This window comes from Cupriavidus lacunae, assembly GCF_003353055.1.
Classification (GTDB): domain Bacteria; phylum Pseudomonadota; class Gammaproteobacteria; order Burkholderiales; family Burkholderiaceae; genus Cupriavidus; species Cupriavidus lacunae.
The window spans coordinates 1-54347 of sequence record NZ_QKWJ01000050.1 but is presented as its reverse complement, the minus strand read 5'-3'; the positions used below and the strand labels follow the sequence as shown (position 1 = coordinate 54347).

The 54347-nt window shown below is 60.6% G+C and carries 42 protein-coding genes and 9 pseudogenes; 35 read left to right on the top strand and 16 right to left on the bottom strand.

Features of this window, described 5'->3' with window-relative positions; all coding sequences use genetic code 11:
- Positions 1 to 853 precede the first annotated feature (853 nt).
- The gene (locus tag DN412_RS28615; protein WP_115214652.1) at positions 854 to 1384 is read right to left on the bottom strand and encodes a MarR family winged helix-turn-helix transcriptional regulator; all 531 of its coding nucleotides are present in this window, start codon (positions 1382 to 1384) and stop codon (positions 854 to 856) included.
- 193 nt (positions 1385 to 1577) lie between these two features.
- Between DN412_RS28615 and DN412_RS28610 the strand changes: the two genes are divergently transcribed.
- From DN412_RS28610 to DN412_RS28525, 18 genes and pseudogenes are all read left to right on the top strand, one after another.
- Positions 1578 to 2600 carry an aromatic ring-hydroxylating oxygenase subunit alpha gene (locus DN412_RS28610; protein WP_208647674.1) on the top strand — a complete coding sequence of 341 codons (1023 nt, stop codon included), beginning with the start codon at positions 1578 to 1580 and terminating at the stop codon, positions 2598 to 2600.
- 144 nt (positions 2601 to 2744) lie between these two features.
- Positions 2745 to 4106, top strand: a complete 1362-nt coding sequence (locus DN412_RS28605; RefSeq protein ID WP_115214650.1) for an MFS transporter — start codon at positions 2745 to 2747, stop codon at positions 4104 to 4106.
- Between the two features lie 93 nt (positions 4107 to 4199).
- Positions 4200 to 5396 (top strand): formaldehyde dehydrogenase, glutathione-independent, encoded by a 1197-nt coding sequence (gene fdhA, locus DN412_RS28600; RefSeq protein ID WP_115214649.1) that lies wholly within the window; start codon positions 4200 to 4202, stop codon positions 5394 to 5396.
- Between the two features lie 82 nt (positions 5397 to 5478).
- Positions 5479 to 6534, top strand: coding sequence for an aromatic ring-hydroxylating oxygenase subunit alpha (locus DN412_RS28595; protein ID WP_115214648.1), 1056 nt, complete (start codon positions 5479 to 5481; stop codon positions 6532 to 6534).
- Positions 6531 to 7478, top strand: a complete 948-nt coding sequence (locus DN412_RS28590) for a PDR/VanB family oxidoreductase (RefSeq protein ID WP_115214647.1) — start codon at positions 6531 to 6533, stop codon at positions 7476 to 7478. The genes DN412_RS28595 and DN412_RS28590 overlap by 4 nt, the downstream gene beginning before the upstream one ends.
- 116 nt (positions 7479 to 7594) lie before the next feature.
- Positions 7595 to 8683, top strand: coding sequence for a porin (locus tag DN412_RS28585; RefSeq protein ID WP_115214646.1), 1089 nt, complete (start codon positions 7595 to 7597; stop codon positions 8681 to 8683).
- Positions 8684 to 8872: 189 nt separating this feature from the next.
- Positions 8873 to 10558, top strand: a complete 1686-nt coding sequence (locus tag DN412_RS28580) for a tannase/feruloyl esterase family alpha/beta hydrolase (protein ID WP_115214645.1) — start codon at positions 8873 to 8875, stop codon at positions 10556 to 10558.
- An 858-nt stretch (positions 10559 to 11416) separates the two neighbouring features.
- Positions 11417 to 13654, top strand: a pseudogene (locus DN412_RS28575) (Tn3 family transposase); the annotation flags it as partial.
- 223 nt (positions 13655 to 13877) lie between these two features.
- On the top strand, positions 13878 to 15047 hold the full coding sequence (locus DN412_RS28570; protein ID WP_115214644.1) for a tyrosine-type recombinase/integrase: 1170 nt from the start codon (positions 13878 to 13880) through the stop codon (positions 15045 to 15047).
- Positions 15048 to 15205: 158 nt separating this feature from the next.
- A complete protein-coding gene (locus DN412_RS44135) occupies positions 15206 to 17110 on the top strand; it encodes a tyrosine-type recombinase/integrase (RefSeq protein WP_115214643.1) in 1905 nt (634 codons plus the stop codon).
- A gap of 53 nt (positions 17111 to 17163) precedes the next feature.
- Positions 17164 to 17874 (top strand): annotated as a pseudogene (locus tag DN412_RS28560) (Tn3 family transposase); the annotation flags it as partial.
- 276 nt (positions 17875 to 18150) lie between these two features.
- The gene (locus DN412_RS28555; protein WP_115214642.1) at positions 18151 to 19287 is read left to right on the top strand and encodes a DNA-binding protein; all 1137 of its coding nucleotides are present in this window, start codon (positions 18151 to 18153) and stop codon (positions 19285 to 19287) included.
- Positions 19271 to 19531 (top strand): H-NS histone family protein, encoded by a 261-nt coding sequence (locus DN412_RS28550; protein ID WP_115214641.1) that lies wholly within the window; start codon positions 19271 to 19273, stop codon positions 19529 to 19531. Before DN412_RS28555 ends, DN412_RS28550 begins: the two co-directional genes overlap by 17 nt.
- Before the next feature lie 22 nt (positions 19532 to 19553).
- Positions 19554 to 19710 (top strand): annotated as a pseudogene (locus tag DN412_RS44750) (Tol-Pal system beta propeller repeat protein TolB); the annotation flags it as partial.
- A pseudogene (locus DN412_RS28540) lies at positions 19682 to 19837 on the top strand (IS5/IS1182 family transposase); the annotation flags it as partial. The pseudogenes DN412_RS44750 and DN412_RS28540, both read left to right, overlap by 29 nt.
- Positions 19838 to 20194: 357 nt before the next feature.
- Positions 20195 to 20566 (top strand): tautomerase family protein, encoded by a 372-nt coding sequence (locus tag DN412_RS28535; protein ID WP_115214640.1) that lies wholly within the window; start codon positions 20195 to 20197, stop codon positions 20564 to 20566.
- 400 nt (positions 20567 to 20966) lie between these two features.
- Entirely contained in the window at positions 20967 to 21890 is a 924-nt protein-coding gene (gene kce / locus DN412_RS28530; RefSeq protein ID WP_115214656.1) for a 3,5-dioxohexanoate:acetyl-CoA acetone transferase, read from the top strand.
- Positions 21891 to 22296: 406 nt separating this feature from the next.
- Positions 22297 to 23166 (top strand): AraC family transcriptional regulator, encoded by an 870-nt coding sequence (locus DN412_RS28525; protein ID WP_115214639.1) that lies wholly within the window; start codon positions 22297 to 22299, stop codon positions 23164 to 23166.
- 240 nt (positions 23167 to 23406) lie between these two features.
- Here DN412_RS28525 and DN412_RS28520 read toward each other — a convergent pair whose 3' ends face one another.
- From DN412_RS28520 to istA, 3 genes are all read right to left on the bottom strand, one after another.
- The gene (locus tag DN412_RS28520) at positions 23407 to 24033 is read right to left on the bottom strand and encodes a Rossmann-fold NAD(P)-binding domain-containing protein (RefSeq protein WP_208647673.1); all 627 of its coding nucleotides are present in this window, start codon (positions 24031 to 24033) and stop codon (positions 23407 to 23409) included.
- Positions 24034 to 24148: 115 nt separating this feature from the next.
- Positions 24149 to 24886 carry an IS21-like element helper ATPase IstB gene (gene istB / locus DN412_RS28515; protein WP_115214655.1) on the bottom strand — a complete coding sequence of 246 codons (738 nt, stop codon included), beginning with the start codon at positions 24884 to 24886 and terminating at the stop codon, positions 24149 to 24151.
- Positions 24887 to 24913: 27 nt separating this feature from the next.
- Entirely contained in the window at positions 24914 to 26458 is a 1545-nt protein-coding gene (istA, locus tag DN412_RS28510) for an IS21 family transposase (protein ID WP_115214638.1), read from the bottom strand.
- Between the two features lie 556 nt (positions 26459 to 27014).
- Between istA and DN412_RS28500 the strand changes: the two genes are divergently transcribed.
- Complete coding sequence (locus tag DN412_RS28500) at positions 27015 to 27611, top strand: TetR/AcrR family transcriptional regulator (protein ID WP_115214637.1); 597 nt, start codon at positions 27015 to 27017, stop codon at positions 27609 to 27611.
- 178 nt (positions 27612 to 27789) lie between these two features.
- Here the strand turns inward: DN412_RS28500 and DN412_RS28495 are convergent, their stop codons facing one another.
- Positions 27790 to 29559, bottom strand: coding sequence for an acyl-CoA dehydrogenase C-terminal domain-containing protein (locus DN412_RS28495; protein WP_167471142.1), 1770 nt, complete (start codon positions 29557 to 29559; stop codon positions 27790 to 27792).
- Between the two features lie 66 nt (positions 29560 to 29625).
- Positions 29626 to 31296, bottom strand: a complete 1671-nt coding sequence (locus DN412_RS28490; protein ID WP_115214635.1) for an AMP-binding protein — start codon at positions 31294 to 31296, stop codon at positions 29626 to 29628.
- Between the two features lie 553 nt (positions 31297 to 31849).
- On the opposite strand from DN412_RS28490, the gene DN412_RS28485 reads away from it, so the two are divergent.
- The 11 genes and pseudogenes from DN412_RS28485 to DN412_RS44745 form a co-directional block, all read left to right on the top strand.
- Positions 31850 to 32428: a TetR/AcrR family transcriptional regulator gene (locus DN412_RS28485; RefSeq protein ID WP_115214634.1), complete on the top strand. Its 579-nt coding sequence runs from the start codon at positions 31850 to 31852 to the stop codon at positions 32426 to 32428.
- A 379-nt stretch (positions 32429 to 32807) separates the two neighbouring features.
- Positions 32808 to 33542, top strand: a complete 735-nt coding sequence (locus DN412_RS28480; protein WP_115214633.1) for an SDR family oxidoreductase — start codon at positions 32808 to 32810, stop codon at positions 33540 to 33542.
- A gap of 171 nt (positions 33543 to 33713) precedes the next feature.
- Complete coding sequence (locus DN412_RS28475; protein WP_115214632.1) at positions 33714 to 34898, top strand: acetyl-CoA C-acyltransferase; 1185 nt, start codon at positions 33714 to 33716, stop codon at positions 34896 to 34898.
- A 556-nt stretch (positions 34899 to 35454) separates the two neighbouring features.
- A complete protein-coding gene (locus DN412_RS28470; RefSeq protein WP_115214631.1) occupies positions 35455 to 36078 on the top strand; it encodes a 2-hydroxychromene-2-carboxylate isomerase in 624 nt (207 codons plus the stop codon).
- Positions 36079 to 36231: 153 nt separating this feature from the next.
- A complete protein-coding gene (locus tag DN412_RS28465) occupies positions 36232 to 37350 on the top strand; it encodes a Re/Si-specific NAD(P)(+) transhydrogenase subunit alpha (RefSeq protein WP_115214630.1) in 1119 nt (372 codons plus the stop codon).
- Positions 37351 to 37360: 10 nt separating this feature from the next.
- Positions 37361 to 37717 (top strand): NAD(P) transhydrogenase subunit alpha part 2, encoded by a 357-nt coding sequence (locus DN412_RS28460; protein ID WP_115214629.1) that lies wholly within the window; start codon positions 37361 to 37363, stop codon positions 37715 to 37717.
- A complete protein-coding gene (locus DN412_RS28455; RefSeq protein ID WP_115214628.1) occupies positions 37714 to 39183 on the top strand; it encodes an NAD(P)(+) transhydrogenase (Re/Si-specific) subunit beta in 1470 nt (489 codons plus the stop codon). The genes DN412_RS28460 and DN412_RS28455 overlap by 4 nt, the downstream gene beginning before the upstream one ends.
- A 156-nt stretch (positions 39184 to 39339) precedes the next feature.
- Positions 39340 to 39528, top strand: a pseudogene (locus DN412_RS28450) (3-hydroxyacyl-CoA dehydrogenase NAD-binding domain-containing protein); the annotation flags it as partial.
- Between the two features lie 107 nt (positions 39529 to 39635).
- Positions 39636 to 40214 carry a Clp protease/crotonase-like domain-containing protein gene (locus tag DN412_RS28445; protein WP_115214626.1) on the top strand — a complete coding sequence of 193 codons (579 nt, stop codon included), beginning with the start codon at positions 39636 to 39638 and terminating at the stop codon, positions 40212 to 40214.
- A gap of 8 nt (positions 40215 to 40222) precedes the next feature.
- Positions 40223 to 41770, top strand: coding sequence for an AMP-binding protein (locus tag DN412_RS28440; RefSeq protein WP_115214625.1), 1548 nt, complete (start codon positions 40223 to 40225; stop codon positions 41768 to 41770).
- A gap of 7 nt (positions 41771 to 41777) precedes the next feature.
- Positions 41778 to 42049 (top strand): annotated as a pseudogene (locus tag DN412_RS44745) (IS110 family transposase); the annotation flags it as partial.
- On the opposite strand, the gene DN412_RS44130 reads toward DN412_RS44745, so the two are convergent.
- The 10 genes and pseudogenes from DN412_RS44130 to DN412_RS44740 all read right to left on the bottom strand — a co-directional run bounded on the left by DN412_RS44130 (position 42021) and on the right by DN412_RS44740 (position 49236).
- On the bottom strand, positions 42021 to 42323 hold the full coding sequence (locus DN412_RS44130) for a hypothetical protein (protein ID WP_161564054.1): 303 nt from the start codon (positions 42321 to 42323) through the stop codon (positions 42021 to 42023). The pseudogene DN412_RS44745 and the gene DN412_RS44130 overlap by 29 nt on opposite strands.
- A gap of 162 nt (positions 42324 to 42485) precedes the next feature.
- Positions 42486 to 42692, bottom strand: a pseudogene (locus tag DN412_RS28425) (glutamate--cysteine ligase); the annotation flags it as partial.
- 66 nt (positions 42693 to 42758) lie between these two features.
- Positions 42759 to 43361: a 2-hydroxychromene-2-carboxylate isomerase gene (locus tag DN412_RS28420; protein WP_115214624.1), complete on the bottom strand. Its 603-nt coding sequence runs from the start codon at positions 43359 to 43361 to the stop codon at positions 42759 to 42761.
- 49 nt (positions 43362 to 43410) lie between these two features.
- A complete protein-coding gene (locus tag DN412_RS28415; RefSeq protein WP_115214623.1) occupies positions 43411 to 44418 on the bottom strand; it encodes an NAD(P)H-dependent flavin oxidoreductase in 1008 nt (335 codons plus the stop codon).
- Between the two features lie 36 nt (positions 44419 to 44454).
- Positions 44455 to 45189 (bottom strand): SDR family oxidoreductase, encoded by a 735-nt coding sequence (locus DN412_RS28410; RefSeq protein WP_115214622.1) that lies wholly within the window; start codon positions 45187 to 45189, stop codon positions 44455 to 44457.
- 116 nt (positions 45190 to 45305) lie between these two features.
- A complete protein-coding gene (locus tag DN412_RS43525) occupies positions 45306 to 45446 on the bottom strand; it encodes a hypothetical protein (protein ID WP_161564053.1) in 141 nt (46 codons plus the stop codon).
- A gap of 31 nt (positions 45447 to 45477) precedes the next feature.
- Complete coding sequence (locus DN412_RS28405) at positions 45478 to 46134, bottom strand: flavin reductase family protein (protein ID WP_115214621.1); 657 nt, start codon at positions 46132 to 46134, stop codon at positions 45478 to 45480.
- A 27-nt stretch (positions 46135 to 46161) separates the two neighbouring features.
- Entirely contained in the window at positions 46162 to 47148 is a 987-nt protein-coding gene (locus DN412_RS28400; RefSeq protein ID WP_115214620.1) for a tripartite tricarboxylate transporter substrate binding protein, read from the bottom strand.
- Between the two features lie 106 nt (positions 47149 to 47254).
- Entirely contained in the window at positions 47255 to 48514 is a 1260-nt protein-coding gene (locus tag DN412_RS28395; RefSeq protein ID WP_115214619.1) for a serine hydrolase domain-containing protein, read from the bottom strand.
- Between the two features lie 182 nt (positions 48515 to 48696).
- Positions 48697 to 49236: pseudogene (locus DN412_RS44740) on the bottom strand (Rossmann-fold NAD(P)-binding domain-containing protein).
- A gap of 650 nt (positions 49237 to 49886) precedes the next feature.
- Here DN412_RS44740 and DN412_RS28385 point away from each other — a divergent pair.
- The 5 genes and pseudogenes from DN412_RS28385 to DN412_RS28365 all read left to right on the top strand — a co-directional run.
- Positions 49887 to 50258 carry a tautomerase family protein gene (locus tag DN412_RS28385; protein WP_115214618.1) on the top strand — a complete coding sequence of 124 codons (372 nt, stop codon included), beginning with the start codon at positions 49887 to 49889 and terminating at the stop codon, positions 50256 to 50258.
- 181 nt (positions 50259 to 50439) lie between these two features.
- The gene (locus DN412_RS28380; RefSeq protein ID WP_115214654.1) at positions 50440 to 51780 is read left to right on the top strand and encodes an MFS transporter; all 1341 of its coding nucleotides are present in this window, start codon (positions 50440 to 50442) and stop codon (positions 51778 to 51780) included.
- 144 nt (positions 51781 to 51924) lie between these two features.
- Positions 51925 to 52677, top strand: a complete 753-nt coding sequence (locus tag DN412_RS28375; RefSeq protein WP_115214617.1) for an SDR family oxidoreductase — start codon at positions 51925 to 51927, stop codon at positions 52675 to 52677.
- A 622-nt stretch (positions 52678 to 53299) separates the two neighbouring features.
- Entirely contained in the window at positions 53300 to 53896 is a 597-nt protein-coding gene (locus DN412_RS45980; RefSeq protein ID WP_425267454.1) for an IS1096 element passenger TnpR family protein, read from the top strand.
- Positions 53781 to 54347 (top strand): annotated as a pseudogene (locus DN412_RS28365) (IS110 family transposase); the annotation flags it as partial. The gene DN412_RS45980 and the pseudogene DN412_RS28365, both read left to right, overlap by 116 nt.

Genomic DNA, 54347 nt, shown 5'->3' with positions numbered 1-54347 from the left:
AAATGCGACAGTAAACGCGAGACTTAGAGAGTTTACAAGTGCCGCTTCAACTCGTTGAAAGTAAACGCTTTTCCTGGGCGCTCTGGTCGCTTTGGAAGGTCAGAGATGTGTAAAACCGCATGCGCTAAGATGAGGAATATCGGAGAGAAAGCAGCGTGTTTCCCTCCTTTCGAACAGAGTCGGGCGACTGCGGTCGAGGCATGTCCCCTCAAACTAACGTCGCCTCTTTCCGCATTGCTCCTACGGCTTTCATCGAGGGAAGTCCCGTAACTGAGCATCCTCGGCCCCACAAGGCTTTGGCGAAATAGCCTGCCTATGTCCACCCCGCCATCGATCAGCGGGCCATGTCGACGATCCTCTCGGCCAGCGCGTCCCTCTCTGCCAATGCGAAGCCGGGGCATCTGTCGGCTGAACGTGCCCATTGCCAATCCGGCAATTCTCGCCGTACCCACCAAACGGGTGGAAGACGCCGGGATAGCCTTCGCAGCCGTCCAATCCGAGGGCCACCACGATACTCCGTGTCGCCGAAGGGCGAGTATCGGGTCCATCTCAGCAAGTCAACCCTGAGGGCTATCCATCAACTCAAGCGCGTCGTAACCGCACGCCAGGGCGTTGAGAACGACGACGTACGCCGACACCGACCGAGCGTCCAACGACATCAAAATCGTTGTCAGACTGAGCGTGACGTGCCGCAAGAATGCGACTGAATCCTGTGCCCCCGGGGATCTATAGCAATGCTCCGCGGTACCGGCAGCATCGGCGCAAGTTGAGCGCAGCTTGAATGAGGGGTGCAGCTTATCGATATATAAGCAATCATCCAGGTAGTTCACATGCCGTACTTCAAGTAGAACGATTAGCGGTCGGATTCCCCAAGCTCGCGGCGAAGCGGTGCCCGGCTCTTCTCGTTGTTCAATCGGACAAATTTCGAGAGGAGGGCAAGAAACGTGGCCTGCTCCTCTTTCGTCAGCGGGTCGAGCAACCGATGGCGCAGTTCATGCACGGACGGCACAAGCTCTTCCAAAAGCTCGGCCCCGGCACGAGTGAGTCGCAGTAGTCGATAGCGTTTGTTCTCCGGCGGCACGAAGCGCTCCACCAGCCCTCGCTCCTCCAAGCGGACTGCGAGCGATGCGGTGGTGGAATTGTCTAGGGCACACATCTTCGCAAGTGTGACCTGATCAATATCTGGATGATCCTGCAGGATGCGCAGAGCACCGTATTGGATCGGTGTTACTTCTTGTCCTATCACGGCATGGAACATCGAGACGGAGATCTGATGGGCACGGCGGATCAGGTGGCCGGGCTGGTCATAGAGATCTGTCGACAACTCCTCTTCGGGTCCGCTCGGCCTTTTGGTGCGGCTGGATGATGCAGTCTGGCGATTCATGGCCCTTCCCCTGAAATTTGAGTGCTAGGTATTAATACCTAGTACCGGTCCAGCAAAAAATTCTTTCGTGCACGGTTGATGATGAGTATACTGAATCTCAGATTGAGTACACTGAACGTCAACTGGAAAGCGCTCCTATTCGACAGATAGGGCCGGGCGCGCCATGGCTGACGCACCCTCACAAGGAGACACCATGTTTGCACTCAACCAGTGGTATGCCGGCGGTTTTTCATGGGAACTGACCGACAAGCCACTTGCGCGCACATTGCTCAACCAGCACCTGGTGCTGTTCCGCAGCGCCGACGGTGTCGCGGGCGCACTGGAAGATCGTTGCTGCCATCGGTCTTTGCCGCTGTCATGCGGCACCGTGGAAGAAAGTGGTATCCGGTGCGGGTACCACGGCTTGCTGTTCTCCCCGCAAGGAAAATGCCTGGAAATCCCGGGTCAAGCTCGCATCCCCGAAAAGGCTCGGGTTGCAAGCTTTCCCGTGATGGAAAGGGACAAGATCTTGTGGATATGGTTTGGCGCCCATCCCGACAGCGAACCCGATAGCGAGCCTCCCGCATATCGCTGGCATAACGACGAACGCTACGAGTATCGAGGTGGCGTAGTTCACTATCAAGCGCCATACCAGCTAATCCACGACAACCTGCTAGATCTAAGCCATCTCGGTTACGTCCATTTGCGAACGATTGGTGGCAATCCGTCCGTGCATATGAACGCAGAGATGAAGGTGGAAGGCACCGGCAACGCGGTACGGATCGTCCGGCACATGATGAACTCAGAGGCGCCGAAGACTTATGCGGATGCCTGGGGTTTCCGCGACCGGATCGACCGCTGGCAGGAGATTGAGTTCGATGTCAATCAGATTCGGATCTGGACAGGCGCAGTGGATGCTGGGACGGAGTCGCTGGGTGACCAGGATCGTGGCGGTTTCCACATGCGTGGTCTTCATTGCATTACGCCAGAGACCGATACGACCGCGCACTATTTCTGGACCGTTGCAACAAACCGGCCGCCATCCGGCAGCAGCAATCTGGATGTGGTTTATGAGCAGACAGCGTTGACCTTCGAGGAGGACAAAGTCGTAATCGAAGCGCAGCACCAAAACATGTGCCGCTTCGGAACCCAGCCACAGATCGACATACACGTCGACGCAGGAGCGAACCGAGCTCGCCGCATTATCGCAGCATTGACCGCCAAGCAGGCTAGCTAGTCCCGACCTCACGGACACCGTACAAATCGATACGGCAAGACGGCGCGAAGCGCCAGCTCGTCCAGCAATGAACCTAAATAACCAAAGACCGTGGTGTCGACGCCAGCAAGTCGAGGCTTCGACGCGCCCGCTCAGGAGGAGACCATGATACTCGATGTGCGAAAGGCCATTGACGAAAGCCCGATGTCCCGCTTTCAAATCATTGCCGTAACGGTATGTGTTGTCCTAAATATGCTCGACGGCTTCGATGTGCTGGCGATGGCATTCACGGCCGCACACGCTTCGGCCGAATGGCATCTGAACGGCAAGCAGGTCGGCATTCTGTTGAGCGCCGGCCTGCTGGGCATGGGAGCCGGCTCGCTCTTTCTCGCCCCGCTGGCCGACCGCTTTGGCCGCAGAACCATCATTCTGGCTTCCTTGCTGATCATTGCGGCAGGCATGTTGCTCTCGGCGCTCGCGCAAAGCCCCGACCAGTTAGCCGCGCTTCGTGCATTCACCGGTGTAGGCATCGGCGGGATGCTGGCTAGCCTTACCGTGATTACGGCTGAGTACTCTCCAAATCGCTGGCGTAGCGCCGCCATCAGTATGCAGTCGACTGGATATGCCCTGGGAGCAACGATCGGCGGCATCATCGCCGCACTCTTACTGACGCGCTTTGGCTGGAGAAGCGTGTTCCTGTTCGGCGGTCTGGCCACCGTGTCGACGTTGCCGCTCGTACTGGCCTGGCTGCCCGAGTCGCTCGACCACATCGTGATCAAGCGCCCCCAAGGTGCGCTCGAAAAGGTAAATAAGATCCTGAAGCGTATGGGTCATTTGCCTGCGGACGCGCTGCCCGCGGCTGCTCTACAGGACGCTGCCGCGATGGATCGGCGCTCTGGGTTCGTAGCGCTTCTATCTCCGGCGCTGGTGCTGCGAACGCTAATGATTTGGGCTGCATTCTTCCTCGTGATGGCCAGCTTCTACTTCGTCATGAGCTGGACGCCGAAGCTCTTGGTGCAGGCTGGGATGTCGGCTTCGCAGGGCATCACAGGAGGTGTTCTACTCAATGTCGGCGGGATGCTCGGCTGCATAGTGTTCAGCGTGCTATCGCCGCGAATCCGGTTGCGGTCGCTGTTGTACACGTACATCGCCAGCGGAGCCCTGTCGCTCGTGCTGTTCGGCTTCGTGACTTCCTCGCTTGAGGTTTCCATGATCGTCGCCCTCGTGATCGGCGCAACTATATCCGGCTGCATCGGTGGGCTGTATTCCCTGGCGCCACTTCTCTATCCGATTGAGGCGCGGGCGACGGGCATGGGTTGGGCGATCGGCATGGGACGCATCGGCGCCATTCTCGCGCCGCTAACGGTGGGACTGCTGATTGACGGTGGGTGGGCGATTGGCCATCTGTATTTCCTCTTCGCTGCGCCATTACTGGCGGCGGCGGTCGCAGTTTCGATCACCTTCGCAAGGATTCCCGCAGGCGTCGTTGACGCTCACTGCAAGCCCCAAGGCGCCGCTGCTACGTAATCGAACTGCTCAATTAGAGCGGCAGCGAATTTACCGCAGGCCGCAGGATAGCTGCTTGCGTGCATTGTTGTCAGTCATACAGTGGAGATAGAGATGTCAGGTAACCGAGGTGTTGTTTATGTCGCCCCAGGCAAGGTAGAAGTCCAGTCAATTGCCTTTCCGGAATTGGTCGAGCCGAGCGGTCGCAAGGCGAACCACGGAGTAGTGCTCCGTGTGGTGTCGACCAACATCTGCGGCTCAGATCAGCATATGGTGCGGGGCCGCACGACCGCTCCTGCGGGCCTCGTGCTCGGCCACGAAATCACCGGGGAAGTAGTCGAAGTAGGCTCGGATGTCACCACGCTGCAGACGGGTGACATTGTGTCGGTGCCGTTCAATGTCGCGTGTGGGCGTTGCCCGATGTGCAAGGAGATGAACACTGGCGTTTGCCTGAGCGTCAACCTTGCACGGCCAGGTGGTGCTTATGGCTATGTCGACATGGGGGGCTGGATCGGGGGGCAAGCCGAGTATGTGATGGTGCCGTATGCGGATTTCAATTTGCTGAAATTTCCCGATCGCGAACAGGCCATGGAGAAGATTCGGGACCTGACATGCCTGTCGGACATTCTGCCGACCGGGTACCACGGAGCTGTGACCGCCGGCGTCCGTCCCGGCTCGACGGTATATGTGGCTGGCGCGGGCCCGGTCGGGTTGGCCGCGGCTGCGTCGGCCCGCCTTCTTGGCGCAGCAGTCACGATCGTCGGCGACGTTAATAAGGTTCGGCTCGCACACGCGCGCAAGGTCGGTTTTCACACCGTGGACTTGTCCGAAGACGCTTCGCTCGCGGACCAGATTGCTGCCATCTTGGGCGAGCCGCAGGTGGATTGTGCTATCGACTGTGTCGGCTTCGAGGCGCGTGGCCACGGTCATAGCGGCTCGCATCAAGAAGCTCCTGCAACGGTCCTCAACTCACTGATGGAAGTCACGCGGGCCGCCGGCAAGATTGGCATTCCGGGGTTGTACGTGACGGAAGATCCTGGCGCAACGGACGCAGCGGCGCAGCGGGGCAGCCTGTCGGTTCGATTCGGCCTCGGTTGGGCAAAGTCGCACAGCTTTTTCACAGGGCAAACGCCGGTCATGAAATACAACCGGAACCTAATGCAGGCCATTCTATGGGATCGAATCAAGATTGCTGACATCGTCAACGTGCAGGTGATCACACTCGACGAGGCACCGCAAGGCTATCTGCAATTTGATTCCGGCGTGCCGAAGAAGTTTGTCATCGACCCGCATGGACTGCTCGCTAGCTGACGAAGAACTGCGTTGCGTCACGCGCCCCGGCGCGTGACCGCGCGGAATTCTTGAGGGCGATGGGCCCGAATGAGGATGAAAGATGTTTCTGAAAAATGCTTGGTATGTTGCGTGTACTCCGGACGAGATCGCAGAGAAGCCGCTAGGTCGCAAGATCTGTGGTGAGCAGATGGTGTTGTTCCGGCCCCAGGAAGGCGAAGTTACTGCGCTGGACGATTTCTGCCCCCACCGCGGCGCACCGCTGTCGCTTGGTTTCGTGCGTGACCGGCAGATCGTCTGCGGCTATCACGGACTCGCGGCAGATTGCTCAGGAAAATGTGCGAGCATGCCTGGCCAGCGTGTGGGCGGCTTCCCAAAGATCCGCCGCTATCCGGCCGTTGAGCGCTATGGCTTCGTCTGGGTGTGGCCAGGGGATGCTGCACTGGCGGATCCCGCTGCTATCCATCACCTTGAGTGGGCGGAAAACCCGGAATGGGCTTATGGCGGCGGCATGTATCACATCGGCTGCGACTATCGTCTGATGATCGACAATCTCATGGATCTCACCCATGAGACCTATGTACATGCCTCGAGCATCGGACAGAGTGAGATCGAGGAGGCTGCGCCCATCACGAAGACGGAAGGCGAAACGGTAGTAACAAGCCGGTTCATGGAAAACATTATGCCCCCACCGTTCTGGTCCGCTGCGCTTCGCGGCAACGGTCTGGCGGACGATGTGCCTTGCGATCGCTGGCAGATTTGCCGGTTCACGCCACCTAGCCACGTGATGATCGAAGTCGGCGTCGCCCATGCTGGCAAAGGCGGCTACCACGCCGACGCTACGGATAAGGCCGCTAGTATCGTGGTGGACTTCATCACGCCGGAAACGGAATCCTCGATCTGGTACTTCTGGGGCATGGCGCGCAACTTCAAGCCCGATGATGCCAACCTGACGGCGACTATTCGCGAGGGCCAGGGGAAGATCTTTGCGGAGGACATGGAGATGCTCGAGGCACAACAACGGAACGTGTCCACGAATCCCCATCGCAAGCTGCTGATGCTCAATATTGATGGTGGCGGGGTGCAGTCGCGGAGGATTCTTGACCGCCTCCGCCTGATCGAGGCGGAGCGCGTCACAGAGATAGGCGGCCAATCATGAAAGTGAAATTAGCGAAGAAGGTCGAAACGGCTACGGATATTTGTGCCTTCGAGCTTGTAGACCCAACCGGGAAGTCCTTGCCCGCGTTCTCTGCGGGCGCGCATATCGATGTCCACGTTGGCAACGGCTTGGTACGCCAGTATTCCCTGTGCAACGATCCGAACGATACACATCGCTATGTCCTTGGTGTGCTCCGGGACCCTAATTCCCGCGGTGGTTCGATTGCAATGCATGCTCAGGTCGAAGGGGCGGAGCTCGAGATCAGCGAACCCAGGAATCACTTTCCGCTCGCCAAGGAGGCGAAACACTCGATACTGCTCGCGGGCGGCATTGGTGTGACGCCAATACTTTGCATGGCAGAACGATTGACTCATCTCGAGGCATCGTTTGAGTTTCACTACTGCACGCGTGCGCCGGAACGAACCGCCTTCCGCGAACAACTCAGGCGGCCCGAGATGAAGGACCACGTGCGTGTCTACTTCGATACGGCTCCGCCTGGAGAGCGTATCGATCTGGAGGCGATTCTCGCAGGTCCCGATGCAGGCAAGCATGTTTATGTCTGCGGGCCATCGGGCTTCGTCGATGCGGTACTGACGCGTGCGAGAAACGCGGGCTGGGCTGAATCCAACCTCCACCGGGAGTACTTTACTGCTCCGAAGGGATATGTCGGTGCGAGTGACGCGTTTCAGGTCAGGCTCGCAAGCTCTGGAAGAGTCATAGCAGTCAAAGCCGAGCAGACCGTGGTGGAGGCGCTTGGTGCGTGCGGCGTCGAGATCCAGACTTCGTGCGAGCAAGGCATTTGCGGGACGTGTCTCACCCGCGTGCTGGAAGGCCAACCCGATCACCGCGACGCATACCTGACGGATGAGGAACGCGCGGCAAACGACCAGTTCCTGCCGTGCTGCTCACGCTCTAAGACTCCGATCCTGACGCTGGACCTGTAGGCGGCAAGCAGTAGGGGGCAATACCGGATCAATTCCAACGCTCCCGGTAGTTTCAGGCGCATATCAATCTGATAGATGCCTGAGCTCGCGCAACTAATTATAAAAGGGGAGGCAAAATGAAAGCTAAGAAGGTGGCAGTACTTATTGCCGCATTGATTCCGGCACTAGCTTCGGCGCAATCAGTGACCCTGTATGGGGTTATTGACACTGGGTTGGAATATGTCAACAACGTCGGCGCGGCGAAGGATCAGGTTTTTCAGATGCCAAGCCTGACGAGTACGGTGCCGTCGCGCTGGGGGATCCGTGGAACGGAGGACTTGGGTGCAGGCATGAAGGCTCTCTTCTGGCTCGAATCCGGCTTCTTGCCGGACAACGGGGGCAGTAGTCAGGGCGGCAGGCTCTTCGGGCGCCAGGCGTTGGTTGGCCTGTCCGGGGGATGGGGTCAGGTAGCGCTCGGAAGACAGTACACCATGCTGTTCTGGGCACTCGCTGAACCCGATATGCTGGGTCCAAATATCTTCGGCTCGGGCTCGCTGGACAACTATATACCGAATACGCGCGCGGACAACGCGGTTTCATACAAAGGGACTTTTGGAGGGTTGACGATTGGCGCGACGTACAGCTTCGGCCGGGATACGGTAAATGCCGGTCCTGGACCGGCCGGGGCCAACTGCCCGGGCGAGAACCCTGCTGATCATCGGGCGTGCCGGGAATGGTCGGCAATGCTCAAGTATGATGCGCAGCAATGGGGCGCGGCCGTCGCCTATGATTCGCTTCGTGGTGGTCCGGGGGCATTTGCCGGGTTGACGAGTAGCGCGCTTACCGATGATCGCCTCTCTGTGAATGGCTACTTCATGGCCGGGAAAGCAAAGATCGGCCTCGGTTGGCTACGCCGCGACAATAAGGCAAGTGCCACGCCACTCAGCGATCTCCTCTATACCGGCGTCTCGTATCCAATTACTCAGGCTCTCAGCGTCGATGTAGAAGCGTTCAACCTTCGATATCACAATAGTTCGAACAAGGCTTGGCTATTTGCCGCGCGGAGTACCTACGCTTTCACCAAGCGTACCTCTGCCTATATTACGGCTGGCTATATCAATAACGGCGGCAATCTTGCACTCTCAGTAAGCGCGCAGCCGGGCACCAATCCTAGCCCAGGTGGCAACCAACTTGGTGGCATGGCCGGTCTTAAGCATATCTTCTAGGTGCAAGCAAACAGGTCAACCGCTTGGTTTCGTGAGTTTATCGACAGCAAGCGCCCGGATTCGCTTTCGGTAGGAGGCATGCCCACCGTTGTGCGGCATCTCCGGCGACCTGTGCCGGACCGACAGGGCGCAATAGCGACTCCGAGAAAAAGATAATTTCCTACGCGTCATTACAAGGAGACATTGCTCATGACGAAAATACGCGTTGCCGCTGTTGGGGGTACCGTCCTGGTCGCCCTCATTGCCGGTTGCGGTGGGGGCTCTGACAGCCCTACACCTACTACTTCTCAGCCGGCATCGCCTAAGACGCCGCAAGACGCCTGCAGCGCCTTGGTTGGCATGACAATCCCGGCGGCGTCGATCGGTTTGCCCACTTCTGGCGCTTTGGTGCAAAACGCCACACTCGTCGACGCATCCGCGGACGGCAACTCCAACGGCGAATACTGCGCAGTGAAGGGGCAGATTCTTCCGGTAAGTGCCGACGCGCCGACCATGGAGTATCAGGTCAATCTCCCAACCGCGTGGAACAACAAGGCGTTGCAGCTTGGAGGCGGCGGCTATGACGGTTCGCTCGTCACGGGGCTTAATCCTTTTGCTCTGCAACCTGCCACCGTAACCATGCCGCTGAAGCAGGGTTATGTCACGCTGGGCAGCGATGGGGGGCACAAGGGTGGCCCTGGATTTGATGGAACGTTTGGTCTCAACGACGAGGCGCTGCTCAACTACGGCAAGCAGTCAGTCAAAAAGACACATGACGTGGCCATGATCATCGTCAAGGCTCGTTATGGCACGACGCCAAAGCGCTTCTACTTCATCGGCGGCTCACAGGGAGGGCACGAGGCGCTGGATGCCGCGGCGCGCTACGGTGCTGACTACGACGGCGTGGTTGCCAACTACCCGGCCTACAACGTGACGATGCTTCACCTCGGCGCGCTCAATCTTGGCAAGGCCCTGTATGCCAACGGCGGCACCGGTTGGATGAATGCCACCAAAACCAAGTTGCTCACCGACTCCGTCTATGCCGCGTGCGACGGTCTCGACGGAGTTAGTGACGGCATCATCAGCAATGTGGCGGGCTGCAACGCTGCATTCAATATCACTACGGTACGTAGCACGTTGCGCTGTCTCGGTGGCACTGACACTGGCGACACGTGCCTGTCCGATGCTCAGATCGATGCCGTTGACAAAATCGCCTCACCGTACCGCCCGGGCTTCCCTATCGCGGGTATGAGCGAGTATCCCCGTTGGGCTTTGCTTGAAGGCGCGCGGTATGCCGGTCAGTCGACGTTCGGGACGCGGCCGGTACCCACTAACCCGCCCTCCGCCGCATTGGACGCGCTCGAGTACAGGGCGGGTGCGGCTACGACCCAGTACATCATTACGCGCAATCCAAGTCTTGATCCGCTGACCTTCGATCCGTTGCAGTGGCAAGCGCGGACGCAGGAAGTGGGCACGATCATGGACGTCTCTAATGTGGACCTCGCGCCGTTCCGCGATCGAGGTGGCAAACTGATCCTGGTGCATGGAACGATTGACGATTTGATCTCGCCGCACAACACGGAGGCGTACTACGGGTATCACAAAGCCATCCAGGGTCAGGCGGCGATGGACTCCTTCGTGCGATTCTATATTGTTCCGGGCCTGGGCCACGGCTTCGGCACCTTCAACGCCAAGTACGACGGCCTCGGACTTCTCGACAACTGGGTTGAGCATGGTCAGGCGCCCGGAACGCTCACTGCTGTGGACGGCAACACCACCGGCGCAACAGCGGGCCGTACTCGGCCGATGTGCCAATACCCGGCATGGCCGAAGTTTACCGGTGCTTCGGGCGCCTCGCCAAATGACGCGGCCAACTTCACCTGCGTGACGCTGTAGCAGCCGTGGTAACAACGACGGTCTACTTTTCGTCCCCTCACTGGAGAGGCCCCTTGAAGAAGCCGTCTATCGCCGGTGCGTTCACACGCACCGGCGTGTACCTCAGCGCAGCCCGAGCAAACGTAAGCAACTACATTTGGCCTTTCTGCAGACTGATGCGCTGCTGGCTCCGATGAAATCCGCTGACTCGCTTCTCATTTAATTGTCGAGGCTTTAGATTCCGAGACTGAAGTGGCCACGATTACCGCGCGGCTGCTTCCCATTGGGTATCCCTTTGTTTTCGATGCAATTTACCGGGTTAGCACCCCAAGCATTCATGCGGGTTTCCGGCCGATGCCCAGAAGATATCCCCATAAAATCAATCACTTGCTGACTGGTCCATTTTCCGCATCCACAGATACCGATCTGTAGCATGGGCGTGGCAGTAGGGAAGGGCGGTCAGCCTCCGAAAAGCCGAGTCGGAGCCGACGAGCGGATGACGGCAAGCGCTCGGCGGTCAGGGGATGCATGTCGCCGGTGTGACTATTGCGGACCCAGAGGTATCAGTTCTTTGGTGCAGCCCTCTGAGCCGCTTTCAAAGCAAAAACGGTTACGCCGTACGCCACTGCGAAGATGAGTCGGACTGGAACGCCGAGGTGGGCATGAGCCGATGCGCATAGCGCGCGATGGGAAACTCAAAAGTGCCCCGCAGGTTGATTCCCTCGAGATGGGGTAATCGTCCTTTTCCTGCAGATTGATACGGTTATTAATCGGTCCCGAGTTCTTTGTTGACGGGGCTGCTGCTTATTCGCTTGACATTGCGGCCATCTGAGCACTTGTCGTACAGTTTTGTCCCGAACGACACCCAGAAAAGTGCAGATGTCGGCATTTGCGTATCGCTACGTTGGCAGGGAAGAGTTGCCTGCCCGCTTGACAGAATTTGACCTGCAGCAGTTTTTTCAGCTCACCAGTGCTGACATCGCGGCAATACGGGAGCGGTTTCGGGCCGACAGATTCGCCGCGGTCGGCCTACAACTCGTTTGCCTCCGGGCCTTCGGTGGGCCGTTAGACCGGTTTGCTGCCGTTCCGCGAAATCTCCTTCAGTACGTGTGCGAAGCTTTCTCCGCGCCGCTACTGTCGATTGCCAGCCTGAAGACGCTGTACCAACGACGCCCGACGTTGTACGAGCATCAGCAATGGGTCAAGGAGCACCTTGGCATCAAGCCGTTCGATGTCACCACTCAGGCCGCTTTGCTGGAAATGCTCCGCGTGCAAGCTGCCGCAGCGGCAGACGTGGATGAACTTATCGCCACCGCTCAGCGGTGGCTCTACGATCGCTGCCGCCTCATTCCCGGCCAGCGCCAGATCACCGACATGGCACGGCATGCATTTTCCGGCTACGAGGCGCAAATGCTCGCAGCGGTCAACCGCGCAGTGCCGGCGGCCACGCTGCAGCAATGCATGAAATCCGTCGGCAGTCCACGGGCTGACGGCTCTGCAACGCACCTCGAGTGGATCAAGGCGCCTTCCAGGCGCAACGGCCCCAAGAACCTCGCTGAAACGCTGGACAAGATCCGTTACCTGAAGGCCCTCGCTGTGCACGAGTGGAATCTGGATGACATCGCGTTGCCCAAACTGCGTGCCTATGCGCAGAAAGTGCAAGCAAGGCGTCCGGCCAAGACCAAAACACTGAAGGAGAGCACCCAGGCGCTTGAACTGGTGTGTTTTCTACGGATGAGTTTGCTGGAACTCACCGATATCGCGATGCACCAGACCATCCGACGCAGCCAGGATTTGTTTCGACGCGCGGCCAGCACAGCGCAGTCGACGCACACCCGCTCCGCCATGGAAGACAGGCAGCAGGCGCTCAAGGCCAAGGCCGTCCTGCAAGACAAGAGCAAGTCGACCGAGTAGCGAGTGGATGAAGCCCTGAAGCACCTGGCCGTCGTCACCGACGCGGCGCATTCGAGCTTTGCGTCACACGTGCGCGCGGCGCTGACCGGTGACCATCAGCGGATTCACGCTCTGCTGGCGGGCCTGGAAAGCCTGGAATTCGGCGGCAGGGAGGACGATCCCGGCTTTGCGAACCTCGAGGCGTGGCGCGACCTGCAGACAAGGAAGCTCAATGCTCTGCCAGAAGACTTTATCGTGACCGGCGTTGGCACGGCGTGGCATGACCTCGTCCATGATCCTGACCCAAAGCGCGGCTATCAGGCCTTCTCTGCCTGCACGATGATGTCGCTGCGAAATAGCCTGCGTCGGGGCAGCGTATGGATTGACCACTCGATGCGCTTTGGTGATGGCGACCAAATGCTCATCCCTGCCAAGGAGTGGGAGCGCGACCGTGTCAAGTATCTCGGGCTATTGGGCCTGCCAGCCGCGGCTGATACCTTCATCGAACAGCTACTGGATACGCTTCGTGCTGGTGTGGCTGCGGTGGCCGAGGCCTCTGCTAAAGGCAAGATCGAAATTGGAGACGATGGCATGCTTCACCTGCCGGCGATTGTGGCGCTGGAGCAAGACGATGAGCCGCGCCGCACGCGCGACTTGATCTACAAGACAATCGGCGATGTGCAGTTCCCAGACCTATTGCTGGAGGTCGACGCCTCGACCAATTTTAGCGAGGTGCTGCTCGGGCACCGGGCGAAGTCCGTGGCCGAACTGCTGTCGACCTATGCGGCCTTGCTCGCCCATGGCACCGAGATCGATGCCAAGGGCATCGCTGCGATGATTCCCGGCATCGACACCGCCCAGGTGTCACTTGCCATGCGGGGGCTGGAGACCCATGGCCGTTTGCGCCGGGCCAACGAGGTGGTAGCTGAATTTCAAGGAAAGATCCCATTAGCCACGCACTGGGGCACCGGAAAAAAGGCATCGGCCGACATGATGTCACTAGACGTATCGCGACATCTGTGGATTGCCCGTGTTGATCCACGTCGACGCACCTACGCGACCGGCATCTACGCCCACGTGCTCGACAAGTGGGGCATCGTCTATGACCAACCGATTATCTTGAACGAGCGTCAGGCTGGGGTGGCCATCGAGGGCGTAGAGCAGCACAACCGCAGCGAGGACCATATCCGCCTGTCGTTACTGGCAGTGGACACGCACGGCTTTATTGTTACGTGGACATTGTCATCATTCCGCCATAGGTAAGGCATATAGATAAGGAAAGACATGTCGCCAGGCTGGCAGGGCTGCGCAGGGCGTAGCCCGAAGCGGGCCTGCCAGCCTGGCGACACTACCGACCGACAAACGGCGAACCAGGGGGGCTCCTGCGTTATGTGCCGATGCCTTGTCCATGGTCGGGAGCTAACCAGTGCTTCGAAAGGAGCCTGCCATGGCCGTTCGCAACACCCTTTTGCCCAATGGGCAAAGAAGCGTCTTGCTGCTGGATGACGCTGGCGGACCTGTCCAGGTCATCAATGACTACCTGCGACACCTTGCGGCGCGAAACTGTTCGCCAAACACGCTGATTGCCTATGCCCACGATCTGCAACACCTGTGGCGCTTCCTCACGCAACGGCGACTGAAGTGGGAAGAGTTCAGGGTGTGGCATACCGTCGAACTTCTTGGCTATTTGCGATCGCTACGGATTCCATTGTCGCCTCGCCGGCGTTCGATCGCCGAGGCGCTGACGATCGACGGAAGGGCAATGGCGCAATTGGCCCCGGCCACTGTCAACCGGATACTTGCAGCCGTCTCGTCGTTCTATGATTTCGCAATTCTCTCGGCACAACTGGACAGTGCTAACCCGCTTGAGAAGACGCTTGATCACCAACAGCAGCGCGTGACCAGTAGGCATCGACCTTTCATGGACGGCGCGAGCCGTCAAAGGCCGTTGCGCAGGCGGGTGTCCGTAAAGACCGTGGACCGGTTGCCTCGCCCGATGTCCGATGAACAGATCGACGCGCTTTTCGGGGAGCTTCATTGCCAACGTGACCGGGCAATTCTGCGATTGATGCTGGATGGTGGGTTACGACCAGGAGAGGCGTTGGGCCTGCATTTGGAAGACGTCCGGTACGGCCAGCGTCGCGTCATGGTGCGATATCGCAATGATCATCCGAAGGGCGTACGGGCTAAGTCTCGCTTCGAACGCGTTGTTGATCTGCACGATCCCACCACGCTGGAAATTGTGAACATGTACGTCATGACCGAAAGGCCGAACGACGGAGACAGTCCCTTCGTATTTCTCATCGGTGGCGCCGGGAGACGCCGGCTCGAACCACCCGGCTATCCTGCCTTGTTCAAGCTGTTTATCAGGGCCTGTGAGCGAGCCAAAATTCGGGAGCCATGGGTAACGCCGCACAGCCTGCGCCACACCCATGCCACCCGTATGTGGGAGGCGGGGATGCGTGAGCTGACGCTCCAGAAGCGGCTCGGCCATGCATCCCCAGAGTCGACGCGCATCTACACCCGCATCTCCGATCGACAGGTCGTCGCCGATTATCGACAAGCGCTGGGCCTTGATGATGTCGAACCGGTGAGCGGCGTTCCGGTGACCACCTGAGCGATCTAGGATGATCGATGCCGCGACCAACAAACGTTGCAGCGAAACCGCTCGATACACCACATCGAGCTTGTTCGTATTGCTCCGAGTCTGAATATGCAGAGTTTGCCAATGCGCTGCCCGGGTCTCCCACCCGATGCTGCCGCAGGCTTAATGATATGCGCCGCTTCGTACGTCGCTGGCCAGACCTTCGAGCCTGGTTTGCGGAGCCCCTTGCCGTCCGTGTCGGCAGTGTGCCTGCGAGAAAGCAGTATGGGCTTGATGCCGAAATTTCCCACACCGGACGGCCGTTTCTTCTGTTCCTGGGGCTTCGCGGCTTGTTGCAGTTCGACTATCCATGGCTCTTCGCCAGCAGCCCACTGTACGTTCCAGAGATGGCGCGAGAAATGGGGCTGGAACTGGGCATCGACGCCCTTCGGAGTGATGCCCAGCGACTGGGTTTTGGCAAGTTTGGGATCGACGCGACGTTGCGCTGGACCGTGAGCCGGGTGATATTGCACACCGGGTGCATCGACGCCTCCACGTTCGGCGGTGAGCATGTGCACGGACTTCGCGCAGGGATAGCGGCGTTCCTTGCCAGTCGCGACCTGCACGAGTTCTATCCGAGCGCCTCAGGCAACTTCGAGGCGTTTCGCAAGAGCTGGACATTGCGTGTGAATCAGCTTGAGTTGCTGCTGTTCCATCGAGAACAACTGGATGCACAGCCGAAGAAGTTCATGCGCAGCATTAAGGAACGAAAGCCCATTGTGCCGCGCATGCAGGACGTGGTGGACCGCTGGCTCGTGGCGCGTAACGCGACGGATCGTCCGCTAAGCGTGCAGAAGTTCGAGCTCGCGCTATATCGATTTATGGTGTGGCTGAACAATGAGCGGCCGGCGGTGGAGAGCTTTGCGCAGGTCACGCGAGACGATGTCCTGGAATATCTGGTGGCATTATCGACGCAGCCGAGCCCGCGAACGGGGCAGCCCTTGGGCACACTGGCTCGACGCGCGCATGTTTCCGCGCTGTCACAATTCTTTCGTAACACAGCCGCGTGGGAGTGGGATGACACACCGGGGCGACCGTTGCTCGGCATCGGGGATCTGCCAAAGATGCCAGTACGAGTTCCACGATTCATTCCAGCAGATGAGCTTGCGCGTCTGATGGTTGCCGTCGGAAATCTGGAGTGTCCGTATCAACGTACTGCGTTGCTCATCGCTCGATGGACCGGGGCTAGAAAGGGAGAGATCCAGCGACTGTCCGTTGATTGCCTTGATAGCTATCTTGACGGCACGGCCCGTCTGCGCCTGCCAGCGGGCAAGACCTACCGGGAACGCGTCGTGCCGTTGCATGAGGAAGCGGCAATTGAACTGAGGAAGTTGATCGCAGCACGGACTCAGGGACGCGAGCGTGCACTGACCGATGAACTGACGGGAACGCCAACGCGATACGTGTTCATGGCACACGGCAGACTGCTCTCATGCGCATACCTCTTCCAGGCTTCGTTGAAACGCGCCTGCGAAGTCGCCGGCACTGTCGACGAGAATGGGCGTCGGACCATTAGTCCTCATCGCTTCCGTCACACGGTCGGTACGCAACTGGCCGAACGCGGAGCGAAGCTGCATACGATCATGAGCATACTGGGGCATCGCAGTGCATCGATGTCGCTTGTCTATGCACAGATCAGTGATCGCGAGGTGTTGCGCGACTACAAGTCCGTTCTGGAACCCGGGGCGATCCTTGCAGGTCCCGCGGCGGAGCAACTCCGCAGCGGTGCCTTGCCGAGGTCTTCCGTAGACTGGCTAAAGTGCAATTTCTTCAAGACCGAACTGGAACTCGGTCACTGCTTGCGGTTACCGGCCGAGGGGCCGTGCGAATGCGATATGTACTTGACGTGCGCCAAGTTCGTGACGACCCCGGCATATGTGCCACGACTGCGCGAGCGACGGAAGCTAGAACTGACGCTGGCTACGGATGCACAGGCTCGCGGTTGGCCCAAGGAACGAGAACGGCATCTTTCCATCGCCGAACGCATCGCGCGACTTCTGATCGATTTGGGAGAGCCAGGGCACGGCCCAGACTGACGCTGCGCCGATTGGGAGGGAAGTCGAATGATTGGCCAAAAATGCGATTTGTCCATATAAACACGAACGCCGCGATGGCCTTGGCCAAGGGCTTGAGTTTCGATCTATGTCCGCGGCTGCGCGATCTGGCGGAGCGCAAGCTGTACCTCCCCGCAGAGTTCAAAGTGCCGGAAGGTATCGAGCGTGTCACCACGAAGCGGTTGTCCTTGAGAGCCATACGCCTGGGTTGGGACGATTTCCTACGGGTGCTGGCATCGATCCGTATCGGCCGCATTAGCGCTGAGCTCGCCATGCAACGGTTGGGCAGCGCCGCCCGGACCAACAAGGCGCACAAAGCTGCCGAGCACCTCGGCCGGCTGTTGCGTAGCATCTTCCTGTGCGACTACGTGACCATTGAAGACTTCCGCCGCGAAATCCATACGTTGCTCAGCCGAGGCGAGTCGGTGCACCAGTCGCAGCGCGCGATCCATGGTGGCCGGGTACCACACGAACGCGGACGGCGAGGCGATGAGCTGACGGCGATCTCGGGGGCGCACGCGCTTCTGACCAACATCGTTCTGGCGTGGAATACCCACCGCATGAACGATGTCGTCGAGCGACTTCGCAAGGGGGGCACGAACATCGAGGACGCTTGGCTGCGCCGCATGGGGCCGGGGCATTCCGGGCACATCAACTTCCGGGGGATTCTCAGCTTCGGTGTCGAGCGCTACATTGACGCGCTGATCCAAGGCCGTGGCGCAACAATCCGACAGGCTATGGCATAACTGCAACATCAAACGCCGTAGAGCAAAATCTGCCACAGATTGGCACACCGCAGTGGCTCGAGGCAGAAATACGGCAGTACCTTCGCAGCGGCAGCTAAGACAGCAGCTTCGCAGGCTGGCCACGCATACTTTGGCGAGACGGCGCCTGCTAACCGCGTATCAATCCGCAAAGAAAGGACGGTGCAGCGCGGAACGAAGAATCACTAAGTCATTGTTCTGGAACGTCTTTTTAATCCTGACCGTATCAATCTGCTGCAAAAGGACGATTACCCCGCGATGGCCAACGACATTGCCGAGTTGCGCACGCGCTTCCCCGAAACCCGTGCGCTCTATCGCGAGGTCTGCGGTTTGCTGTTCTTCCGCTACGGCGTCACGCCCACCACCAACAAGCTCTACAGCCTGGTGCGCAAGGGCAGCATGGGCACGCCCTCCGAGGTGTTGCAGGCGTTCTGGCAGGAACTGCGCGGGCGCACGCGCGTGACTATCGACCATCCCGACTTGCCGGAGGCGTTGAAGGAAATCGCGGCCGGGGCGGTCCAGACCATCTGGCAGGCGGCCAACGAGGCCGCCACCGGCGAGCTGGCCACGCTGCGCGCCGAGGCCCGCCATGCGGCCAGCGCCGCCGAGGCCGAGCGCGACGCCGCGCGGGCCGAGACCGCGGCCGCACGGGAGGAGGTGGCGGCGGTCTTGGCGCAGTTGGCCGAGGCGCGCCAGGCGCACGACGCCGTGCAGGCGGAACTGGCGGCGGAGCGCCAGGCGCACGCGGCAACCCAGGCCCGGCTGGAAGCGGGGCGGGCGGAGCTGGAGGTCGCCGGGCGGCAGCTGGCGGAGCTGCGCACCCAATTCTCGACCGAGCTCGAGCGCGCCCGCGAGCAGGTGACCATCGCCCAGGAGCGGGCCGAGGCCAGTGAGCGGCGCAGTTTGCGCGAATTAGACGCGGAGCGCACCGCGCGCCAGAAGAGCGATCGCACGGCCGAAGACTTGCGCGGCGAACTGGCAGCGGCGCGCAGCGAGGCCCGCGACGCGGCGGTGGCGCAGGCCGAGGGCCGTGCCCGGCTCGAGGCCCAGGCCGCGACGCTCGCCGATCGGCTCGCCAGCGCCGAGCAGGCGCAGCGCAAAGCGGCGCACGACCTGGACGCGGTGCAGGCGGAGTTGGGCGCGGCGCAGCGCCGGGCCGAACGGGCCGAGGCCGAAGCGGCGCTGGCGCGCCAGCTGCTGGCAGAATTGCGGGTGGCGCCACCCGGGCGGGGGGAGGGTGGTGGCGGGCGGCGCCGCAAGGCCGGCACCCCGGCGCCGACCGAGAAGCAAGCACCGGGCGAAGAACAGGGCAAAGGACAGGGCGCGCCGACGGCCGCCTCCAACCCGGATGACGACAGCGACAGCAGTGACGACAGCCATGACAGCAAAAACTGAGCGGGCGGCGGCGATCCGCTGGATCCAGGCGGAGATGGCCGACTACGGGCTGACCATGGAGGAGCTGGAAGCGGCGGGGTGCTTCGATCCGCCGCCCCCTCCGCCACCCCCGCCCGCGCCGCCGCCGGTGGTCTGCTACCGCAACGCCGCGGGGCAGAGTTGGGACGGGCAGGGCGAGATGCCCGACTGGCTGCGGCGGGCGGTCAATGCGGGGCAGTCGGTGGAGTTTTTCCGGGTTGGATAGGCCTACAAACTATTCCGGCCCTCTGTCCAACGCCGATGTGACGGGGCTGATCGACACAACCAACGACGAGGCCCCGACTTTCGCGGGCCAACGGCAAGTACATTCTTTATGCCACACGCGTTCACGGGCGCCCGGTGCTGGCGGCGGTATCGCAATTGGCTGAAGGGCGCGCTCGGCGATGCCCTGCATGCAGTCCTGTGCGGCGCTGGCCACAACATCCGCTTGGTCTTGCGGAAGCTGCGGCTTCTTTGTGCCTGGTTTCTGCGCTTCCTGAACCTCGATCAGCTCGCCATATCACTTCGCTAAAGTGTCCTGCGAGCCTGCAGAACGAATTGTTCGGGGCCGACTATTTAGCCTGTGACTGCGCTAAGGCGAGCTCAATCTCGCGCATCTGCGTCGACAGGCGCCAGCTTGTGCCAACGCTGCCGTCAGCCGCTCCTGCAGCGCCCCGGCTGTCTAGCGGGTGCGAAACGTGTGAGCACTGTTTGGGGCAATACGTCGCCCTGGCGGGCGCCGGCCACCGATAGCGATCTTGGCCTGGACTGGCGGCACGACGCCATGTCATGGCACTTCCAAGCAAGTGGTGGCACCCCGAAGCAATCACCCAGGGCGACGTTCCGAGAGACTGAGGCCTCAGCAGCCCTATCTTCACGGAGACACAACATGCCCATCATTGTTTGCGAATGCAAGGTCGGAATCGAAGCTGGCGTCAAGGCCAAGATCGCCAGCGAGTTCACGAGCGCGATCAGGGAGATCATCCTTTCGCCGCTCGACTTGATTAGCGTCGTATTCCATGAATCCACGCCCGACAACACCTACCGTTCGGGAGAGCCCACTTCCGAAACGCTGATCTTCTGCCACATACGTGATGGGCGCAGCGACGGCGCCGTGCTATCGCTGGCCAAAAAGGTGAGCTCGATCTGGAGCGCGTGCACCGGGGCAACGGAGGACGAAGTCGAGGTTCTCGTCACACTGTATCCCGCCAAATACGTCGTGCGCGGCGGTGAACGCCTGCCCGAAGCCCCTCGCGTGTGAGGGTTTGGTCCAGCCATCCCATCGTGCATCTGCATGCGGGCGACCCAAAACCGCAAGCCGGACCGCACTACCAAGCGATTCGAGCCGATCCACGCAGCGGTCCGGGCGCGCTCCGACTGAGTCGTGAATCTAACGACCGACGGTTCGCTAACCATGCGCATCGAAGAGCGCTTGCGCCGCGCCATTTGGTTCAGCGCGCGCCATGCTCGGACTAACGGGAGCGAGGTTTCGGCCTCGCTGCATCACCAAAACCTCGTACCGAAGATAAAAGGAGACAAGTCAATGAAGTCAACCCGCGCTGAAGCTGGCAACAGCAGATTCACGCTAGCAAGCATCGCACGCTCGTCACGCGCGCTGGCTCCCGAACTGGCCACCTGATGTGGACTTCCTGATTCATATCATGAGCAAAGTCATCATCACATGTGCTGTCACCGGTGCGATTCATACGCCCTCAATGTCACAGTATCTACCGGTCACTCCGGAAGAAATCACTGAAGCCTCGGTCGGCGCGGCCGAAGCGGGCGCCGCGATCATTCACCTTCATGCACGCGATCCTGTCACGGGCAAGCCGGACCAGAGCCCCGATGCATTTGGCCGATTCTTGCCGCAAATCAAGGCACGCACCGATGCAGTGTTAAATATCACAAGTGGCGGCTCGCCCTACATGACGATCGAGGAGCGCATTCAGCCATCAATGCGCTTTGCGCCCGAGTTGGCTTCACTCAATATGGGCTCCATGAACTTCGCGCTGTTCCCGATGCTCGCGCGTTTCAAGGAATTTAAGCATGCCTGGGAGCGCGAAGCGCTCGAAGCCAGTCGTGACCTGATTTTCCGAAACACCTTTAAGGATATTGAATACGCCTTAGCGCAATGTGCCGCCAATGACACGCGCTTCGAATTCGAGTGTTACGACGTGAGCCACCTCTACAACTTGGCGCACTTCGTCGAGCGCGGTCTGGTCAAGGCGCCGTTCTTTATTCAGACCGTGTTCGGCATCCTGGGAGGTATCGGCACGCATCCTGACGACGTGTTGCACATGAAGCGGACGGCCGACCGGCTGTTCGGCAATGACTATCACTGGTCGGTGCTGGGGGCAGGCAAAGATCAGCTTCGCCTTGCAGGAATGTCTGCCAGTATGGGCGGCAATGTGCGCGTCGGATTGGAAGACAGCCTGTGGCTTGGACGGGGCACGCTGGCCGAGAGCAATGCCGCACAGGTGCGGCAGGCGCGCCAGATTATCGAGGGGCTTGGACTCGAAATCGCCAGCCCGAACGAAGCCCGGGAAATCTTGCAATTGAAGGGCATTGGGAACGTCAAGTTCTGAGAGAAGGAACAGGGGCGACGTTTTTTGCCAAGCAAATCGCGTTGCGAGGTCCATGGGGCTGAGCGCCGAGATCAGGCGCGCCGGTGCGGCCGACGCTGCAATCGGCCAGCAGTGCCCTTCACCGAGATGTGGCGACGCCGTCGGCTAGACCTAAATCGCCGATCTACTGTGCTTGATGCCGGGCCCCTCGCGGGCCCGTTGTCATGGCTCATCGCATCGCTATTGCTTCAGACCAGCACGAGTCGAGCCAAGGTGCACGATGTGCGAGGGCAAAGCGAACGCGGTTGACGTCCATGCGTCAGCGACCCTCCCCATAAGGGGTATTCACCAGCGAGTGATTCGCTTGCGAGGTCAATCGGCCGCGCGCACAATGAGGCTGGACGCAAGGTCGAAGTGGAGGTAAGCAATGCATGGTCACCTTGACTCACAAGCTGAATACCGCGAGGTTGGGGGCGAACTCATATCCGGCACCATTGTTGACTCGCGCACCACCCATGTTGAAGTCCTCGCGCGTCGGGCGACCGGGCCCATCTCTTGGCGTTTTCGTCAGCCGCGGCTCGCGCTGTTCTGGTTTCGTAACGGCCTCAAAGAGTTGCATCTGCAACTCGACGGCCGCCGCATTCACTCGGGAATAACACAAGGAACAAACCTTGCGCTGTTCCCGGCCTCGATTTCAGTCGAAGGCGAGTTCGACGTAGCCCCGTGCTTCGACTACACGGTGGTCTTCCTTGACCCGGCCGTTGCCTCCGACGCCGGCTGCCACTTCAATCGGCCGCTGATTGCCTTTGGCAACGAAGATCTGCAACGTGGCCTTTCGGTCCTATGCCGTGAGGCGCGCAATGCAGACAGCCTTTACGGGTTGTTCGCCGAGGGCTGGGCAATGCAAGCACTCGCCCTACTGGCGCGGGTCGACGGCAGCCAGGCAGCCGCCATTCGGCCGTGCGGTGGCCTCCCACCTAGCAGCTTGCGGCGCGTTATCGACTACATCGAGGCCGACTTGTCGCGGCCGTTCACGATCAAGGGCTTGGCGCAAGTTGCCGGTGTCAGTCCGCGGCACTTCATGCGGGCTTTTCGCGAAAGTGCCGGGCAGACGCCCTTGCGCTTTGTGTACGGTCTGCGTCTCGAGCGGGCCAAAGAGTTCCTCCTGGATCCTCGTCGCACCGCAACTGAAGTCGCGCTGGATTGCGGTTTCAGCCACGCTCAGCACTTCAGCACCGCATTCAAGAAGGCGACCGGCGTCACGCCGTCCGATTTCCGCAGGGCTGCGACGCGCTAATGCGTTACGCGGCCCCGGGGTGCCGTAGTGGCGTTGGTCATCGTGATTTCCTTCAAGGACAAAGTTCGGTGGATCGCACATCAAACTAATCCCGACTTCACGATGGCCACCCAGAACGAAATGGCCGCTGCGCGGCAAAGCGCGTAGGGCAAGCCGCTTCGGGCTACGCCCTACGCGCTTTGCCGCGCAGCGAGTGGCACAAGACTTACCCCACTTCCTGGGACACCCCCGACGGAGAGCTCACGCTCGAAATACGTCTAGGTTGTCGGTCAACCATTCGGTCAACGAATGTGGGGCCTTTCCGGTCAGTTCCTCGACCGTCGACGTCGTTTCGGCGAGCACAGATTCGCGGAACATTTGGTCGAGTCCAACCAAAAGATCGGCTACGAGCGGCGCAAGTCCGGCGCCGAGCAGAGCCTCTCTCTGTTCGGCAGGCGAACGTTCGACGTAAGTAACCGGATGTCCAAGTAGGCAGGTCAACTCCTCTGCCACCTGGTTCATGGTCCACGCACGTGGACCAGACAGGTGGTACGCACGTTGCGACGCGGGCTCGATTTCCTCGAGCAATGCAATGCGGGCCACTTCAGCAACATCGCGGGTATCGATGAAGTTCACACGCCCGTTACCCGCTGCGCCGGCCCAGGAACCGGCGGCGATGTGTGGCCCCAGACGCTTGAGCACATGGCTGAAAGTGCTAGGGCGCAAGACGGTAGATGCGATCGGCTGCTGCGCCAAATGCGCTTCGATCTGCATGTGCCAAGCGATGGGAAGAAGTCGGGTCGCGGGGCCGAGGGCGGACAGTTTGACGATGTGCCGAACGCCTGATGTGCGCATTCCACTGATGGCGGACAGTGATTCCAGACTCATCGCGGACAGTGTTCCATGCGAAGGCGGACACCCTGCGCTGGTGTCCTGAGTGACGGGATGAATCGTAACCGAAGTGTCCGCCATCAGGGTGGAATGACGGTTCGGCGGCGGTGTTTCAGTCGGCCTGGCGCAGCCTTCTCATGGAATCGCCCTTCAGGGCCATCTTGTGCGAACCATGGACGATGCGGTCGAGGATGGCATCTGCCAGAGTGGGCTCATCAAGCCAGGCGTGCCACGCCGTGACCGGCAACTGAGAGGTGATGACGGTCGAGCGAGTGCCGACGCGGTCGTCGAGCAACTCCAGCAAATCGTTTCGTTCGTGCGCCGCAATGGGGGCAATGGCAAAGTCATCCAGAATGAGCAGGTCGAGCTTGGCCAATTGCGCTAGGCGCCGCGCAAAGCTGCCATCGCCATGCGCCACATGCAATTCCTCCAACAGCCTTGGCGCGCGGGCGTACAGCACCGAGAAGCCCAGCCGTGCCGCCTGCTGGCCCAAGGCGCACGCCAACCAAGTCTTGCCGCAACCGGTGGCCCCGGTAAGCAAGACGTTGTGACCGTGGCGCAGCCAGTCCCCGCTGGCCAGACTGGCGATGAGTTCACGGCTGAGGCCGCGACTGCCGCGCCAATCAATGTCCTCCAGGCAAGCCGAGGAGACCTTCAATCGGGCGGCTTTCATCAGGCGCTCCAGTCGTTTGCTGTCACGCCAGTCCACCTCGCGCTGGACCAGCAAGGCCAGACGTTGCTCGAAGGACATGTCGCTGGTGGCGACTTGGGTGGCGGCGTCGGCCAAGGCGGCGACCATGCCGTCCAGGCGCAGCGCGCGCAGTTGGGTCAATGTGTGTTCGTTGAGCATGTTCATTCTTTCGGTGTGAGGGATGGTTCAGTGGTAGTAGCCGGGGCCGCGCACGTTCTCGTGCAAGGGCAAGGTGGCCTGGACGGCAACGGGGGCGGCGAGCGGGCGCTGGTCGAGTCCACTGCGCAGAATGGAGGCGATGCTTTTGTAGTGCGGCGAGCGAATCGACTGGGCACGTGCGCAGGCGGCCTCCAGCCGGTCGCCGCCGTACTGGCGCCCCAAACGCATCAAGCCCAAGCAAGAGCGGTAGCCCTGCTCGGGGTGAGCGCGGTGCTCCATTTGCCAGCGCACCACGGCAGCGGTGGCGGCGCCGATGCGCTCGGCCCAGGCGATGAGCTTGGCTGGGGTCCATTGCAGATGCGCCCGGTGTGACGCCGGCATGTGCTCGGGCGTGGTGGTGTGGGCACCCCGGCGCGCGTTGAGAGGGTGGGCTGCCACACGTTTGCCACCATGCAGCACTTCCAGCGTGGTGGCGGTGACGCGCAGTTCCACGGTCTCACCAACCAGGCCGTGAGGTACCGAGTAGTAGTGGCCGTCGAGTTCGACGTGGTAGTCGATGTTGACGCGCGCCCGCTTGTAATTCGCAATGGCCATGCGCGTGGCTGGCAGCGGGCGCAGTGCCGGGCGGTCGAGTTCGGCAAAGGCACTGGCTCGGCAGCCGGGCAGCTTCTTGAACGGACGCTGGTTGAGCTCCACCACCAGAGTAGTAATGGCGCGGTTCAAAGTGGCCAGACTGAAGAAGCGTTGGTGGCGCAGCCGAGCCAGTATCCAGCGTTCGACCACTTGAACCGCAACTTCCACCTTGGGCTTGTCACGCGGCTTGGCCGGTCGTGCCGGCAGCACCGCCAGAGCATAGTGGGCGCAAAGTTCGTCGAGTAAGCGATGCGAAGTCGGCTCGTAGCGGTCGGGCCGGGCCATCAAGGCACGTGGCTGGTCGGGCACCAGCAGGCGTGGGACGCCGCGGATGAATTCCAGCGTGGCAATGATGGAGCCGACCCAATCCGCTGCCTTCTGGGTCGGTGTGGCACAGGCGTAGGTGTAATTGGACGCACCAAGCACAGCGACGAAGATTTGCGCCTGGGTTATCTCCCCGCTGCTGGCATCAACGATAGGGACTGTCTGGCCAGCGTAGTCGACGAAGAGCTTGTCACCGCCCACATGTGTCTGGCGCATCGAGCGCTTGAGCTTGGTCGCCCAGCCGTGGTACTTCTCGCAGAAGGCGCTGTATTTGTAGGCCTGCCCCTGGTGTTGCTGTTGGTACTCCTCCCACAGCAGTTGCAAGGTCACGCCGGCGCGGCGCAGTTCACGGTGGATGTAGGCGTAGTCGGGTTCGAGGTGACGCGACTGCCGGGGCACCGGTGGGCGGTACAGCAGGGCTTGCAGTTCTTCGTCGCTCAGTGTCTGGGCCAGCGCCCAGTCCACGTTGGCCGCGCGCGCGTAGCTGGCTATCTCGCTGACCGTGGATTTGGAGATGCCGAGTGCGGCCCCGATTTGGCGGGTGCTCAGTCCCCCGCCGTGCAGCAATTGCAGTGTGTGTCGTATCTTACTCATGGTGACCCTGGGTGTGGGCATTGCTGGTTCCGGTCAAAAAACCGGGCAGCTTATGCCGTACTTGGGTCACTCAGAACACCGCCTCAGGTGTCCGCCATCCAAATGGAATGCTGTCCGCCATCACCGTGGAACGGTGTCCGCGATGACGCTGGAACGCTGTCCGCCATCAGCGTGGAATCGTGTCCGCCATCGCGTGGAATACGCACCTGATGCAACTGCTGCATCGATCAACGCGATTTCGTTGGCGACCTGCTCGAGGGAGGTTCCATGCGCGATGAAGAGCCGGTCGATGCCGCGCAGGGTCTCCTCAAGCGTTCCGCGCGTTGGAAGTCGACCTTGAATGTGACCACCCCGTCGGGCAGTCGCGCTGTGCTGGGTTGGCGCGTTAATGCGACCAGGTCGATCGGGTCAGCGGCGAGCAACGCCGTCAATGTAGCGCCAACGCGTCCTGTTGCACCCGCGATGGCGATCCGCGGCTTTGAGGGGTTGAGCATGGTCAGTACCTTTAAGAGGTATCATCGAACGAGCGATCCACACATCATGGAACGATCGTTCCAATTTGTCAAAGGGTATTTGAATGAGCGGCAAGCCGCAATACGACGAAGGTGCCGTCATTGATGCAGCCCTGGATGCCTTCTGGCGTCACGGATACGCGGCTACATCGATCAACGTGTTGACGAAAGCGACCGGACTATCGCGTTCAAGCCTTTACCAACGTTTTCAGGACAAGGATGGCCTGTTCCAGATCGCACTTGAAACCTATACGGATCGGGTGCTACGGAGGATGAAGTCATACGAGGGCGGCAGTGCGCGTGCGCGGCTCGAGGCGCTGCTGCGGGGGCTGCTGCCGATGGGGTCCCGTCGCCCCCCGGGTTGCCTGCTCGCAAGAAGTTGTGCCGAGCTAGTCGATCTGCCGGCAGCAGGGCAGAAGGCGGCGCTCTCGGGGATGAACCAGCAGCGCGTTCTGCTCGAAGGTCTGCTTCGGGAAGCAATTGCAGTTGGCGAACTGCCAGCTGATGCAGATGTCGCTGCGCTGGCTTGGTATTTTCTCGGGGCGATGCAAACGATCTTGAATTTGCCGCAGGCGGGTGCGAGCAGGGGCGAATTGGACCGCATGATCGCCGTTGTGATGTTGGCGTGGCCGGCGGCCGGTATCGCACAAACGAGATCTTGAGCATATACAGGCTCAATATCCAGAATTGGAACTCGGCATTGTCATATTTACCCGATACTGCGTTTGGTTGCAGAGCCCAACTTCTTCGGCGCCCGGCATGCAGCAAACTCTGTATGTTCTGGCGGCAGCGCATTCTGCTGCGGCTGCCGCCAAATAGACCATAGCGAAAGTAGAGGCGTTAGCCGAAATCAAGCTCCATGATCGGACCGGAGCCGGCGGCGATAGCCGCTGCCAGAGATTGTATTTCGGGTAGCAGCTTCTTGAAATAGAAGCGCGCCGTCGCGACTTTCGATGCATAGATCGGGTCGGCAGAGGCGGCGTTGACGAGCCCGATCGCAGCCATACGTGCCCACATCCATGCTAGACCGACATGACCGGCAAGCCGAAGGTATGATGCAGCAACGCTTCCCAAGACGTGAGGATCCGCCTTGGCTTGCATCGATACTTCGTGCGTCGCATTCCGCAACACATCGGTCGCACTCGAAAGCGGGGCGGTGAATTCCCGCAGGACTGGATTATCGGCATTCGCGTCGATGAACTCGGTGACAATTGCAAGGAACATCTCCAGCCGTGTGCCCTGGTCGGAGAGAACTTTGCGTCCAAGGAGGTCCATGGCTTGAATGCCGTTGGCACCTTCGTAGAGCGGGATGATACGTGCGTCACGAAGATGCTGTTCGACCTGGTTATCCACGATATAGCCATGTCCACCAAGGACTTGCATTGCCAAGCTGGTACATTCGACGGCGAGGTCGCTGCTGAATGCTTTGACGATCGGTGTAACCAGTGCAGAGAGTTCTGCCGCCTGATGCCGAATCCCGGAGTCATCGCCGAAGTGCTGGGTGTCTGCCAGCTGGCATGCCCACTGCGCGAATGCTCGTGTTCCTTCGATATATGCTTTCTGAGTCAGCAGCATACGGCGCACATCAGCATGCTCGATAATCGGATCCGCCGGGCTATGCCGGGCCGATGCTGTGGGGGACCTTCCTTGTGTGCGGTCCTTTGCATAGCCCAGTGCCTTCTGGTACGCCGCCTCCATCAGTCCGATTGCATTGACCCCGACAAGGAGCCGCGCGTGGTTCATCATAACGAACATAGCCGCGAGCCCCTTGTCTGGCTCGCCCACCAGATAACCCGTTGCACCATCGAAGTTCATCGTGCAGGTGGCGTTCGCATGGATGCCCATTTTGTGCTCCAGGGAGCCACAAGTGACTGCGTTGCGTTCGGCCAGATCTCCTTCAGGCGACACCAGGAACTTTGGAACAAGGAAGAGGGAGATACCCTTGACGCCGGGGGGCGAGTCCGGTAACCGGGCGAGTACCAAATGGACGATATTGTCCGTGAAGTCGTGTTCGCCTCCCGAAATGAAGATCTTCGTACCGGTTATGCCGAAGGTGCCATCGGCATTCGGTACTGCACGGGTGCGCAAAAGTCCGAGGTCGGTGCCGCAATGCGGCTCGGTCAAACACATGGTTCCCGCCCATTCGCCGGAAGCCAGCTTCGGCAGGTAGAGCGCCCTCTGCGCGTCCGCGCCATTTGCCGCCAGGCATGTGTAAGCCGCCTGCGACATACCAGGATAAGCCGCCCAGGCCATGTTAGCGCCAGCGAATATCTCCATGACAGCCGCATTGACCGCGTTCGGCAGTCCCTGACCACCATGCTCCGATTGACATGCCAGTGCGGTCCAGCCCGCCTCAGAAAACCGCTTGTATGCGTTCTTGAATCCCTCAGGCGTCGTCACCACACCTGACGAAGGCATGGTGCAGCCTTGGAGGTCTCCAATGCCGTTCAGGGGCGCCAGAATCTCTGTAGCGAACTGACCTGCGGCTTCGATTACCTGGTTGATGGTGTCGGGATCGGCAATTTCGGCAATTGCGGAGCCGGTGGACACGTCGAGCAGCTCATGCAGCACGAACTGAAGATCGCGGAGGGGGGCGTGATAGTAGTTCATATGGTCCGGGTATGCTGGCAGCCGCATGGCAGGCCAGAGAGAAATCGAGTAGGGCTGAGCGGGGCGCTATGCATTGCTTTGCTCGGCAACCAAGCGCGAACGCAAGTCTCTACGCAGGATCTTGCCCACCGTTGATTTGGGCAGGGCATCGACAAACGTAATGTGTCGTGGCACTTTATAGGCCGCAAGATGGGAGCGACAGTGTGCCTCCACTTGTTCCGTGGTGAGCGCCATATTGCATGGCACGATGAAGAGGTGCGGGGCCTCGCCAGAACGGTCGTCAGGCACGCCGATACAGGCGGCCTCGAGGACATCGGGCATCATTGCGACGACGGCCTCGATCTCATTCGGATAAACGTTGAAGCCTGAGACGAGAATCATGTCCTTCTTGCGGTCGACCATTGTCATGAATCCCAATTCGTCCATGACCACAATGTCACCCGTCCTGAACCAGCCACCATCAAGGAACGCTTTCCGTGTTTCGTCCTCCTGATTCCAATAGCCGCTGAAGAGTTGTGGTCCCTTGATCAGAAGTTCGCCCGCAACACCGAGTGGGACGTCGTGCCCACTTTCATCTACCAGGCGAACGTCGGTCGAAGGCACAGGAATACCGATCGATCCGCTTCGCCCAGGAGGATTGAAGGTGGCGCTCGGTGAGGTCTCTGTAAGACCATAAGCTTCGGTAACAGGGGGAGCACCGGCCGCGAGCCATCGCTTTGCAATAGCGTCCTGGATTGACGCCCCGGCGCCAATCACCAAACGGGTAGCGCTGAAGTCTACGGAAATGAGTTCCGGTGTGTTCACCAAGCTGTTGAACAAGGTGTTGACCCCGACAAGAATCTGAAACGGCCGCCGCTTCAATTCAGCAAGCACAGAACCAGCCTCACGCGGATTGGGAACCAAGCGATTCTCACAACCGAGCGATAGCGCCAGTAATGCAGTTGCAAGCGGGAAGATATGATACAGAGGCAGCGGTGTCACCATCGATGCCTCCGAGCCTGCTAACGGTGGTCCAACCCAAGTCAAAATTTGCGCCAAACTCGCGCAAACTGACTTGTGCGTGAGGACTGCCCCCTTGGACACACCCGTCGTGCCACCGGTGTATTGCAGAATGGCGATGTCCTGAGCGGTCTGTGCGACCGGGGAAAGAGTGCCCCTGCTTCCCTGTAGAATTGCGTCGGCTAAAGGTTGGCACGTGCGACCACCGGTCGTGCCGGCTTGTTGAACAGCGCCAGCGTCTTTTGCGAGTGCCAGTTGACCGACAATAGGTTTCATTCCAACAACCGGTGCCGTCAGCACCTGAACAATGCTGGTTTCCTCCAGCACTTGCTGCAGCGGCTGCTGCAGTTGGTCGGCGACGATAATGCAGGTGGCGCCAGAATCCTGCAGCTGATGCTTCAATTCACGCGGCGTATACAGGGGATTGACTGGAACCGCCACCATCCCTGCTTGAAATATCGCTGCCAAGCCTATCAGGAAAGCTGGGCAACTTGGCAGCATCAACGCTACACGATCCCCCTTTCTCAATCCTGACTGCTGCAGGAAAGTCGCAAGCGCCTCAGACAGAATGCCGAGCTCTGCGTAACTAAGTGATTCCTCCAGGCAGGTTACCGCAGGACGCATGGCGAACGAGGCGACCGCGCGTGCAATCATGGACCCCAGTGTCGCTGGCGCGTCCACATCAATCTCAAGCGGTATCCCGGGGGGATAGGAACTATGCCAGCGTCTGGCTTCCATATTGATGTCTCTCAGTTGTTATACCCTGGTTAATATCCGGGGTTATTTCGCTTTGTTGCCATCTGCTCCACGGCTTCCCAAATGAAATCGACTCCGTGTAGGGAGAAGCATCGTGACGAACGCGCAGCTCACTGATGGGCCTGCCGACCGAGTACCCGTCCCGGGGACTGGCGCCAACAGATTTCGCGTGATTCGTTAGTTAACGGTCGTTTGCCAAACGATGCTAGGTTACACACTGAGTGATGTCAACAAGTATTCACGGTTGGTGATCTGATCTGCGCATGCCGTTGGGCGCCCCCGGCACAGGAGTGTGAGCTGGGCGCCTTCGTGTCCTGAGGATGGCACTTAGTCGGGCCGCGAAGAGACAGCGCTTAGACGGGCTTGGACGGCCGATGTACAGGACGGCATTCGCTGCTCCCGATCCTTTCGAGCGCAGGCCAGTATCTTGGGAAGCGGCAGCCCGTGCGCCGCAGCATCTAACTGAGGCAGACCTTTCCTGAACGATCGTCATGCTATAATTCCTGCCATGTCCTGAGTTCGAAGTGAGCCGAAAATGCGCTACTCAAGCACGCACAAGCAGGAGACGCGGGAAAAACTCCTTAACAGTAGTCAAGCGATTGCCAAAAAGGGTGGATTCGATTCAACGGGAGTCGATGCCCTGATGGGGGCCATCGGGCTCACGGGTGGGGCCTTCTATAGTCATTTTGACTCTAAAGCGGAACTGTTCGCGGAAGTGATCCGGCGGGAGTTGGCCAACAGCGCTGAAATGCTCGCAGGCGATGATGAGACGGCCGAAGATCATTTCGTGAAACGCATCAGAAGCTATCTCAGCAGTTCTCATGCGCTGCATCCGGAATCAGGTTGCGTCCTGCCGACCTTGGGACCTGAAATCGCGAGGTCCGGGCCAGCAGTCCGCGCCTCAGTGGAGGAAAGCGCGAAGAAACTGCAGAGCAGTTGGAAGCAGCGTTTGGACGACTCGGATGCGGCTTGGGCGTTGATTGCGCAGTGCGTGGGTGCCATTTTGCTGGCCCGGGTCGTTGAAACCGACCGGACCAGGCAGCAAATTCTCGCTTCCAGCCGTCGCTTTCTCGGGCGGTCTATTGAACGGCTCGAACCCCTCAGCAAGACCTAAGCGGTGCCAATGTAGCACCGCCTCCTCCGGGCGCAGTTCTGCGCCCTTCTGGGTTCTTCTCGATGCGCGCAGATATGTGCGTGCATGCCCGTGGTACCGCGCTTTCATTGCGACGGCTTCGATTGTCGGACCCGGCCGCACCGCACGTGCTGTCGATGCTTCCGGTTCGGGCCGTTGCGCGCGAAGCCATACAGCAAGCGCCGTCGCGGCTTTTCTTCTTCTTCCATCCTTACCAGCCTTGCCAGTGCGCGTGCCGCGCAGAGCGTGCTCCTGAGCTTTCTCGTTGTAGGTGCGTTAGCGTAAGACGCCCTTGACTCTTGCACGGGGATGAAATACTCTTTTGTTACTAAACGATCGTTTGTTAATAAAGGAGACAGTGATGGATGTCAAAGAGCAGAGTGTCGCGCTCGTAATCGGAGCGGGGGACTCGACTGGTGGTGCAATCGCGAAGCGTTTCGCCGCGGAAGGCATGGTCGCTTGTGTGACGCGTCGTTCAGCGGACAAGCTCCAACCGCTGGTTGACTCCATTCGCGATGCCGGCGGGATCGCCTACGCGTTTGGCACGGACGCGCGCAAGGAAGAGGAAGTGGTCGCCCTCATCGACAAAATTGAGTCCGAGATCGGTCCAATTGATGTTCTCGTATTTAACATTGGCGCCAATGTGCCTTCTTCCATCCTTGAGGAGACCGCGCGAAAGTACTTCAAGATCTGGGAGATGGCCTGCTTTGCAGGATTTCTGAACGCAAGGGAAGTTGCCAAGCGCATGGTGCAGCGTCAACGCGGCACGATTCTCTTTACCGGCGCTACTGCGGGTCTGCGAGGCAAGGAAAACTATGCCGCGTTTGCGGGCGCCAAGCATGCGCTTCGCGCGCTTGCGCAAAGCATGGCCCGCGAACTCGGCTCGAAGAACATCCATGTAGCCCATATTGTGGTGGACGGCGCGATCGACACTGACTTTATCCGCACCAATTTTCCGGATCGTTATGCATTGAAAGACCAGGATGGCATTCTGAATCCGGAGCATATCGCGCAGAACTACTGGTACCTTCATTCGCAACCACGTGACGCCTGGACCTTTGAACTCGACCTGCGTCCCTGGACTGAGACCTGGTAATCAAAACGTCTAACCAATGGGATAGAGACCGCTTCCGCACGATCGCAATGCCTTGCCACCCGAAGAAATTATCCATTCTGTCTGTTGGTGGCCAAGCTTCGCGATGCGTCAGAGAGAGACGCGGTCATAGCGGGATGTCTACCCCGGTATTTACATCATCAAGAGGGCAGCATGAGGGAAGCAGTCATTGTCTCGACGGCACGGACCGGGATCGGTCGCGCCTATAAGGGTTCGCTGAACAACACAAAATCGCCGACCCTCATGGGGCACGTTATATCGCATGCGGTTCAGCGTGCCGGAATCGCCGCGGAAGAGATTGAGGATGTAGTGATCGGTACCTCGATGCCGGGAGGCACAGCTGGCATGAACATTGGCCGTCTTAGCGCGTTAGCCGGCGGACTTCCGGTCAACGTCGCGGGTCAGTCCATCGACCGGCAATGCGCCTCTGGCTTGATGGCGATGGCCACCGCAGCAAAGCAAATCATTGTGGACGAGATGGATGTGGTGGTGGCAGGGGGGCAAGAGAGCATCTCGTTGGTTCAGGACCGTTTTGTCGAATGGATGACGAGTGCAGCCGACTCGGAATTGATCGAGCGGGTTCCACATGCCTATATGCCGATGCTGCAGACCGCTGAACTCGTCGCAAGGAGATATGGCATTTCCCGAGAGGCGCAGGATGTTTACGCGGCGGAATCGCAGCGGCGTACGGCACTTGCCCAGGAGGAGGGCCGCTTTGCGGCCGAAATAGTACCGTTCCAAACGTCCATGGCGATCCAGGATAGGGAGACGGGGGAGATCAGTTTCCGTGAGGTGCTACTGGACCGCGACGAAGGGAGCCGTCCCGACACAACAGTGGAGGGGTTGGCAAAGCTCAGGACAGTCATCGACGGCGGCGTCGTCACCGGGGGAAACGCAAGTCAGCTTTCAGATGGTGCCTCGGCCTCGGTCCTGGTGGACCGCCGCCTGGCCGAGCGGCGCGGATTGCAGCCTCTTGGCATCTACCGCGGCATCGCGGTGGCGGGCTGTGCGCCCGAGGAAATGGGTATTGGCCCGGTTTTTGCGATCCCGAAACTCCTGGAGCGGCATGGGTTGAAGGTTAGCGATATCGGTCTGTGGGAACTGAATGAAGCGTTCGCGTGCCAGGTTCTTTACTGTCGCGATCGCCTTGGTATCGACCCGGACCGATTGAATGTGAACGGTGGCGGGATTTCCATCGGGCACCCGTATGGCATGACGGGGGCAAGGCTTGTGGGTCACGCCCTGATCGAGGGCAAACGCCGTGGAGAGAAATACGTTGTCGTCACGATGTGTGTCGGTGGTGGAATGGGGGCAGCGGGGCTGTTCGAGGTAGCGTAAATCGCCATTGGAATACGGTTTTCGGTGACCTCAGATCTATAACCGGTATCGCGGCGATTGCGATGCCACCATACAGAGGATCCAACCGGGGATAGCAATGAAAGACACGGCGTTTGGAAATGATCACGTTTCACAGAAGGCAGCACAAATATTCTCCCTCTTTGTGTTAAACGCTGAAGTCGAACTGGCAGGTGTCATTACGGTAGCGGCGGAATCGACAGACGATGCGCGAGGGAAATTCGAAGCTACCCGATCTGCTCACCAGCACTTGTTATCGGTGAGTCCCGTATCTGGGCAGGCCGTATGACCGCGCTTGCAGAGCGTGGGCCGGTTGGCGCACGCCAAAGGCAAAAGCAATGAACAGGCGGCCAGTGCCCGCGAGCGAATATGCCTGCCACTGATGTGCGGCACGTGATAGACCGGCGCTGGCGTCAATCGTACACCAATGTCCTGGTTGGCCAACGCCAGACAGAGAAACCCGGGCGAGTACCGCTCGTGATTTCTTTTTGCTAAACGTTCCACCCAAATTTCACCACGTCATATATTAGGAGACACCATGAGCGGCGTACGAGTTCAGTTCCACTTTGATTTCGGCAGCCCGAATTCCTACCTTAGCCACAAAGTCATTCCGAGTATTGAGGCACGGCAGGGCGTCAAGTTCGAATATATTCCGGTGCTTCTTGGGGGACTGTTCAGGCTAACGGGGAATCGTTCTCCCGCGGAGGCTTTTGCGGGTATCAAGAACAAGCCGGAGTTTGGGCGTTTGGAGATCCAGCGCTTCATCACCAAGCACGGAGTGACCGACTATCGGGACAATCCATTTTGGCCCGTCAATACATTGCAGATCATGCGCGGAGCCGTGGCTGCCCAGAAGAACGGCACCTTTATGCCCTACGTAAATTCCGTGTTCGCAAACATGTGGGAACAAGGTTTGAAGATGGATGATCCCGCCGTCATCTCGGCAGCCCTGGATGTCGCCGGTTTGGACGGAAAAGGCTTCGAGGCCCGCATTGCGGATCCCGAGGTCAAGCAGATCTTGCTGGCGAATACCCAGAATTCATTCGAACGCGGTGCGTTTGGCTCTCCGACCTTCTTTGTCGGCGACGAGATGTTTTTTGGGAAGGATCAGTTGCGGGATTTGGAGGAGGAGATTGAGAACGCGAAAGCACGACTAAGGTAAGCGAACCGTTGCCCACGGCGCCTCAAGATGCAGGGGCAGCGTGCACGCACGGTGAGCGACAACCATGGCCCTCAAGAAGGGCAGCAAAATCTAGAATGGAAGGCTGGCCCCCGCCGGGTACCACTCCAGGAAAAAACATCATAAGGAGACGAGATGCAGATCGGTATCCCGCAGGAGACGCGGGCCGGCGAGACCCGTGTTGCCGCCACGCCCGAGACGGTCAAGAAATACGTCGCGCAAGGTCACGAAGTCATTGTCCAGGCGGGCGCCGGAGTCCGGGCAAGCCAGCCGGACTCGGCCTATGAGGCCGCGGGCGCCCGCATCGGCACCGCCGCGCAGGCACTCGGCGCCGCACTGGTGCTGAAGGTGCGCGCGCCGGACGAGGCCGAACTCGGCCAGATGAAGCCCGGTGCCACGCTGGTCGGCATGCTTAATCCCTTCGACGGCGAAAACAACGCGCGTATGGCTGCGGCCGGCATCGTCGCCTTCGCGCTCGAGGCCGCGCCCCGCACCACGCGCGCGCAGAGCATGGACGTACTGTCGTCGCAGGCCAACATCGCCGGCTACAAGGCAGTGCTCGAAGCCGCCGACCACTACCAGCGCTTCATGCCGATGCTGATGACCGCGGCCGGCACAGTGAAGGCCGCGCGCGTGCTGATTCTCGGCGCCGGCGTTGCAGGCCTGCAGGCGATTGCCACGGCCAAGCGCCTGGGCGCGGTGATCGAGGCCTCCGACGTGCGTCCAGCGGTCAAGGAACAGATCGAGTCGCTCGGCGCCAAGTTCCTCGACGTGCCTTTCGAGACCGAGGAGGAGCGCGAGATCGCGCAGGGCGCGGGGGGCTATGCCCGCCCTATGCCGGCCGACTGGATGCGCCGCCAGGCGGAGCTGGTGCACCAGCGTGCCAGCCAGGCCGACATCGTGATCACCACCGCGCTGATTCCGGGCCGCCCGGCGCCGGTATTGCTCAAGGAAGAGACCGTGATGGCGATGAAACCCGGCTCAGTGGTAGTCGACCTGGCCGCCGCGCAAGGCGGCAACTGCCCGCTGACGGTGGCCGACCAGGTGGTCGAGCGGCATGGCGTGGTGCTGGTTGGCCATACCAACCTAGCCAGCATGGTCGCGGCCGACGCCTCGGCGCTATACGCCCGCAACGTGCTCGACTTCCTTAAGCTCATCATCGACAAGGAAGGCAAGCCCTCCATCAACCTGGAAGACGACATTGTCGAGGCCTGCCTGATGACCCGGCGCGACAAGATGGCATTGGCCAGTTAAGGAGACATTAATGGAAATGGTGAACCACACGGTAATCAACCTGATCATCTTCGTGCTCGCGATCTATGTGGGCTACCACGTGGTCTGGACGGTCACGCCCGCCCTGCATACGCCTCTGATGGCCGTGACCAATGCAATCTCGGCCATCATCATCGTCGGCGCGATGCTGGCCGCAGGCCTTACCGAAGGCCCCACCGGGCGCATCATGGGCACGCTGGCCGTGGCGCTGGCCGCGGTCAATGTGTTCGGCGGATTCCTGGTGACCCAGCGGATGCTGGAGATGTTCCGGAAGAAGGCACCCAAGGCTGCGCCGCAGGCCAGTACCAAGTCCGTGGCCGATGACCTGGTGGCGGAGGCGGCGCGATGAACTTTCTGTCCATGAACTCGGTAACGCTGCTCTACCTGTCCGCCTCGGTCTGCTTCATCCAGGCGCTCAAGGGCTTGTCGCACCCGGCCTCGGCCCGCAAGGGCAATGCTTTCGGTATGGCCGGCATGGCGATCGCCGCAGTGACCACCGTGGCGCTGATCGTCAAGCTCAAGCAGGAATTCCTTCCCGCCGGCGCTGGCCAGTCATCGGTCGGCACGGGCCTGGCGCTGATTCTCGGCGCGCTGGTGGTAGGCGGCGGCATCGGCGCCTATGTGGCGAAGAAGGTCGAGATGACCAAGATGCCTGAGCTGGTCGCGGCGATGCACTCGCTGATCGGCCTGGCGGCGGTGTTCATCGCGGTGGCGGCAGTCGCCGAGCCAGCGGCCTTCGGCATCAGCACGGCGGGCTCGCATGCGATCCCGATGGGCAACCGCGTCGAGTTGTTCATCGGCTGCTTCGTCGGTGCCATCACGTTCTCGGGCTCGGTGATCGCGTTCGGCAAGCTCGCCGGGCGCTACAAATTCCGCCTGTTCCAAGGCGCGCCGGTGGTCTTCGCCGGCCAGCACATGCTGAACCTGGCGCTGGCCGTGGCGATGTTCGGCTTTGGCGTGGCGTTCTTCCTCACGCAGGAATGGCAGCCGTTCCTGCTGATGCTGGCGATCGCCTTCGTGCTCGGCGTGCTGATCATCATCCCGATCGGCGGTGCCGACATGCCGGTGGTGGTGTCGATGCTGAACTCGTACTCGGGCTGGGCGGCGGCCGGCATCGGCTTCTCGCTGAACAACCCGATGCTGATCATCGCCGGATCGCTGGTGGGATCGAGCGGTGCGATTCTGTCGTACATCATGTGCAAGGCCATGAACCGCTCGTTCTTCAACGTGATCCTGGGCGGCTTCGGCGGTGCGGCGACGGCCGCGGCCAGCGGCGGCGCCGAGCAGCGCAACGTCAAGTCCGGCTCGGCCGACGATGCCGCCTTCCTGATGGGCAATGCCGAAACCGTGGTGATTGTGCCCGGCTACGGCCTGGCCGTGGCACGCGCCCAACACGCGCTCAAGGAACTGACCGAGAAGCTGACGGAGCACGGCGTGACGGTAAAGTACGCGATCCACCCGGTGGCGGGCCGCATGCCGGGACATATGAACGTGCTGCTGGCCGAGGCCGAGGTGCCGTACGACCAGGTCTTCGAGATGGAAGACATCAACAGCGAGTTCGGCCAGGCCGACGTGGTGCTGGTGCTGGGCGCCAACGACGTGGTCAACCCAGCGGCCAAGACCGACCCGAACTCTCCGATCGCCGGCATGCCGATCCTGGAGGCGTACAAGGCCAAGACCATCATCGTCAACAAACGCTCGATGGCGGCCGGCTACGCGGGCCTGGATAACGAGCTGTTCTACATGGACAAGACCATGATGGTGTTCGGCGACGCCAAGAAGGTGGTCGAGGACATGGTCAAGGCCGCGGGATAGCCGCATGTGCTGACGGCCGACGAACCGGCCTCAGCCCGCCCAGGTGGTCGCCTCCTTCGATTGCGCCATGCCGTCAAAACTCTGACGACCGTTGCGGCGGACGCGGAAATGGTGGCGCAGCCCATCAGGTCTACATAGCAAAAAGGAGCGTTATCTGTGGCAATGCAAACGGTAGGAATTGTCGGAGCTCGAACGATGGGAAATGGTATCGCACAAGCTTGCGCAGTGGCAGGGTTCGATGTGGTGCTGCTCGACATCAGCGCAGCCGCCACCCAGAAAGGACTGGCTAGGGTGAGCAGCACCCTCGATCGCCTGGTCAGTGGTGGCAAGGCGAGTGAGGCCGAGCCCGCATGGACGGCTCGGTATCCATCGTGCAATACCCATTGTCGCCTATAACGGGCTGGCGACCTTCTCAAGCCGATGCAGATCGGCGCGGTGTTTAGGAGACAGCAATGGAGCACATAGAATTCGTAGCAGACCGTGGCGTCATGCTCATCGGGCTTAACAGACCAGAGCGGAAGAGTGCCATCACTTTCGATATGTACGGAGCCCTTGCTGAGTCAATCAGAGACGCAGGCAGGCTCGGCGAAGTTCGCGCTGAGGTGATACACGGCAGCGAAGAAGCGTTCACGAGCGGAAATGACGATGCGGATTTCGCCGATCCACGCTCCGAGGCAATATCGAACTTGGGACTTTGCCCGGAGTTAGGATCAAGTCAATTGCTGCCGAACAACGTTGGGACGCCTAAGGCGACTGAGTTGCTTCGGCTCGGCGAGCCCTGCACCGCGCAAGACGAGGCTGAATGCGGCCTGATCAACATTCCCGCGGGAACAGCGTTAGAGCACACGATGGACCCTGGCGCGGGTCGGGCAATGCGTTCCTTCATTCGCAGAAGTGAAGATGAGGGAAAGCTCGGTCCTATCAACCTCAAACTGGAAGAGTTCGCCATCCGTCTCAGGTCCGCCGAGCTCAAGAAAGCTTTCGCGGCCTTTTTCGAGCGTCGTGCGCCTGACTTCTCCCTGTTCTCGTGAGAGGCGACATGGCGCATCCATCGCACTACGCGCAGACCATGCCCGAGAAGATTGCCGCGGTCTTCATACCTGGCGGGCGCGAAATCACGTATTCCCAACTGGAAGAGGGCGCCAATCGGGTTGCCAATCTTCTGCGCAGTGCCGGGATCAAGACCGGAGACGCTGTGCTCTTCTGCGTCGAGAATTGCCCCGAGTTCCTATATCTGGGATGGGGGTGTCAGCGCGCTGGCGTCATTTTTACACCGGCGTCAACCAAGTTAAGCGCCGACGACCTGCGCTATATCGCGCGCGATTGTGGCGCGCGCGCTGTGTTCGTTTCAGTGGCCGCCGTCAACAGCGCGGGTCTTTTAGCGTCCGATTTTGGTTCCGCAGCATGTTTCGCCCTTGGGGGCGCTATTCCTGGTTTTAAGCGATTCGAGGACGCGCTTCGTGCATGCCCAGTGACGTCAATCCATGATCCCGCTCGTGGCAGGGAGATGATGTACTCGTCCGGGACGACCGGGCGGCCAAAAGGTGTGCGCAAGCCGATTCCCCCTATAGCGTTCCGTGACATGGACCCGCGCGATGCTTCGTTTGCCAGCAAGCCGGGCGTCGATATGTCCATGGTCCATCTGTGTACATCACCTCTGTATCATGCTGCGCCGCACCGAAACGTCTCGGCGACCCTGGCGTTCGGTGGTACCGCTGTAGTCATGGAGCACTTTGATGCAGTTCAGGCTCTCCATGCCATGGAAAAATTCCGTGTTACCCATAGCTTATGGGTTCCGACGATGTTCCATCGATTGCTGCGCCTTGACCCAGGCATGCGCATGCAGTTTGACCTTTCCAGTCATCGCGTAGCGATGCACGGCGCCGCACCTTGCCCCATCCATATCAAAGAGGCAATGATCGAATGGTGGGGGCCGATCCTGGAGGAGTATTATGCGGGAACAGAAGGGATCGGCGCCTGTGCGATCAGTTCGCTTGAATGGCTCGCTCACAAGGGGTCAGTGGGTCGTGCCGTCGAGGGAATCGTTCATATCCTTGCCGACGATGAGACCGAAGTGGCGTCTGGCTCGACAGGAACTGTGTACTTTGAGTCGGACGCCGGGTTTGCCTACTGGAACGATATCGATAAAACGGCTGCGAGCCGAAGCAAACAAGGGTGGTGGACCTACGGTGACATAGGCCATCTCGACGAAGAGGGATACTTATACCTCTCGGACCGCCGCGATTTCACGATCATATCCGGCGGCGTGAACATCTATCCACAAGAGATAGAGAACATTCTTGTAACAGATGATCGCGTGCTCGACGTGGCTGTCTTCGGCCTGCCCGATGACGAGTACGGCGAAGTGGTACACGCGGTGGTTCAGGTCGATCGGCAACCGGGAACCCCTCACGTGCTAGCTGAGGAGTTGAGAGCCCTTTGCCGCAGCAAGCTCGGTCCGATAAGGGTTCCGCGATCTTTCTCGTTTGTACTCGATTTTCCGCGCCTGCCCACGGGAAAGCTCCAGAAGAAGCTGCTGCGGGACACATTTGTTCGCTCGATGAAATCTTCGTCAGTGGGCATTTGAGCCGCATATCACCAAGACCGGCAACAGCTACGCAAGGAAGCTGCTCGTCGAGGCAGTCTTGAGCTACCGGCACGCGTCAGCCTCGAGATCCAGCGTCGGCACGAAGGCATCCCGAAGAGGCCATCATCGATCGCGCCTGGGACGCGCAGCTGCGGCTACGTCGCCGCTATCGCAAGCTGGCGGCGCGCGGCAAGAGCACGAACATCGCGGTAGTCGCGTTGGCGCGCGTTGGCCGGGCTCATCTGGAACATCAGCCGGTTGGCCCATGTCGTTGGCCGTGCCGCGAGAGGCGCGCACGGTGTAACACAGCGCTTCGGCAACTCAGGCACTGTGGGTGCAACTGCAACGGCGAGAGATAGTGCTGGCGAAAGAATTCGAACGGCACGTCGTCGGACGCTTCGAGCCGCGCCTGCTCGCGAAGCGATGCCTCGGCGAGCCCGTGGAAGAGCGCGGAGTCGGTATCGGACCAGGCAAGCTCGAGCAGGGCACGTCGATTCGCATCGCTGCGCGAGCGGGTGCAATCCAGGTGCGAACCGCTGAACTCGGCAGACATAGCCGTCAGAGCGCGGGCTGACGGCTGGATGCGGACGTCCTCGAGACCCTCTCGCGCTTTCAGCACCAGTTCGTCTACCGCGCGATGGGAGACGAGATGTTCTGGGGGGCGAGCATGCCCTGCGGCCTGCCGTCCGACGAGGCTATTCCGATCGCGCGCTACGGCTCGTCGAACGAACTCGACTTGCGACTCGCGGAAATCTGTGGTGATGCAAGCGTGTGTCAAGGCCGAGCCCAGCGCCACCGGATGGGGCGTCACGGCAAGGCTGCCGGCGCGACGCACACGCGGCGACTCTTTCTCGACGCCACGCCGGATGCCCGTCAGCCTGTCGCTCGAAAACGCATTAAGTCGGTCTTGAATCGCTGGGATGGGAGTTTGCCATGGGAAGCCTGGATGCCGGGTCAGAGCCGGACCGCCGGAGACGGCCGGATCAATTCACAGAGGCTTGCCTTGCAGCGCGTGACAGACCCATTCGAGGCGGTCTTGGCCGAAGAACATATGCTCGCCGACGAAAGTGGTCGGGGCGCCGAACACACCACGCTTGACGGCCTCTTCCGTCGTCGAGCGCAGCTGCGACTTCACCTCGGCATCGTTGGTGAGTGCCAGGATCGCCTCGACGTCGAACCCCGCGTCGACCAGCGTTTTGGCGACAAGCTGGGGCTGGTTGAGGTTCAGCGCATCGACCCACAACGCTTGGAAGACGCTGCGCAGGAAATCCTGGAACCGGTCGGGCATTCTCATCTGTACGCCGGTGGCGGCTCGCATTAGCGTGAGCGTGATGATGGGAAAGTGCGGGTTGCACTGATAGGGAACGCCGTAGAGCCTTGCGTGCCGGGCGTAATCGATGTTGGTGTATGCGCCCTTGGCCGGAATTGTCGCGGGCGAGGCATTGCCAATGGCCTGGAATACCCCGCCGAGCAATATGGGCTTGTAGACAAGCGTGCCACCGGTTTCTTCGCAGATCGTCGGCAATTGCGTCCATGCGAGGTACGATGCCGGACTGCCGACGTCGAAATAGAACTCCGCGGTCTTGGACATGAGTTTTCTCCTGAGTCTGATGGATTTCCGATGTGTACGTCGAGTTTCCTCAGGCGGCAACGCTTTCCTCGGGCATTTGTTCGGACCCGAGAATCCGGGCGAGGCGCTGCCCGATCAGATGGCTGGCATCCGCCATGATGCGATCGATGAGCTCGCGTACGCTCGGAATGTCGTCGATGAGGCCGGCGACCATCCCGCAACTCCAGGCCCCTGCATCCATCTCACCGTCGAGCATCACTTTCGGATAGACGCCTGCGACCTGCTCAAGGATGTCGGAGATCTGGATCTGCTCACCCTTGTCGCGCTCGATATCCAGGATCTTCTCGACGCCAGCGTTCTTCAGCACACGCTCCGTGTTGCGCAATGGGCGCATCACGAGTCGCGTGTCAAGCTCGGTGGCCGCGACGATGGCGCGCTTCACGTTCTCGTGAACAGGCGCTTCCTTGGTTGCCACGAATCGCGTGCCCATGTTGATCCCGTCGGCGCCGAGGGCGAGGGCGGCCACCAGGCTACGGGCGTCCGCCATGCCGCCGGAAGCCACAAGCGGGATCTTGAGCTCATCGGCGGCTCGGGGCAGCAGGATCATGTTCGGGATATCATCCTCGCCGGGATGGCCACCGCACTCGAAGCCGTCCACGCTCACCGCATCACACCCGATCCTCTCGGCCTTCAGAGCATGCCGGACTGACGTACACTTGTGGATCACCCTAATTCCGGCCGCCTTCATCGCCGGCATGTACTCCTCAGGACTGCGCCCTGCTGTTTCGACGATGCGCACGCCTCCCTCCACGATCGCCTGGATGTACTCGGGATAGGGCGGGGCGGAAAAAGTCGGCAGGAATGTGAGGTTGACGCCGAAAGGCTGGTCCGTCATCTCGCGACATCTGGCGATCTCCTTCGCCAGCAGTTCTGGCGTGCGCTGCGTCAGCGCGGTGATGACACCCAGCCCGCCGGCGTTCGAGACTGCGGCCGCCAGCTCGGCCAGGCCAACGAAGTGCATGCCGCCTTGCACGATGGGGTGTCGAATGCCAAACAGCTCGGTGATCCGTGTCTTCATGGGATTGAGTCGTATTGGTTGTGGAGTGGGTCCGTCTCAGAAGCGTTCCATGTAGGGCCTGAGATCGAGTTCGTGGGTCCAGGCATCACGCGGCTGCGTGTGCAGGTACCAGTAGTTGTCCGCGATGTGCTCGGGATTGAGGATGCCATCCTGGTCCTTGAGAGCATAGCGCTCGGGGAAATTGTTGCGGATGAATTCGGTGTCGATAGCTCCGTCGACGACAACATGGGCCACGTGGATGTTCTTCGGACCCAGTTCGCGAGCCATGCTTTGAGCCAGCGCGCGCAGCGCATGCTTGGCACCTGCAAAGGCGGCGAAGTTGGCCGAGCCGCGAATGCCAGCCGTCGCGCCGGTGAACAGGATTGTGCCGCGGCCGCGTGCCACCATTCTGCGAGCCACTTCCCGGCCGTTCAAGAAGCCCGAGAAACAAGCCATCTCCCAGATCTTGAAGTACTTGCGCCCGGTCTCTTCCAGGATGCTGCATGGCACATTGGCGCCGATGTTGAACACGAGCACCTCGATGGGACCGATCTCCGACTCGATCTTCTCGATGAGTGCAACAACTTCTTCTTCCTTGCGGGCATCGGAACCAAAGCCGTAGGCCTTGCCTTCCTGGTCGCCGATCTCTTCGAGCAGCGGCGTAAGCTTCTCGGCATCGCGGCGCGTGGCGCAGACAACGAACCCTTCACGAGCAAACCGGCGTGCGATGGCTCCGCCGGTCGAATCACCTGCGCCGATGACCAGCGCGACTTTCAGGGTAGTGGGTTCCATGAATTCGCCTTCCTTTGATAAACGACCGTTATGTAAACGTACGTGCTTGCGCACCCGGTGTCAAGACTTCTCTCATGTAAGAACCTCTAGGTGCATTCGTAAAGCCCAGACCGCGCTCAGGCGGCATCAAGTAGGCCAGCGTATCGGCTTGCGACCATCCAGCGGTTCAGTTCGCCCACGGTGGAATACAGCCCATGGCATCCCATGTCCATGGCCGGCGGTTGCGGCAGCACCAGGTCGGCATGGAGGTGTTGCATCTCCTTGGCATGTGCCGTTTTGCGGACGGTGCTATCCCTTGCCGTGCGACGACGGGCTGCTGGCGCCCGCGAGCCGCGCGATCTGAAAGACATTGTCTGGCGAGACCTGGACATAGTCATTCAGTCCGCCGGACCGCATGATCGGATATGCCTCGGCTGTCTGATAAACGCCGTCTTTCAGGAGTGCCTTGTCGATGTACACGGCCACCACTTCGCCCAACACGAGCCAGCCACTTACCTTTTCGCCTTCGGTGTTTCGGAATTGCACGATGTCGATCACCTTGCATTCCATAGCCGCGCGGCTTTCGCCCACCCGCGGGACGTTGACCTTGCGACCCGCCACGGCCGTGAGGCCGGCTAACCGGAACTCGTCCTCGCCGCGCGGAAGCGGTGATGAGGTCTGGTTCATCTGATCACCCAGTTCGCGGGTGACCAGGTTCCAGGTGAACTCGCGCGTTTCCGATGCGTTTTGAACGCTATCCTTCCAGGCGATCGAAGAAAATCCGATGATTGGTGGGTCGTAGTTGAACGCGTTGAAGAAACTGTAGGGCGCGAGGTTGACCCGCCCCTGCGCGTCGCGTGACGAGATCCAGCCGATGGGCCGCGGGGCGACCAGCGCATTGAGCGGGTTGTGGCTCAGCCCGTGGCCCTTAGCGGGCTCGTAGTAGTGAAAGTCTCGAACGGTCATCGTATGGGCCTTTCCAGCGCGGCAGCGTTATTGCGCCACCAGATTAAGGGTCTTTGCGATGTTGACGAACTTTTCGTTCTCTACACGCAAGAAGGCCGCCGCCTGCGGCGGCGTCATTGAGTCCAGCTTGCGAAAGCCCTGCGCAGTCGCGAGCGCGCGGAATTCCGGGCTGTCGTTCCACTGCTGGAAGGCCTTGCTCAGGCGCGCGACAACGGCATCGGTCGTACGCGCGGGCGCGAACAAGCCCGTCCAGATGCCGAATTCGAAGTTCTTGAATCTAGCGTGCTCGCTCAGCGTGGCGACATCCGGCATGAGCGGATGTCGCTTGGCGCTCGCGAAGGCGATGGCTTTGATCCGCCCGGTCTGAACCATTCCTAGGATTGGCCCCGCAAGAGGAACAAACGCGAGGTCCACCTCGCCACCTGCGACGGCCGTGGCCATGGGAGCGATGCCCTTGTACGGCACCTCCAGCAACTTGACGCCGACCCGCTCCTGGAATTCAGCGGCCGCGAGATGAGCGAGCGTGCCCTGGCCCCAGTGGGCAATGGAAAGCTCCTTCGCGCTACGCTTTTTCATCTGTTCGAGGAGCGCGGTGAGGTTGTTGAAAGGGCGGTCGGGATGACTGACGAGGACCATGTCCGAGATCCCGAACGAACCGATGAGCTTGAAGCTGTCGAACGTGTACTTGGCCGAAGCGACCGTGAGCGGCGCCACCAGTAAATCCGGACCCGCCGTCGCGAGCAGCGTGTATCCGTCTGGCGACGCCTTCAACACATTCATCGCCGCGATGGAGCCGTTCGCACCGGGCATGTTGTCGATCACGAGAGTCTGCCCAAGGGCGCGCTCCAGCACGGGTGCGGATGGACGCACTGAAGCGTCCACCCCGAACCCGGGCGGGTAAGCGACCTTGATCAGGATGGATTTGTTTGGATAGGGCTGCGCCGTCGCGGCGGCGGCGCAGCAAAGCGCGACTACAACAGCGGCATCAAAGAGTCTGCGAGTCAGTGTTTTCATGTTTGTCTCCGTGCGCCGGTCAAACCGGTAAAGTGTTGTGAAGGAAGGAGTCATGTCATAGACCCTGCGCCCTCGATCCTGAAGGGCGGTGACCGCCCTTCAGGCATCAGTTCCGCGAGGCGTAAACGCTCTTTTCAAAACCGTAGAACACGTCCACGGTTCTCGGGTCCACGGACGGCAGCGACTGCATCATGGCCAGGCCTGCGATGTTCAGGGTGGGGTCGATCCAGAAGTACGTATTGGCCAGCCCCGCCCAGGCCAAGCTGCCGGCACTGCGGCCCGTGGGCGCCGCGCTCTCGTTGATCATGAAGCCCAGGCCCCAGGTCTTGGGCACGCCGGGGAAGAATTCCACGTCGCGCGAGAGAAAAGGAATCTGCGTCGGCAGCTTACTCACGCGAAGCGCCCCCATGGCATTGCGCGACATCAGGGCCACCGTCTCCGGCTTGAGGATCTGGTTGCCGTTGCCCCGCCCCGCATTGAGGATCATGCGCATGAATTTCAGGTAGTCGTTGGCGGTCGAGTACAGGCCTGCGCCGCCCGACTCGAACTCGGGATCCTGCACTGTTCCGAGATCGATCACGGATAACTTTCCGTCGTCTCCGCGCAAATGCATGCCGGCCAGTCGGGTGCGCATGGCCGTGGTGATCTTAAACGCCGTGCTGTCCATGCCCAGCGGTCCTGTGATGTTGCGCTGGAAGTAGTCACCCAGGCGCAGGCCGCTGGCGGCTTCGATCAGCTGGCCCACCCAATCGATGCCGATGCCATAATCCCAGCGCGTGCCGGGGTCGAAGCACAGAGGCACCCGCAGCGCCGCTTTCTGCCCTGTTAGGATGCCGGGGACGTTCTGCGTTCGATAGTAGCGCTCCAGGTCCGCGTTCCAGATCTCGTAGGTAAATCCGGACGTGTGGGTGAGCAGATGCCGCAGGGTGAGCTGGCCCTCGGCATCTCGCAGTTCGGGCGCGCCATTCGTGTCCCAGCCCTCCAGAACCTTGAGAACGCCCAGCTCGGGGATCACCGCGGACGCTGGACCGTCCAGGCTCAACTTGCCCTGCTCGACCAGCTGCATAGCTGCGGCGCTGGTGATCGGCTTGGTCATGGAGGCGATGAGCATCACCGTGTCCATGTCCATCGCTGCAGAGGCGCCGAGCGCGCGCGCTCCCTGCGCCGCGGAGTAGAGGGTCTCATCGCGAGTGATCACCGCGGCGGCTACGCCGGCCGTGTCGCCGGATGCGACGGCACGGGTCAGCACGGAATCGGCGTTGGCTTTCAGTGCGGCGGTGTCATTCGATGACGAGCGGCAACCGGCGACCGGCAACGCTGCCAGCTCGACGGAGGACTTGAGAAATGTGCTGCGACCTTGTGCCAAGGTTTGTCTCCGTACACCGGTCAAAACCGGCAAATTGTTGTGAAAGAAAGAGTGATACGTTGAAGGCTTAGCCAGCTACGGACGACGTGGCCGCTGGCGTTGCAAGGGAGGACGAACGCTTCTCCGTCAGTAAAGAGGGAGCGGAAGCGCAGCTGGAAATCTGCGGTTAGCACGTCCGGGTCTCAGAACGTTTCCATCCAGGGCCGCAGTTCCATCTCGTCGTCCAGGCATCGCGGACTGCTGATGCAAATTCCGGTAAGCATTCGCGATCGAGCTGGGTTGAACGATTCCATCCTGGTCCTTCAGCGCATAACGCTCGGGGAAGTTGTCGCGGATGAACCCCGTGTCGTTCGCGACGTCGATTATGGGATGCGCGACATGGATTCCCTTGGGACCCAGTCCGCAGGCCATGCTTTGCGCGGGCGCACGCAGCGCATGCTTGGCGCCGGCGAATGCAGCAAGACCTTCGCGTCCGCGCAAGCTGGCCGTTGCGCCCGTAAAGATGATGGTGCCGCGGGCACCAGCGAGATCGTGTCGTCTTCCCTTGCGCGCGTCGGAGCCGAAGCCGTGCGCCTCGCCGCTTTGGCCCTGATCTCGTCAACCCGGGGCTTGAGCTTGTCAACGGTGCGGCGGGTAACGCTTGCGATGTAGCCTTTTTTGGTAAAGCGCTTGGCGATGGCGCCGCCGGTAGCGTCGCCGGCTCCAATTCGCTTGTCTGCCATGTGAATTGCTCCATGGATGAGTAAGAGGGCGCGTGGCCGCACCTGAGGTGCTTTTAAAAAAACGATCGTTTAGTAAACGGAGCGTATGTTATGGCCATCCCCTTGTCAACAAGGGTTTCCTCCATCCATTCTTGAGTGTGACTCGCTGCGCTTTTCGGCCGATGCTTTCCGCAACCCCGGGGATCGGGGTCAGGCAGTGCTCGCTGAAAGAACTTCCTGGACTGCTTCAAGGTGGCGCCGGCCTTCACGCGCCTGATCGGCGCGTTCCTATGGCAGATTTAAGGACATAACGTCGCCCCAGTTGTGGGGCCATCTGTCTACTACGCCTTGAAGAGCGCGATGTTCAGGCACTGCGTCAGCGCACCGGGCGCGTGGCCTGTGAGTTGCTCGGCCGTGGAGGTTGACTCCGCCAGGGCCGACGCTCTCAACCTGCAATCTGGTAGGTGCCAAACGCTTGGGCAATGTTTATGGCACTACATACGTCGCACTGGCGGGCACCGGCCCACCGATAACGAGCTTGGCCTGGATTGGCGGGGCACGACGCCATGTCATGGCACTTCCAAGCAAGTGGTGGCACCCCGAAGCAATCACCCAGGGCGACGTTCCGAGAGACTGAGGCCTCAGCAGCCCTATCTTCACGGAGACACAACATGCCCATCATTGTTTGCGAATGCAAGGTCGGAATCGAAGCTGGCGTCAAGGCCAAGATCGCCAGCGAGTTCACGAGCGCGATCAGGGAGATCATCCTCTCGCCGCTCGACTTGATTAGCGTCGTATTCCATGAAGCCACGCCCGACAACCTCTACCGTTCGGGAGAGCCCACTTCCGAAACGCTGATCTTCTGCCACATACGTGATGGGCGCAGCGACGGCGCCGTGCTATCGCTGGCCAAAAAGGTGAGCTCGATCTGGAGCGCCTGCACTGGGGCAACGGAGGACGAAGTCGAGGTTCTCGTCACACTGTATCCCGCCAAATACGTCGTGCGCGGCGGTGAACGCCTGCCCGAAGCCCCTCGCGTGTGAGGGTGGTGCAGCCTGCTCGGACTGAGGGGACCGCCCTTTTCTATGCAAGGGCGGGGCGTTGGCCGTGAGGCCTCGGCCCGGAATGTGGTTACTGCGCCGCATACCGAACCTCAAACCGATGATAAAAGGAGACAAGTCAATGAAACCAATCCGCGCTGAGCTGGCACCTGCACATTCAAGCATGCACCGGCTAGATGTTCACAAACTGGCCGACGAGGCCAAGTTCAACAGCTTTCACTGGTCCGTGCTGATCTGGTGTTTCGTGATCCTAGTGCTCGACGGCTACGACCTGGCGGTCGCCGGCACCGCGCTTCCGTCGATCATGAAGGCGATGAATGTCGAGGCCTCGACCGCGGGCTTCATGGCCAGTTCGGCGCTGTTCGGCATGATGTTCGGAGCGATCGCGCTCGGCGCGCTGGCCGACAAGATCGGCCGCCGCTGGGCGATCTCGATCTGCGTGTTCCTGTTCAGCGCCTTCACCGCAGCCGCCGGGTTCACCAACGACCCTATCACCTTCAGCGTGATGCGCTTACTCGCCGGGCTCGGCATCGGCGGCGCGATCCCGAATGCGGCCGCGCAGATGACCGAATACTCACCGAAGAAGGTGCGCAGCGTGATGGTTACGCTGATGTGCTGCGGTTACGCGGTCGGCAGCATCCTCGCCGCGCTGCTCGGCAAGCAGTTCATCGAGACCTATGGTTGGCAATCTGTGTTCATCGCCGCGGGCGCCGCAGTGGTGCTGATCCCGTTCATCCTGAAGTACATGCCTGAGTCGCTGCCGTTCCTGATCAAGCAGCACGACCACACGCATCTGCGCGAAGTGGTCCGGAAGATCCGACCGGACATGCGGCTCGAGCCGCATGAGGAGTTCCTCGTTCCGGCCGAGGACAAGGCCGAAGGTCCGACCGTAGGCAGGCTGTTCCTGGACGGCCGCGGCTTCAGCTCCGTGATGTTCTGGGTCGCCTACATGACCTGCCTGTTCATGCTCTATGCGCTCAGTTCGTGGCTGGTCAAGCTGATGGGCATGGCCGGCTACAGCCTCGGTTCCGCGCTGAACTTCCTGCTCGCCTACAACGCCGGCGCAGTCGTCGGCGCCGTCGGTGGCGGATGGCTCGCCGACAAGCTGAACATCAAGTGGGTGACGACCGCATTCTTTGCGGTCGCCGCGCTCTCGCTGACGCTGCTCGGCTACGGCGCGCAGCCGCTGTTCCTCATCGTTGCCGTCGTCGGCGCGTCGACGCTGGGCACGCAAATCCTGCTGTACGCGTATGCCGGGCAGTTCTACCCGACGTCGATCCGTTCGACGGGACTCGGCTTTGCCTCGGGGGTCGGGCGCATCGGCGCGATAGCGGCGCCAATCGTGATCGGGCTGCTAGTCTCGATGAAGCTTCCGCTGGTGCAGAACTTCCTCGCCATTGCAATGGCCGCGTTGATCGGCGGTGTCGCGGTTGCTCTGATCAAGCACAAGTCGTCGGCCTCTTCGCACAGCCACGACGCGAGCGCGGTCGGGCAGCGGCCTTGATGCTCGACCCGTTGCGAGCGTACGAGTTGGTGGAGAGCCCTTTCGCCGACCTGCCTGCTGGGAAGCGGCGAGCGCGTGCCTCCGGGCGCCAGAGGACGAAGTCGAGGTTCCCGCTCCGACTCACAACCTACCAAGGAAACTTCCATGTCCCGCAAACTTGAAGGCAAGATCGCAATCGTTACCGGTGGATCCACCGGTATCGGGCTCGCTACCGCTAAGCGGTTCGCTAGCGAAGGAGCGCATGTCATTGTCACCGGTCGCCGACAGGCCGAACTCGACGCCGCGGTGTCCGCGATCGGTAACGCTACCAGCATCCGGGTCGACTCATCGAACATGGCTGAACTGGACACGCTGTTTGATCGCGTGAGATCGGAAAAGGGTCGGATCGACGTACTGTTCGTCAACGCCGGCGGCGGCTCGCTGCTGCCGCTCGGGAATATTACCGAGGAGCAGTATGACGACATCTTTGGCCGTAACGTCAAGGGCGTACTATTTACTGTACAGAAGGCTCTGCCATTGCTAGCGGACGGTGCATCAGTCATCTTGACTGGCTCCACCGCCGCCAGCGGCGGCACCGAGGCATTCAGTGTCTATGCCGCCTCAAAGGCCGCCGTACGCTCATTCGCGCGCAACTGGATTCTCGATCTCAAGGGTCGCGGCATCCGGGTCAACACGCTCAGCCCCGGACCCACCAAGACGCCAGGCTTGTTTAACCTGGCCGGGCCCGACGCCGCACGGCAGCAGGGAATACTCGACGCTCTGGCCTCGCAGATCCCAATGGGCCGCGTCGGCGATCCGGACGAAATTGCCAAGGCGGCGGTCTTTCTTGCCTCCAACGATTCAAGCTTTATCAACGGTATTGAACTGTTCGTCGACGGTGGTAAGGCCCAGATCTGAGTATCGCAGCAGTCGGGCGGAGCTGGCCACCTGATGCAGGTTCCTGATTCACATCATGAGCAAAGTCATCATCACTGTGCTGTCACCGGTGCAATTCATACGCCCTCAATGTCACGGTATCTACCGGTGGGCAGGCCGCGGACGCGCCGCAAGGCACGTCGCGAAGCTGGCCTAAGGTATGTGCACCGGGCGTGTCCGATGAGGACCGATGCGCGCTGCTCGGCCATGCGGCGCATTCCATGTCGGGGTGATGTCATCCCCGCGCCGTTGATAACCGTATGCGCCATCCCAAGCGGTGGATAGCTTTGCGCAGGTCACGCGAGACAATGCCCTGGAATATTTGGTGGCATTATCGACGCAGCCGAGCCCGCGAGCGGTGCAGCCCTTGGGCACACTGGCTCGACGCGCGAATGTTTCCGCACTGTCACAATTCTTTCGTAACACAGCCGCGTGGGATTGGGATGACACCCCACGGCGACCGTTGCTCTGCATCGGGGATCTGTCGAAGATGCCGGTACGAGTGCCCGACTCATTCCAGCAGATGAGCTTGCGCGTCTGATAGACCGCGCCAGAACGGGGCAAACCACCAGACCACTGCCGAGAGGCCAATGAGGCACCTGCAATGCGCGTATGGCTTCCGATCCTGGGCCGGCGACCTCCGTCCTTCAACTTCGAATTGCTCTGCGCGGGCCTGAGCCCGCCGGTTTGGCGACGCGTCCTCGTTCCTGAGCACTTGACGCTCGGACAATTGCACAATGTCCTCCCGATAGTCATGGGCTGGGCCGACGAACATCTGCACGCGTTCAGCATTCGTGGCAGGCGTTACGGCGAAGCTCATGAGCATTTCAAGGCCTTTACCGGCCTCGGCGTGGGCGGAGAAACGGGGATGAGCTATACCAGTGAACGGCAGCGCTGCGATGACCGACACACCAATGGTGCGCGCTCTCGGCGTGGCATGCCGTGGAGTGAGCCCGCACATGAGCCTGGTCCGGGATTCGTCGGCGACAGTGGTGAGCGCAGCGATGCGCATCCCGTTCAGGAGATCGAGTCAACTTCGACGCTTCCCATGGCGCTGCCGTTCACTGACGATTTTGGAGCCGGCCATGGCGATGCGCAAGCGAGACGACGAGGTGTTCCCGAACGCGGCGGGGATCGATGTGGGCGCGTCGAGCCACTGGGTGGCGGTGCCGCGGCATCTGGCCGAGCAGGCCGGCTGTGAGCCGATACGCGAGTTCGGCGCGATGACCGACGACCTGCATGCGCTGGCCGACTGGCTACTGGCGTGCGGCGTGGACACGGTCNTGAGTTTGGGGCTGTTGCGCGCGGCGTGGCGGCCCGGCAACGAGGTGTGCGTGGTGCGCGCGGTGGTGCGCCAGCGCGAGGTGCTGCTCACCGAGCAGGCCAATTGGGTGCAGCGCATGCAGAAGGCGCTGGTGCAGATGAATCTCCAGCTCAGCGAAGTGCTCAGCGACGTGATGGGCATGACCGGCCAGGCCATCGTCCGGGCGATTGTGGCGGGCGAGCGTGACCCCCAAGTGCTGGCGCGCCACCGCTATGGGCGAATTAAGGCCAGCGAGCGCGACATCGAACGCGCGCTGACCGGCAACTGGCGCGAGGAACACCTGTTCGTGCTCACGCAGGCCTTGGCGATGTTCGACACTCTGGCCCAG

Coding starts and splice junctions, on each gene's coding strand:
- DN412_RS28615 (WP_115214652.1), bottom strand. CDS start 1,384: ATGAATCGCCAGACTGCATCATCCAGCCGCACCAAAAGGCCGAGCGGA.
- DN412_RS28610 (WP_208647674.1), top strand. CDS start 1,578: ATGTTTGCACTCAACCAGTGGTATGCCGGCGGTTTTTCATGGGAACTG.
- DN412_RS28605 (WP_115214650.1), top strand. CDS start 2,745: ATGATACTCGATGTGCGAAAGGCCATTGACGAAAGCCCGATGTCCCGC.
- fdhA (WP_115214649.1), top strand. CDS start 4,200: ATGTCAGGTAACCGAGGTGTTGTTTATGTCGCCCCAGGCAAGGTAGAA.
- DN412_RS28595 (WP_115214648.1), top strand. CDS start 5,479: ATGTTTCTGAAAAATGCTTGGTATGTTGCGTGTACTCCGGACGAGATC.
- DN412_RS28590 (WP_115214647.1), top strand. CDS start 6,531: ATGAAAGTGAAATTAGCGAAGAAGGTCGAAACGGCTACGGATATTTGT.
- DN412_RS28585 (WP_115214646.1), top strand. CDS start 7,595: ATGAAAGCTAAGAAGGTGGCAGTACTTATTGCCGCATTGATTCCGGCA.
- DN412_RS28580 (WP_115214645.1), top strand. CDS start 8,873: ATGACGAAAATACGCGTTGCCGCTGTTGGGGGTACCGTCCTGGTCGCC.
- DN412_RS28570 (WP_115214644.1), top strand. CDS start 13,878: ATGGCCGTTCGCAACACCCTTTTGCCCAATGGGCAAAGAAGCGTCTTG.
- DN412_RS44135 (WP_115214643.1), top strand. CDS start 15,206: ATGCGCCGCTTCGTACGTCGCTGGCCAGACCTTCGAGCCTGGTTTGCG.
- DN412_RS28555 (WP_115214642.1), top strand. CDS start 18,151: ATGGCCAACGACATTGCCGAGTTGCGCACGCGCTTCCCCGAAACCCGT.
- DN412_RS28550 (WP_115214641.1), top strand. CDS start 19,271: ATGACAGCAAAAACTGAGCGGGCGGCGGCGATCCGCTGGATCCAGGCG.
- DN412_RS28535 (WP_115214640.1), top strand. CDS start 20,195: ATGCCCATCATTGTTTGCGAATGCAAGGTCGGAATCGAAGCTGGCGTC.
- kce (WP_115214656.1), top strand. CDS start 20,967: ATGAGCAAAGTCATCATCACATGTGCTGTCACCGGTGCGATTCATACG.
- DN412_RS28525 (WP_115214639.1), top strand. CDS start 22,297: ATGCATGGTCACCTTGACTCACAAGCTGAATACCGCGAGGTTGGGGGC.
- DN412_RS28520 (WP_208647673.1), bottom strand. CDS start 24,033: ATGAGTCTGGAATCACTGTCCGCCATCAGTGGAATGCGCACATCAGGC.
- istB (WP_115214655.1), bottom strand. CDS start 24,886: ATGCTCAACGAACACACATTGACCCAACTGCGCGCGCTGCGCCTGGAC.
- istA (WP_115214638.1), bottom strand. CDS start 26,458: ATGCCCACACCCAGGGTCACCATGAGTAAGATACGACACACACTGCAA.
- DN412_RS28500 (WP_115214637.1), top strand. CDS start 27,015: ATGAGCGGCAAGCCGCAATACGACGAAGGTGCCGTCATTGATGCAGCC.
- DN412_RS28495 (WP_167471142.1), bottom strand. CDS start 29,559: ATGAACTACTATCACGCCCCCCTCCGCGATCTTCAGTTCGTGCTGCAT.
- DN412_RS28490 (WP_115214635.1), bottom strand. CDS start 31,296: ATGGAAGCCAGACGCTGGCATAGTTCCTATCCCCCCGGGATACCGCTT.
- DN412_RS28485 (WP_115214634.1), top strand. CDS start 31,850: ATGCGCTACTCAAGCACGCACAAGCAGGAGACGCGGGAAAAACTCCTT.
- DN412_RS28480 (WP_115214633.1), top strand. CDS start 32,808: ATGGATGTCAAAGAGCAGAGTGTCGCGCTCGTAATCGGAGCGGGGGAC.
- DN412_RS28475 (WP_115214632.1), top strand. CDS start 33,714: ATGAGGGAAGCAGTCATTGTCTCGACGGCACGGACCGGGATCGGTCGC.
- DN412_RS28470 (WP_115214631.1), top strand. CDS start 35,455: ATGAGCGGCGTACGAGTTCAGTTCCACTTTGATTTCGGCAGCCCGAAT.
- DN412_RS28465 (WP_115214630.1), top strand. CDS start 36,232: ATGCAGATCGGTATCCCGCAGGAGACGCGGGCCGGCGAGACCCGTGTT.
- DN412_RS28460 (WP_115214629.1), top strand. CDS start 37,361: ATGGAAATGGTGAACCACACGGTAATCAACCTGATCATCTTCGTGCTC.
- DN412_RS28455 (WP_115214628.1), top strand. CDS start 37,714: ATGAACTTTCTGTCCATGAACTCGGTAACGCTGCTCTACCTGTCCGCC.
- DN412_RS28445 (WP_115214626.1), top strand. CDS start 39,636: ATGGAGCACATAGAATTCGTAGCAGACCGTGGCGTCATGCTCATCGGG.
- DN412_RS28440 (WP_115214625.1), top strand. CDS start 40,223: ATGGCGCATCCATCGCACTACGCGCAGACCATGCCCGAGAAGATTGCC.
- DN412_RS44130 (WP_161564054.1), bottom strand. CDS start 42,323: ATGTCTGCCGAGTTCAGCGGTTCGCACCTGGATTGCACCCGCTCGCGC.
- DN412_RS28420 (WP_115214624.1), bottom strand. CDS start 43,361: ATGTCCAAGACCGCGGAGTTCTATTTCGACGTCGGCAGTCCGGCATCG.
- DN412_RS28415 (WP_115214623.1), bottom strand. CDS start 44,418: ATGAAGACACGGATCACCGAGCTGTTTGGCATTCGACACCCCATCGTG.
- DN412_RS28410 (WP_115214622.1), bottom strand. CDS start 45,189: ATGGAACCCACTACCCTGAAAGTCGCGCTGGTCATCGGCGCAGGTGAT.
- DN412_RS43525 (WP_161564053.1), bottom strand. CDS start 45,446: ATGCAACACCTCCATGCCGACCTGGTGCTGCCGCAACCGCCGGCCATG.
- DN412_RS28405 (WP_115214621.1), bottom strand. CDS start 46,134: ATGACCGTTCGAGACTTTCACTACTACGAGCCCGCTAAGGGCCACGGG.
- DN412_RS28400 (WP_115214620.1), bottom strand. CDS start 47,148: ATGAAAACACTGACTCGCAGACTCTTTGATGCCGCTGTTGTAGTCGCG.
- DN412_RS28385 (WP_115214618.1), top strand. CDS start 49,887: ATGCCCATCATTGTTTGCGAATGCAAGGTCGGAATCGAAGCTGGCGTC.
- DN412_RS28380 (WP_115214654.1), top strand. CDS start 50,440: ATGCACCGGCTAGATGTTCACAAACTGGCCGACGAGGCCAAGTTCAAC.
- DN412_RS28375 (WP_115214617.1), top strand. CDS start 51,925: ATGTCCCGCAAACTTGAAGGCAAGATCGCAATCGTTACCGGTGGATCC.
- DN412_RS45980 (WP_425267454.1), top strand. CDS start 53,300: ATGCGCGTATGGCTTCCGATCCTGGGCCGGCGACCTCCGTCCTTCAAC.